This is a genomic window from Streptomyces sp. NPDC045998 (assembly GCF_056430285.1).
On the sequence record NZ_JBWKLJ010000001.1, the window covers coordinates 893,653 to 950,412 of the forward strand.

Consider the following 56,760-nt stretch of genomic DNA (forward strand, 5'->3'; position numbering starts at 1 on the left):
AGCGGGCCGCTGCGGCACTCCGCGCAGTGGCGGCGTCGGCGCAGCGGCTCGATCACCACGATCGGGGCCGGTACGGACATGTCGGCGCCGCTCAGCGCACGCTCGGCGCCGCCGCCTCGATGAACGCGGTCAACGCCTCGACCGCCTGCTGCGAGCGCCGGTCCCGGTCCGCCTCGTCCCTCGCCTCGTGCATGCAGTTCGTCACCTCGAAGGTCTCCTCCGCCAGCCGTACGATCGCGGGGTCGTCGCACACCAACTGCACACGCACCAGGGCCTGTCGGGCGGCGGCCCGCCGGTCGTACGACTCCAGGCGGGTGCTCTCCGCGTGCGAGCCGTTCCTGCGGTACCAGCGCGCGTTCTGCGCCCGCCGGTACTCCACCACCGCGTCGGCGAACGCGCTGTACGTCGCGATCCGCTCCTGACGGAGCTGTTCCGCGCGGGCGAGCGCGGCCGTGCGCTGCGCCGCCCGCCCCTGGAAGAAGTGTGTGACCACCGCGCCGAGCAGCGTGCCGATCACCGCGATCAGCGCCGTCTCCATCGCTGCCTCCCCCCTCGGGCCCCCCGCTCCGTACGCGGTCGTTCCGCACCCTATTACGACCGTGCGCCGAGCCGCACCGGTCGGGAGCGGGGCCCGAAGTGCCCGAAGGCGAGCGCCACGGTGGGGAGTTCGGGCCGACGCCTCCCGCACCGGGGCGGGTATGCGGTGCAGGGGGCACCGACATGCTGTGCGGGTCGCGGCCTCGGGGAACATGGGGGGCGTGAGACTCGAACCGATCACCTGGGAACGGCTGGCCGACCGCCTCGCCGTGCACGTGGACGGGCTCCGGCCCGGCGACGGAGGGCCCTGGCTCAAGGTCGGCGTCGACGGGCCGCCCGCCGCCCGGCCCGAGGAGCCGGCCGCGCTGCTGGCCGAGGCGCTGCGGCTGCGCGGCCGGGCGGTGGCGGTGGTCGGGACGGAGGGCTTCCTGCGCCCGGCGTCGCTGCGGTACGAGTACGGGAAGGAGGATCCCGACTCGTACTACAGCGGTTGGTTCGACACGAGCGCGCTGTGGCGCGAGGTCTTCGCGCCGCTGGAGCCGGGCGGCAGCGGGCGCGTCCTGCCGGACCTGTGGGACCCGGTGGCGGACCGCGCCACGCGCAGCCCGTACACCCGGCTCCCGCCCGGTGGTGTGCTGGTGCTGCACGGCCCGTTCCTGCTCGGGCACTGGTTCCCCTTCGACCTGACGGTGCACCTGCGCCTGTCGCGGGGTGCCCTCGCCCGGCGCACGGCCGAGGCGTGGACCCTGCCCGCCTTCGACCGTTACGAGGCCGAGGTCGGCCCGGCGGAGGCGGCGGACGTCCTCGTGCGCGCGGACGACCTGCGCCACCCGGCGTGGACCGGCGTCCGAGGACGGGACGCGCAGTAGCCGGGCGGCCCTCACCGATCCGCCGGCCGGCCGCCCAGCACCGCCACCGCCTCGGCCCCCGCGCGGCAACCGGCCGACGCCGCACCGGCCGGGGACGCGCCGGAGAGGCGGGCGGCCAGGAAGGCACCCGTGAAGGCGTCGCCGGCACCCGTCGAGTCGAGCGCACGCGCCGGTGGTGCCGACGCGCGGGCGACGACGCGGCCGGACGCCGCCACCAGCGCGCCCGCCGCACCGAGCGTCACGGCGACCAGCGGGAAGCCGTGGCTGAGCTTGACCGCGGCGTCCGACGGGTCGGGCAGTCCCGTCAGCAGCGCGGCCTCGTCGGCGTTGGGCAGCAGCACGTCCGCGCCCTCCACCGCCGCCAGGAACCGGGCCACGCCGAACTTCGCGAGGAACCCCGCCGACGCCGGGTCCACGCTCACCGGTACGCCCCGCTCCCGCGCGGCCGCCAGGGCCAGGGACGCAGCCTCCCGGCTGGGTCCCGCGAAGAAGAGGTACCCGGACAGATGTACGTGTGACACACCCTCCAGCAGGGCTGGCGACCAGTCGCCACGGTCCAGCCGCAGCGCCGCCCCGCCGTCCGTGAGGAACGTCCGCTCCGCGGTCGCGTCGACCAGCGCCACGACCGTCGCGGTCGGCGCCTCCCCGTCCCGTACGAGCAGGGGCCGTACCCCGGCCGCCCGCAGCCGATCCTCGTGCCAGGAGGCCCGGTCCGCGCCCACCCGCGCCAGGATCCGCACGTCCGGCCAGCCCGAACGCGCCGCCCAGCACGCGACGTTCCCACCGGCGCCGCCGGGCAGGGTGCGGATCTCCGCCGCCGTGTCGGTTCCCCGCGCCAGTGGCGTACGGTGCCGGGCCACGACGTCGGTGACCACGTCACCGACCACGAGCAGCGCGCCGCTCATCGCGGGGGTTCCGCCGCAGCCGCGGCCGGCGCCGTGGTCGTCGTCGCCGCCGCCTCCGCGATGCGCGCCGCGAGCCGCACATTGCCGCGTACCGCCGCGATGTTGGCCTCCAGGGACGCGCCGCCGGTGTGCCGCATGAGGTACTCCAGGAGGAACGGTGTCACCGCCTGCCCGGTGATCCCTCGCTCCCGGCACGCGTCCAGGGCCTCCGCCAGCACCCGGTCGTGCAGCTCCGGGTCCAGTTGCTCCGCCTCCGGCACCGGATGGGCGACGATCAACGCGGCCCCGGCCCCGGTTCCGGTCCCGGGCTCGGCGAGGGCGTCCTGCGCCCACATCACGGCCGCCACCTCCTGGGGCGACCGCACCGTCCAGTCGACCGGTTCCCCGGAGGACGTCAGATAGAAGCCGGGGAAGTACTCGGTTCCGTACCCGAGGATGCCCACGCCCAGCGTCTCCAGCCGCTGAAGCGTCGCCGGGACGTCCAGGATGGACTTGACCCCCGCGCACACCACCGTGATCCGCGTCCGCGCCAGCAGGCGCAGGTCCGCCGACTCGTCCTGCGTGTGCGTCCACTCCCGGTGTACGCCGCCGAGCCCGCCGGTCGCGAAGACCCGGATGCCCGCCCGCGCGGCCAGGAACGCCGTCGCCGACACGGTCGTCGCCCCGCTCGCCCCCGTCGCCAGGGCGGGCGCCAGGTCCCGGTGCCCCAGCTTGCGTACGCCGGGATCGCCGGCCAGCCGCTCCAGCCCGCTCTTGTCCAGCCCGATGCGGGCCACACCGTCCAGGACGGCGATGGTGGCCGGCACGGCACCGCCCTCCCGTACGAGCGCCTCCAGCTCCCGTGCCACGGCGAGGTTGCGCGGGCGGGGCAGCCCGTGGGCGATGATCGTCGACTCGAGCGCCACGACGGGCCGGTGAGCCGCCAGCGCCTCCCGTACCTCTTCGGACAACACCACTGTGGTCTCTGGCATGTCCCCATCCCTGGCGCGGCGGCGGGCCCCGCAAACCTGCGCCCCGCGGCGCTCAGGTCACCCGGAACGCTTCGGTGAGCGCAGCGCCAGCACGGCGAGCGGCAGCAGCAGGCACGCGCCGGCCGCGTTCAGCCAGCCGTAGCCGGCCTGGGCGACGATCAGGCCGGCCGCCGCGCCCCCGATGCCCGCCGACGTGTTCATCGTCAGGTCCGACAGGCCCTGGACGGCGGCGCGCGCCGCCTGCGGCACGGAGTCGGTCAGCAGGGCCGAGCCGGAGACCAGGCCCGCGGACCAGCCCAGGCCCAGCACGAAGAGCCCGGCGGCCGTACGGCCGTGACTGGCCCCCGCCGTACCGGCCAGCAGGGCCGCGCAGGACAGCAGCCCGACCGCCAGCCCGATGACCGACAGCCTGCCGAGCTTGTCCGACAGCCACCCCATCACGGGCGAGAACGCGTACATGCCGGCGATGTGGCCGCTGATGACGAGCCCGATCAGCTGGATGCCGGCGCCGTGGTGGCTGAGCGCCACGGGGGTCATCGACATGATCGAGACCATCGCCGTGTGCGAGGCCGCCACCGTCACCAGCGCCAGCCGGGCGAGCGGGGACTCCCGCACCGCGCGGAGGCCCGCCCTCAGGGAGCGGCCCTCCGGTGCCGTGTCCTCCGCGGAGCCGGCCGCCAGCGCCCGTGCGGTCAGCAGCGGGTCCGGCCGCAGCAGCGCGGCGACCATCACCGCCGAGACCAGGAAGACCCCGGCCGCCCACAGGAACGGCCCCGCCGCCGCGGGTATGCCCATTCCGGCGACGCTCCGCCCCGCCGGCGCGGCGATGTTCGGGCCCAGCACCGCGCCGATCGTGGTGGCCCACACGACCGTGGAGATGGCCCGCGCGCGCCGCTCCGGCTCGGCCAGGTCCGCGGCCGCGAAACGGGCCTGGAGGTTCGCCGACGACCCGGCACCGAACCCCGCCATGCCCACGAGCAGCAGCGGAAAGCTCCCGACGACCGCCGCGAGCACCACCACACCCGCGCCGACCGCCCCGAGCACGTACGCCACGACCAGCCCGGGCCGCCGCCCGCGCGCGGTCATCAGCGCCGCCAGCGGCATGGACAGCAGCGCCGTCCCGGCCACCATCGCCGTGGGGGCGAGCCCGGACAGCGCCTCCGTCCCGCTCACCTGCTGGGCCAGTACGGAGGCGAGCGCGATGCCGATCGCCACCCCCAGCCCGCCCAGGATCTGGCTGACGATGAGGATGGCCGCGGTCCGCCGCCGCAGGGAGGGCAGATCGGCCACCGCGACCGGCGCGGAAGCGGAGTGGGGCACCGGCACGGGAACGTCGGGTATACCGGAGGGTGTAGTCACCGCGGAAGTCTGTCACCCCTTACACGCTTCGGCCAGATCCGTAGGGCGGTGGCGGTCACCACACCCCGTCCGCCCGGTCGCCCGGACCGCGCGTGCGGGGATGCCCTCATGCCGACCACCGTACGACCCGCCACTGACAGCGCCACCCGGCTCGTGGGCGCGGTGTGAATCTTTGTTTGGTACGTCTCCGGCCATAGCCTCACACCCCTACCAGCGGGTACACATGGCACGACCAGCACGACAGCACCACGACGACAGACCACGTACGAGGCTTGGCAGGCGGCGGGGCACAAGGGGCGAAGGGCTTACGGGTATGCCGAGTATGCAGGGCACGGTCGACGGATTCAGCTACGGACTGGTCACGCCCGTGGCCGCCTATCTGATGGCGTGCCTCGGCGGCGCGCTCGGACTGCGCTGCACCACCAGGTCGCTGCGCGACGGGGGACGGTTCCGGCTCGGCTGGCTGGCCCTCGGCGCCACGTCCATCGGATCCGGCATCTGGACCATGCACTTCATCGCGATGATGGGCTTCAGCGTCCAGGAGTCGCCGATCGGCTACGACCGGCTCATCACCTTCGCCAGCCTCGCCGTCGCGATCGCCATGGTCGGCGTCGGCATCTTCCTCGTGGGCTACCGCGGCGCGACGGCGATGGCCCTCGTCACCGGCGGCACCATCACCGGGCTCGGCATCGCCACCATGCACTACCTCGGCATGGCCGGGATGCGGCTGCAGGGCCGGATCGAGTACGACACCCTCACGGTCGCCCTCTCGGTGGTGATCGCGGTGGTGGCGGCCACGTCCGCGCTCTGGGCGGCCGTATCGGTCCGCGGCTTCCTGGCCACCCTGGGCGCCAGCCTGGTCATGGGCGTCGCGGTCACCGGCATGCACTACACGGGCATGGCCGCCGTCAACGTCCATCTGCACGGCGACGGCCAGGTGCCGGGCACCGAGGACACCACCGCCCTCCTCGCCCCCATCCTGATCGGTCCGGCGGCGTTCCTGCTGCTCGCCGGGGTCGTGGTGCTTTTCGACCCGCTGCTGGTGCTGGGCGAGGCCGGCGGGCGGCGGCCCGTCTTCCGCCCGCCGCACCGGTACGGTGCTCCGGCCCGGCCCCACGGCCAGGAGGCCCGTCAGACCCGCCAGGCCCACGAGGACCGCCGGAGCCATGGGAGCCACGACGGCCACGGGAGCCATGCCTACGGGGAGCCGGCCAACTGGTCGGCGGCCCGTCCGCCCCGCCGCCGCGAGCGCTCCGGCCCCCGCTGATCCCCACGACGACCCCCGGCTGTCAGTGGTGAGTCGTACGGTGGTTGCATGCGGCCCGTTTCCAAGATCGAACGTTCGGTGGCGCCCTTCGAGGTCGTCAGCCCCTACCAGCCCAGCGGCGACCAGCCCGCGGCCATCGCCGACCTGGCCCGCCGTATCCAGGCGGGCGAGAAGGACGTCGTCCTGCTCGGCGCGACCGGCACCGGCAAGTCGGCCACGACCGCCTGGATGATCGAAAAGCTCCAGCGCCCCACTCTGGTGATGGCGCCGAACAAGACGCTGGCCGCGCAGCTGGCCAACGAGTTCCGCGAGCTGCTGCCGAACAACGCCGTGGAGTACTTCGTCTCGTACTACGACTACTACCAGCCCGAGGCGTACGTCCCCCAGTCGGACACCTACATCGAGAAGGACTCCTCCATCAACGAGGAGGTCGAGCGGCTGCGCCACTCCGCCACCAACTCGCTGCTCACCCGGCGCGACGTCGTCGTGGTCGCCTCCGTCTCCTGCATCTACGGCCTCGGCACGCCGCAGGAGTACGTGGACCGGATGGTCCCGCTCAAGGTCGGCGAGGAGATCGACCGCGACCAGCTACTGCGCCGGTTCGTCGACATCCAGTACACGCGCAACGACCTCGCCTTCACCCGCGGCACCTTCCGGGTCCGCGGCGACACCATCGAGATCTTCCCGGTCTACGAGGAGCTCGCCGTCCGCATCGAGATGTTCGGCGACGAGATCGAGGCGCTCTCCACCCTGCACCCGCTCACCGGCGAGGTCATCAGCGACGACCGCGAGCTCTACGTCTTCCCGGCCAGTCACTATGTCGCGGGCCCGGAGCGCATGGAGAAGGCGGTCAACGGCATCGAGCGCGAGCTGGAGGAGCGCCTGGCCGAGCTGGAGAAGCAGGGCAAGCTGCTGGAGGCGCAGCGGCTGCGCATGCGCACCACGTACGACATCGAGATGATGCGCCAGATCGGCTCCTGCTCCGGCATCGAGAACTACTCGATGCACTTCGACGACCGCGAGCCCGGCTCCCCGCCGAACACCCTCCTCGACTACTTCCCCGAGGACTTCCTCCTCGTCATCGACGAGTCCCACGTCACCGTCCCGCAGATCGGCGCCATGTACGAGGGTGACGCCTCGCGCAAGCGGACGCTGGTCGACCACGGCTTCCGGCTGCCGTCCGCGCTCGACAACCGGCCGCTGAAGTGGGAGGAGTTCCAGGAGCGGATCGGCCAGACCGTCTACCTGTCGGCGACGCCGGGACAGTACGAGCTGTCCCGCTCGGACGGCTTCGTCGAGCAGATCATCCGCCCCACCGGCCTCGTCGACCCCGAGGTCGTCGTCAAGCCCACCGAGGGCCAGATCGACGACCTGGTGCACGAGATCCGGCTGCGCACCGAGCGCGACGAGCGCGTCCTGGTCACCACGCTCACCAAGAAGATGGCCGAGGACCTCACCGACTACTTCCTGGAACTGGGCATCCAGGTCCGCTACCTGCACAGCGACGTCGACACCCTGCGCCGCATCGAGCTCCTGCGCGAACTGCGGGCCGGTGACTACGACGTCCTGGTCGGCATCAACCTGCTCCGCGAGGGCCTCGACCTGCCCGAGGTGTCCCTGGTGGCCATCCTGGACGCCGACAAGCAGGGCTTCCTGCGCTCCGGCACCTCGCTGATCCAGACCATCGGCCGTGCCGCGCGCAACGTCTCCGGCCAGGTCCACATGTACGCGGACACGGTCACGCCCGCCATGGCCCAGGCCATCGACGAGACCAACCGGCGCCGTGAGAAGCAGGTCGCGTACAACAAGGCCCACGGCATCGACCCGCAGCCGCTGCGCAAGAAGATCAACGACATCGTGGCCACCATCGCGCGCGAGGAGGTCGACACCGAGCAGCTGCTCGGCACCGGCTACCGCAAGTCCAAGGACGGCAAGGGCGCCAAGGCGCCGGTGCCCTCCCTCGGCAGCGCCACGGCGGCCACGGCCGGCAAGGGCGGCAAGGCGGGCAAGGCCGCCTCCAAGGGCGCGCTGGTCAGTGACCGGCCCGCAGCCGAACTGGCGGGCATCATCGAGGAGATGACCGACCGGATGCGGGCCGCGGCCGCGGAGCTGCAGTTCGAGGTGGCCGCGCGCCTGCGCGACGAGGTGAGCGAGCTGAAGAAGGAGCTCCGGCAGATGAAGGAGGCGGGCATCGCCTGACAGGACAGCGCCTGACCGGACAGCGCCTGGCCGGGTGGCGCCTGACCGGGTAGCGCCTGACCGGACAGCGCCTGGCCGGACAGCGCCTGGCCGGACAGAGCCTGACGCTCCCGCAGCGACGGCCGGTCCGCCCCCGTGCCGGGCCGGCTGTGTTGCAACACCGCCACAAATACCGGACGCGCCTGCTGCCGCCCCGGCCCTCCTGCGTAGGGTGCTGGGCAACCGCACTCGAAGACGGTCGCGGGGGAACGCAACGAGAGGGGACAGCGGTGACGGTCAACATGACCAAGGGGCAGGCCATCAACCTGCAGAAGAGCGACGGAGGCACCCTGACCGCCGTGCGGATGGGGCTCGGCTGGCAGGCCGCCCCGCGCCGCGGCCTGTTCGGTTCGCGCACCCGGGAGATCGACCTGGACGCCTCCGCCGTGCTCTTCGCCGACAAGACGCCCATCGACGTGGTCTTCTTCCGCCACCTGGTCAGCGACGACGGCTCCGTACGCCACACCGGCGACAACCTGGTGGGCGGCGCCGGCCAGGGCGGCGACGACGAGGCGATCCTCGTCGACCTCGCGCGTGTCCCGGTCCACATCGACCAGATCGTCTTCACGGTGAACTCCTTCACCGGCCAGACGTTCCAGGAAGTGCAGAACGCCTTCTGCCGCATCGTCGACGAGACGAACGGCCAGGAGCTCGCCCGCTACACGCTCGACGGCGGCGGCCAGTACACCGCGCAGATCATGGCCAAGGTGCACCGGGCCGGCTCCGGCTGGCAGATGACGGCCCTGGGCAGCTCGGCCAACGGCCGTACGTTCCAGGACCTCATGCCGGCGATCCTGCCGCACCTGTAGGTCCACGACCTCGTCGCCGCACACACCGCGGCGACGGGCACCGCGTCCATCCGCAGCTCCCGGAGGCACCAGGCCGCCCCGGGAGCTGCCGCAGCGTTCGAGCTGTCACAGCAGCGAGGGGGAACAGGCGCATGACGGCCGAACTGGTCCGGGGACAGAACCATCCGCTGCCCCAGGCCCGACTCGAGATCCGGGTGTCGGCGGGCGAACCGGTCATGGCCGGTGCCACGCTCGGCGACGAGGACGGCCGTGTCCCCGGCGTCGAGTGGGTCGTCCACCCCGGAGCGCCCGCCCTGCCCGGCGTGGAGGTCTCCCGCCAGGCGGCCGCCGACCATCGGCTCGCCGTCGACCTCGACGCGCTGCCGCCCTCCGTCCACCGGGTCGCGGTGCTGCTCGCGCTGCCCCTCGGGCTCGGCGGCCCGGACCGGTTCGGTGCCGTCGCCGCGCCCTTCGTGTCGGTCACGACCCTCGACGGCACGGGCATCGCCGACTACACCCTCACCGGCCTCGACCGCGAGTCCGCCGTCGTCGCCCTGGAGCTCTACCGCCGCCAGGGCGCGTGGAAGGTCCGCGCCGTCGGCCAGGGGTACGCGGGCGGCCTCGCGGAGATGCTCGCCGACCAGGGGCTCGACAAGGCCGACGACCTGGCGGAAGCCATCCGGCAGGCCATCGCCAAGGGCATGAGCCGGGCGGTGGCCGCGCCGCCGCCGCGTACCGCCGAAGGCGACCGGGTCCGCCGGGACGCGCCCCCGACGGCGGGCCCCATCGACTACACGCACCCCCGCCGCCGGGCGGAGTCCCAGCCGGCCGCCCCGGCCCCGGCCACCACGCGGCAGCAGCCCGCGCCGCCGGTCGCCGGTGACGCCTCGGGCTGGACCATGGAGGAGCGGCTCTACAACCAGGTCTGGGGCATGTTCGAGGACCTGGCCCGCACCACCGCCGCCTACCGCAGCGCGGTCGACTTCGCGGAGTCCCGCATGGACCAGGAGCTCGACCGCGTCCTGTCCGACCCGCGCAGCCGTATCGGATCCGGCGGAGACGCGGTACGGGCCGCCGCCCGCGCCAAGCACGACGAGCTGACCGCACGGGCCCGCGAGGCGCTCGACCGCGACCTCGCACAGCTCGCCGCCGAGGCGGCGGTGGTCGAGCCCGCCCTCCCGCCCGCGTTCGCCGGCTGGGACAACCCCGTCTGGCACGCGTACCGCGTCCCCACCGAGGCCCCGATGGCCCTCCGCCTCGGCGACCTCCACCTCCCGGAGAGCCCGGAGCTGCGCATCCCCATGCTCGTACGGCTGCCGCTGGCGCGGGGCCTGTGGGTCGACAGCGGCCGCTCGGGGGCCACCGAGGAGGCCGGCCTGGACGACGGCGCACTGCGCCGGCTCGCCATGGACACGGCGGTGTCACTCGCGGCGCGGATGGTCGCGGTGCACCCGGCGGGGGAGTACACCGTCCACGTCGTCGACCCGGCGGGCTCGGCGGCGGCCTCCCTCGGTCCGCTCACCGAATCCGGCGTACTGGCAGGTCCGCCGGCGTCCGGCGCCGGGGGAGTGGCCGACCTCCTCGGCCGGCTCACCGACCGCGTGGACCTGGTGCAGATGGCCGTCCGCGGCGGGGCGGCCGACGCCCTCCCGCCCGACCTGGACACCGCCGAGCAACTGCTGATCGTCAACGACTTCCCGCACGGCTTCGACGACCGGGCCGTCACGCGGCTGCGCTACCTCGCCGACGAGGGGCCGGCCGTCGGGGTGCACCTGCTGATGGTCGCGGATCGCGAGGACGCCCGGGCGTACGGCCCGGTGCTCGACCCCCTGTGGCGCTCGCTGCTGCGGATCACGCCCGTCCCGGACGACCATCTCGCCGACCCGTGGGTGGGCCATGCGTGGACGTACGAGCCGCCGCTGGTCCCGGCGGGGAGCGGGATCCTGCGCCAGGTCCTCTCCCAGGTCGCCGGAGCTCGCCCCAACAGGCGCCCCTGACCTGCGCACTTGGAGGTCTCTTTACTTTCCCCTTTACCTTTCTTTGGTGTTTGCGGTACTGTTCTTTGCGCGGAGGGGAGTACTCCCACCTGCGGCGTTCCCGTCAGTACGGACGGTCGGATCACGACCGGTCCCGGGGCGCCGGCCCGTGTGTCGTCCGGCGGCGAGAACCGGCGGAGCCTCGGGTGGAAGAGACCTCCGGCAGCGACGACGCTGATCAGTAGCCGTACGACGCCGGAGGCGCAGTGGACGTTTCAATGAACCTGTGGGTGGCGACCGTTCTCGGTCTGTCCATCCTGATCGCGGCCGACTTCTTCATCGGGCGCAAGCCGCACGACGTGTCGGTCAAGGAAGCCGGTATCTGGACGGTCGTCTGGATCGTCCTCGCCGCGCTGTTCGGTCTGGGCCTGCTGTTCTTCGGTGAGACCCAGGCGTCCGGCGAGTTCTTCGCCGGTTACATCACCGAGAAGTCGCTCAGCGTCGACAACCTCTTCGTCTTCGTCCTGATCATGGCGAAGTTCTCGGTGCCGTCCCACCTCCAGCAGCGCGTGCTGCTCATCGGTGTGCTGGTCGCCCTGGTGCTGCGCGCGATATTCATCGCCGCCGGCGCCGCGATCATCGCCAGCTTCTCGTGGGTCTTCTACATCTTCGGCGCGTTCCTGATCTACACCGCCTGGAAGCTGATCCAGGAGGCGCGTGCCGACGAGCCGGAGGAGGAGTTCGAGGAGAACCGCCTCCTGAAGTCCATCGAGAACCGCTTCGGCGTCGCCGACCGGTACCACGGCACCAAGCTCTTCATCCGCAACAACGGCAAGCGCGTCCTGACCCCGCTGATGGTGGTCATGCTCGCCATCGGCACCACGGACGTGCTGTTCGCGCTGGACTCCATCCCCGCGATCTTCGGCCTGACCCAGGACCCGTACATCGTCTTCACGGCCAACGCGTTCGCCCTGATGGGTCTGCGGCAGCTGTACTTCCTCATCGGCGGCCTGCTGAAGAAGCTGGTCCACCTCAGCTACGGCCTGTCGGTGATCCTCGGCTTCATCGGCGTGAAGCTGGTGCTCCACGCCATGCACGAGTCGGGGGTGCACGTCCCGGAGATCTCGATCCCGGTCTCGCTGGCCGTCATCTGCGGCGTGCTGGTCATCACCACGATCACCAGCCTGATCGCCTCGAAGAAGCAGGCCGAGCGCGAGGAGCGCGAGGCGGCCGCCGAGAACAAGGACAGCGTCGAGGCCTGACGACCCGGCACGCGCACACGCACGCGCACACGCCGAAGGAGACACAGGGCACAGGCTCAGCCGGCCGGTACGGGCTCGCATGGCGACCCGCACCGGCCGGTGCTTGTCTGGACGGTGAACGGACCCGCCCCGGGGGCCGTCCCGCCCTGGAGAGAGCCATGAAGTTCACGCAGATCATCGACTTCGAGACCGAGCGCATCGACGACCTGGAGGCGCTGCTCGAGGAGCGCCGCGCGGCACTGGCCGACAAGAGCTACGGCCCGGTCAGCCGCATCCTGCTGCGTGACCGGGACAACCCGAACCGCTACCTCGCGGTCGTCGGCTTCTCCTCGTACGAAGAAGCCATGCGCAGCAACGACGACCCGGACACCACCCAGCTGGCACAGAGGCTCGCCGAGCTGTGCACCCGCCCGCCCCGCTTCACCGACTGCGACCTGCTCGACGAGCAGGACCTGCGCTGACCGAGGTCCGCGCAGGCCGGCCCGTCACACCGCCGCCGACTTCCCGACCGGGTCCCCGGCCGGCCCCACCACCGGCCTGGGGCGTGTCTCCGGCAGCAGCGCGAAGCAGCCGAAGCTCAGCAGCGCGATGCCGGTCAAGTACGCCGCCACACCCCACGGCGGCCCGGCGGCGCCACCCGCCGCGGCCGTCGCCACGATCGGCGTGAGCGCACCGCCCACCACCCCCGCCAGGTTGTAGCCGACCGCCGCACCGGTGCACCGCACCCTCGGCTCGTACAGCTCCGGCAGGTACGCCGCCACCACGGCGAACGTCGTGATGAAGGCCAGCAGCGCCCCCGTGAACCCCACGAACATCAGCAACGGCTGGGCGGTGTGGAGCAGCCCCACCATCGGGAACATCCACAGCGCCGACGCCGCGCAGCCCGCCAGGCACATCGGCCGCCGCCCGAAGCGGTCCCCCAGCATCGCGGCGAACGGCGTCGCCACGCCCTTGACGGCCACCGCCGCCATGATGCAGACCAGCATCACCGTACGGCTCACGCCGAGCCGCTCCGTGCCGTACGCCAGCGCCCAGGTGGAGACCGCGTAGAAGACGGCGTACCCGACCGCGAGAGCCCCGGCCGTCAGCAGCACCAGCCGCCAGTGCCCGCGCGCCACCTCCACCAGAGGGGCGTTCGCCCGCGCCCCCGTCGCGGCCAGCTCCTCGAACTGCGGCGTCTCCCGCAGCGACCTGCGCAGCAGCAGCCCGCCGGCCGCCAGCACCCCGGCCGCCCAGAACGGCACCCGCCAGCCCCACTCCCGGAACTGGGCGTCGCTCAGCCCGGCCGACAGCCCGAGGATCACCCCGTTCGCCAGCAGGAACCCCACCGCCGGTCCCACCTGAGGGAAGCTCGCCCACAGCCCGCGCTGCCGCTCCGGCGCGTGCTCCACCGTCAGCAGCACCGCCCCGCCCCACTCCCCGCCGAGCCCGAGTCCCTGCAGGAACCGCAGCACGAGCAGCAGGACGGGAGCGGCCACGCCGAGCGTCGCGTACGACGGCACACAGCCGACCGCGACCGTCGCCGCGCCCGTGAGCAGCAGGGAGCCGAGCATCACCGGCCGCCGCCCGTACCGGTCACCGATGTGTCCGAACAGCACAGAACCGAGCGGACGGGAGAGGAAACCGATCGCGAACGTGCCGAACGCAGCCAGCGTCCCGGCCACCGGCGAGAAGGTGGGGAAGAACAGCGGCCCCAGGACGAGCGCGGCGGCGGTCCCGTAGACGAAGAAGTCGTAGAACTCGACCGCCGTCCCGGCGAGGGCGGCGACGGCGAGCCGTCTTATGGAGGGCTGCGTGGAGGGATCCGTCGACGGGTCCGTCGACGGGTCTGCGGACGGGTCTGCGGACGGAGGGGGTGTGGTGTGACTCTGGCGCATGCCGCGCCAACCACCCCGCGCAGACCAGGGTTACGGCCCGTCACGGGGCGCGTGGAAGCACACGCGCGCACGGCCCCGCCCGGAGCGGGGCCGGGGCGGCTACCAGCCGCGCTCGCGCCACTCCGGCAGATGCGGACGCTCGTCACCCAGCGTCGTGTCCTTGCCGTGCCCCGGGTAGATCCAGGTCTCGTCCGGCAGGACGTCGAAGAGCTTCGTCTCCACGTCCAGGATCAGGCTGGCGAAGGCGTCGGGGTCCTTGTGCGTGTTGCCGACACCGCCCGGGAAGAGGCAGTCGCCGGTGAAGACGTGCGGATGGCCGTGCGGGTCGTCGTAGATCAGCACGATCGAGCCGGGCGTGTGCCCGACCATCCGCCGCGCGGTGAGCTCGACCCGTCCGACGCGGATCGTCTGCCCGTCCTCGACCGGCACGTCCGTGGGCACGTCGATGCCCTCGGCGTCGTACCGCCCGGCGTACGTCCGGGCCCCGGTGGCCGCCACCACGTCGGCGAGCGCCTGCCAGTGGTCGTGGTGGCGGTGGGTGGTGACGACGGCGGTGATGCCGTCGTCACCGATCAGCCGGAGCAGCGTCCGCGGCTCGTTCGCCGCGTCGACCAGCAGCTGTTCGCCGGTGGTCCGGCAGCGCAGCAGGTAGGAGTTGTTGTCCATCGGGCCGACGGCGACCTTCGAGATGATCAGGTCCGTGAGCTCGTGCGCGTCCGCGGGCCCGCCGACCTTGACCGCTCCGCTGTACGTCATGCCCCCAGGCTATAGCGGCGGCAGTGCCGGAAGGGTGCCACCCCGCACTTCCAGGGCCGCGCCGTCGCGGCGGCCGGCGAGCCAGCCCAGCAGGTCGGCCGCCGTGCCGGAGACGGTCACCTCGGTGCCCTCCTCGCCGCCGGTGCGCCACTCCCTGCCGCCGGCCAGCAGCCGGGTGGGCGGCACCGTCGCGTTGCCGGAGAACCGGTCGGCGAGGAAGTCGATCTCCCGCTCCGTGAACTCCGCCGGAAGATCTTCCAGCTCGTAGCCGATGCCCAGGTCGACATGGTGCAGCTCGACCTCGACGAGGCGGCGGAAGGGCACCCGGACGGCCCGGTCCGTCACGCCGTTGCGGAGCTCGACCGTCCGGTCCCAGTCGGCCGGGACCTCGCCCTGGGCCTGGAAGCGCGCGGCGCTCTCGCGGACGTCGTCGAGCTGGGCGGCGAGCGGGCGGGGGGCGTCGCGCTCGATGTCGGCGTCGCGGGCCTCGGCGCTCTCGTACATCGGGCGGCCCTGGAGAACATTCACGAGGGCGTCCGCGTTACGTGAGAGGTGGGCCAGTACGTGGCCCCGGGTCCAGCCCGGCAGGCGGGAGGGCGCGGCGACCGCCGCGTCGTCCAGTTTGGCGGCCGCGGTGAGCAGCCGGTCGGTCGCCTCGCGTACAGAGGCCAGGTCATGCACGTGATCGATCATGTCGCCGACCCTAGCGCCGCCACACGATCGGGTGAAGGTGGCCGAGCAAGGCCAGAAATCGAATGCGCGTGCTATACGCTCGGTGGAGGCATCCTTGAAAGTCAGGCACTCATCCGTTTGGCGGCCCCCCGTAGGCTTGAACAGTCTGGGACGGGGGCTGTGCCCCCGCTTCTCTCAAGAAAGGTGCGGACCGGCGTGGCCGACCGTCTCATCGTCCGTGGCGCGCGCGAGCACAATCTGAAGAACGTCTCGCTCGACCTCCCGCGCGACTCCCTCATCGTCTTCACCGGTCTCTCGGGGTCGGGCAAGTCCTCTCTCGCGTTCGACACGATCTTCGCCGAGGGGCAGCGCCGGTACGTCGAGTCGCTCTCCTCCTACGCCCGGCAGTTCCTCGGTCAGATGGACAAGCCGGATGTCGACTTCATCGAGGGCCTCTCCCCGGCCGTCTCGATCGACCAGAAGTCGACCTCGCGCAACCCGCGCTCCACGGTCGGCACCATCACCGAGGTCTACGACTACCTGCGCCTGCTCTTCGCGCGCATCGGCAAGCCGCACTGCCCGGAGTGCCGCCGCCCGATCTCGCGCCAGTCGCCGCAGGCGATCGTCGACAAGGTGCTGGAGCTGCCCGAGGGCAGCCGTTTCCAGGTGCTCTCGCCGCTGGTGCGCGAGCGCAAGGGCGAGTTCGTCGACCTCTTCGCCGACCTCCAGACCAAGGGCTACAGCCGGGCCCGGGTGGACGGGCAGACCGTCCACCTCTCCGAGCCGCCCACCCTGAAGAAGCAGGAGAAGCACACCATCGAGGTGGTCGTCGACCGCCTGACGGTGAAGGACAGCGCCAAGCGCCGGCTCACCGACTCCGTGGAGACCGCGCTCGGCCTGTCCGGCGGCATGGTCGTGCTCGACTTCGTCGACCTCCCCGAGGACGACCCCGAGCGCGAGCGGATGTACTCCGAGCACCTGTACTGCCCGTACGACGACCTCTCCTTCGAGGAGCTGGAGCCCCGCTCCTTCTCGTTCAACTCGCCCTTCGGCGCCTGCCCCGAGTGCACCGGCATCGGCACGCGCATGGAGGTCGACCCCGAGCTCGTCGTCCCCGACGAGGAGCGCTCCCTCGACGAGGGCGCCATCCACCCCTGGTCGCACGGCCACACCAAGGAGTACTTCGGCCGCCTGATCGGCGGGCTCGCCGACGCGCTCGGCTTCCGTACCGACATCCCCTGGGCCGGGCTGCCCGCCCGCGCCAAGAAGGCCCTGCTGTACGGGCACAAGACCCAGGTCGAGGTCCGCTACCGCAACCGGTACGGCAGGGAGCGGGCGTACACCACCCCCGCCTTCGAAGGCGCCGTCTCCTTCGTCAAGCGGCGGCACAGCGAGGCCGAGAGCGACTCCAGCCGCGAGCGCTTCGAGGGGTACATGCGCGAGGTGCCCTGCCCCACGTGTGAGGGCACGCGCCTCAAGCCGATCGTCCTCGCGGTCACGGTGATGGAGAAGTCCATCGCCGAGGTCTCGGCGATGTCCATCAGCGAGTGCGCCGACTTCCTCGGCCGCCTCACGCTGAACGCCCGCGACAAGAAGATCGCCGAGCGCGTGCTCAAGGAGGTCAACGAACGGCTCCGCTTCCTCGTGGACGTGGGCCTGGACTACCTCTCGCTGAACCGCGCGGCCGGCACCCTCTCCGGCGGCGAGGCCCAGCGCATCCGGCTCGCCACCCAGATCGGCTCCGGCCTGGTGGGTGTGCTGTACGTGCTCGACGAGCCGTCGATCGGCCTCCACCAGCGCGACAACCACCGGCTCATCGAGACGCTCGTGCGCCTGCGCGACATGGGCAACACCCTCATCGTCGTCGAGCACGACGAGGACACCATCAAGGTCGCCGACTGGGTCGTCGACATCGGCCCCGGCGCCGGCGAGCACGGCGGCAAGGTCGTCCATTCCGGCCCGCTGAAGCAGCTGCTGGCCAACAAGGAGTCGATGACCGGGCAGTACCTGTCCGGGAAGCGGTCCATCCCGACCCCCGACGTCCGGCGGCCCGTGGACCCGTCCCGCCGGCTCACCGTGCACGGCGCCCGCGAGAACAACCTGCGGGACATCGACGTCTCCTTCCCGCTCGGGGTGCTCACGGCGGTCACCGGCGTCTCCGGCTCCGGCAAGTCGACCCTGGTCAACGACATCCTCTACACCCACCTCGCGCGCGAGCTGAACGGCGCCAAGTCGGTGCCGGGACGGCACACGCGCGTGGACGGCGACGACCTCGTCGACAAGGTCGTCCACGTCGACCAGTCGCCCATCGGCCGCACCCCGCGGTCGAACCCGGCGACGTACACCGGCGTCTTCGACCACGTCCGCAAGCTCTTCGCCGAGACGATGGAGGCGAAGGTCCGGGGGTACCTGCCCGGGCGCTTCTCCTTCAACGTCAAGGGCGGCCGCTGCGAGAACTGCTCCGGTGACGGCACCATCAAGATCGAGATGAACTTCCTGCCGGACGTGTACGTCCCGTGCGAGGTCTGCCACGGGGCGCGCTACAACCGGGAGACCCTGGAGGTGCACTACAAGGGCAAGTCCATCGCCGAGGTGCTGGACATGCCGATCGAGGAGGCCCTCGACTTCTTCGAGGCCGTCCCCACGATCGCCCGCCACCTGCGCACCCTGACCGAGGTCGGTCTCGGGTACGTACGGCTGGGCCAGTCGGCGCCGACGCTCTCCGGCGGTGAGGCGCAGCGCGTCAAGCTCGCCTCCGAGCTGCAGAAGCGGTCCACCGGGCGCACGGTGTACGTCCTGGACGAGCCGACCACGGGTCTGCACTTCGAGGACATCTCGAAGCTGATCAAGGTTCTGTCGAACCTGGTCGACAAGGGCAACAGCGTGATCGTCATCGAGCACAACCTCGATGTCATCAAGACCGCCGACTGGGTCATCGACATGGGTCCGGAAGGCGGCAGCGGCGGCGGCCTGGTCGTCGCCGAGGGCACGCCCGAGCAGGTCGCGGGCGTCCCGGCCAGCCACACCGGCAAGTTCCTGCGGGACATCCTCGACCCGGAGCGCATCAGCGACGCGGTCCCGTCGGTCCCGGCGGCGCGCAAGCGCGCGTCGAAGAAGACGGTCGCGGCGGCGGACGGTGCGCCCCGCCGCAAGACGGCCACGGCCCGCACGACCCCGGCGAAGAAGACGGCGTCGGCCCGCGGCCGCACCACCTCCTGACGCCCGGCCGCAGGCCGCGCCGCCCGGTGCCCCTCCCCGACGGGAAGGGGCACCGGGCGGCGCCGGTTTCCCTACTGCGCCAGCTCCGCCGCGTACGGCGGCTCCGCGCCCGGGCGGGAGCAGGTGACGGCCGCCGCACGGGACGCGAAGGCCAGTAGGTCCCGCCAGCCGTCGGCGTCCAAGGCGTCCAGGGCGCAGCTCCCGGCATCCAGGGCGCCCTCGGCGTCCGGGGCCCGGCCCGCCAGGCCGTGCAGCAGCGCCGCGTTCACCGTGTCGCCCGCGCCGATCGTGTCGGCGACCGCCACCGGCACCGCCGGCACCGAGACGTCCAGGTCACGGGTGTGGAGCGACAGCCCCGAAGCGCCCCGCGTCAGCACCACCGCCGACGGGCCCTTCGCCAGCCACTCCTCCGGCGAACCGCCCAGCCACCGGGCGTCCTCCTCGGAGAGCTTCAGCACCGACACGTACGGCAGCCACCCCGCGAACCGCGCCCGGTAGGCGTCCGCATCCGGGATCAGACCCGGCCGGACGTTCGGGTCCAGCAGCGTGAGCACCCCGCGCCCGGCCTCCCGCCGCAACAGCGCCTCGTACGCGCTCGCGCCCGGCTCCAGCGCCAGCGAGCACGTCCCGAAGGAGACCGCCCGCACGCCCTCCGGAAGCCGCTCCGGCAGCGCGAACAGCCGGTCGGCCGTGCCCTGCGCGTAGAACCCGTACCGCGCCGACCCGTCCGCCCCCAGCGAGGCCACCGCCAGCGTCGTCGGCTCGGGACCGCGCTGTACGAGGCCGGTGCCGACGCCCGCGGCCCGCAGGCCCTCCAGCAGCGCCTCCCCGAAGGCGTCGGTGGAGATCCGGGAGCAGAAGGCGACGTCCGCGCCCAGCCGCCCCAGCGCCACCGCGGTGTTGTACGGGCCCCCGCCCCGCCGGGGCACGAGCGGCGCGAGCGGCCCGGCGCCCTCGGCACCGGGCTCCGGGACCAGGTCGATCAGGGACTCTCCGGCGACGACGATCACGAGCCCGAACGTAACCCATCGCCGGGGGCCGGGACAGCCCCCGCGGAAGGGCCGCACATCTACGCGGGTATCGTCGGATCCGTACCGAGTCGGACCCTGCCGGTCCGCCCGTACCGCGTCGGCGCGTACCACCGGTCCCCGTACCGGGTGGTCCCGCCGCCGACGTCCCCCTTCCGCCGTGAGACCCGTGGAGCGCCCATGTCCGGCCAGCCCGCAGCCCGCCGCACCGTGCTGAAAGGTGCCGCCCTCGCCGGGGCCGCCGGGCTGGGCGCCGCCGCCTGCTCCACCGACTCCAAGCTCGGCCACGCCCAGAACCCCACCCCCACCGCCCCGGTCGACCTCGGCGCGGCGGACGAGGTGCCCGTCGGCGGCGCCAGGCTCTACCGCGAGCAGCGCCTGGTCGTGAGCTGCCCGGCCAAGGGCCAGTACAAGGCGTTCAGCGCGCAGTGCACCCACGCGGGCTGCGTCTTCGACAAGGTCGAGGGCATCGAGGGGAACTGCCCCTGCCACGGCAGCCGCTTCGACGTCACCACGGGCAAGGCGATCAAGGGCCCGGCGACCGCCGCGCTGCCGGAGGTCCCGGTCAAGGTCACCGACGGCAAGCTGGTCGCGGGCCCCGACGCCTAGGGGGTGTAACGCGGCAGTCGCCCCACGGCCGTTACGCCGGCCGGACTGTCAGTGGGCGCCAGTAGGGTGTGAGGCATGGCAGACCCCTCCAGCTACCGCCCCAAGCCGGGACAGATCCCCGACTCGCCGGGGGTCTACAAATTCCGCGACGATCACCGCCGGGTGATTTACGTCGGGAAGGCGAAGTCCCTGCGCCAGCGGCTCGCCAACTACTTCCAGGACCTGGCGGGCCTGCACCCGCGCACCCGCACCATGGTCACCACGGCCGCCTCCGTGGAGTGGACGGTGGTGTCGACGGAGGTCGAGGCGCTCCAGCTGGAGTACTCCTGGATCAAGGAGTTCGACCCCCGGTTCAACGTCAAGTACCGGGACGACAAGAGCTACCCCTACCTCGCCGTCACCCTCAACGAGGACTTCCCCCGCGTACAGGTCATGCGCGGCCAGAAGAAGAAGGGCGTGCGCTACTTCGGCCCCTACAGCCACGCCTGGGCCATCCGCGACACCGTCGACCTCCTGCTGCGGGTCTTCCCGGTGCGGACCTGCTCCGCCGGGGTGTTCAAGAACGCCGAGCGCACCGGCCGCCCCTGCCTCCTCGGCTACATCGGCAAGTGCTCGGCGCCCTGCGTGGGCCGGGTGGACCCCGAGGAACACCGGGAGCTGGCCGAGGAGTTCTGCGACTTCATGGCCGGCCGCACCGGCACGTACATCCGCCGCCTGGAGAAGGACATGATGGCGGCGGCCGAGGACATGGAGTACGAGCGGGCCGCCCGCCTCCGCGACGACATAGAGGCCCTGAGGCGGGCCATGGAGAAGAGCGCCGTCGTCCTCGCCGACGCCACCGACGCCGACCTGATCGCCGTCGCCGAGGACGAGCTGGAAGCCGCCGTCCAGATCTTCCACGTCCGCGGCGGCCGGGTCCGCGGCCAGCGCGGCTGGGTCACCGACAAGGTGGAGGCGGTCGACACGGCGGGCCTGGTCGAGCACGCGCTCCAGCAGCTGTACGGGGACGAGAGCGGCGACGCCGTGCCCAAGGAGGTCCTCGTCCCCGCGCTCCCGGAGGACGCCGAGGCCGTCACGCAGTGGCTCAGCGGCCGCCGCGGGGCGAACGTCTCCCTGCGCATCCCGCAGCGCGGCGACAAGAAGGCGCTGATGGAGACGGTCGGGCGCAACGCCCAGCAGGCCCTCGTCCTGCACAAGACCAAGCGCGCCAGCGACCTGACCACGCGCTCCCGCGCCCTGGAGGAGATCGCCGAGGCCCTGGGCCTGGAGACCGCTCCTCTGCGCATCGAGTGCTTCGACATCTCGCACCTCCAGGGCGAGGACGTCGTCGCGTCCATGGTCGTCTTCGAGGACGGCCTGCCCCGCAAGAGCGAGTACCGCCGCTTCCAGATCAGGGGCTTCGAGGGGCAGGACGATGTCCGCTCGATGCACGAGGTGATCAGCCGCCGCTTCAAGCGGTACCTCGCGGAGCGCGAGCGGACCGGCGAGTGGGCGGTGGAGGAGCCCGACGGCGCCGCCGGCCGCGACCGTGCCGCCGACCACACCGACCGAACCTCCGACGGAACCGCCGCCGGCGCCGTCCCCGGCACGGTCCCCGCCCCCGGCGAGGCCCCGGCCTCCGGTACCGCGCCCGCGCCCGGCGAGGGGCCGGTCGCCCTCGGTCTCGCCGACGAGACCGGCCGGCCGAAGAAGTTCGCCTACCCGCCCCAGCTCGTCGTCGTCGACGGCGGCCGCCCGCAGGTCGCGGCCGCCCGGCGCGCCCTCGACGAGCTCGGCATCGACGACGTCGCCGTCTGCGGCCTCGCCAAGCGCCTGGAGGAGGTGTGGCTGCCGGACGAGGAGGACCCGGTGGTCCTGCCCCGCAGCAGCGAGGGGCTGTACCTCCTCCAGCGCGTCCGGGACACGGCGCACGACTTCGCCATCCGCTACCAGCGCTCCAAGCGCTCCAAGCGGATCAGGACCAGCCCGCTGGACGACGTCCCCGGTCTCGGCGACACCCGCAAGCAGGCACTGATCAAGCATTTCGGCTCGGTGAAGCGGCTGCGGCAGGCGACAATCGAGCAGATCTGCGAGGTACCGGGCCTCGGCCGGAAGACCGCCGAAGCCGTGGCCGTCGCCCTCGCCCAGGCCGCTCCGGCCGCTCCCGCCGTGAACACGGCGACAGGAGAGATCATTGAAGACGACGGCGGGGGAACCGCACAGGACGGGGGAAGCAGAGATGACTGAGCACGAGCCACTGGCAGCCGAACCGGCGACCGAACCGGCGACCGGACGGGCAGCCGGACCGGCAGCCGAACCGGCGGCAGAGCGAGAAGACGGAGCAGCACACGTGAGTACGGGCACGACGATGGAGCCCGGTGAGGCCGCCGAGGCGGCCATCCCCGAGCTGGTGATCATCTCCGGTATGTCCGGCGCCGGGCGCAGCACCGCCGCCAAGTGTCTGGAGGACCTCGGCTGGTTCGTCGTGGACAACCTGCCGCCCGCGCTGATCCCCACCATGGTGGAGCTCGGCGCCCGCTCCCAGGGCAATGTCGCGCGGATCGCCGTCGTCGTCGACGTACGCGGCCGCCAGTTCTTCGAGAGCCTCCGCGAGTCCCTCGCCGACCTCGACGCCAAGCAGGTCACGCGCCGCATCGTCTTCCTGGAGTCGTCCGACGAGGCCCTGGTCCGCCGCTTCGAGTCGGTGCGCCGCCCGCACCCGCTCCAGGGCGACGGCCGGATCGTCGACGGCATCGCCGCCGAGCGCGACCTGCTGCGCGAGCTGCGCGGCGACGCCGACCTGGTGATCGACACCTCCAGCCTCAACGTCCACGAGCTGCGCGCCAAGATGGACGCCCAGTTCGCCGGCGACGAGGAGCCGGAGCTGCGCGCCACGGTCATGTCCTTCGGCTACAAGTACGGCCTGCCCGTCGACGCCGACCTGGTGGTGGACTGCCGCTTCCTGCCCAACCCGCACTGGGTGCCGGAGCTGCGCCCGTACACCGGCCTCAACGAAGAGGTCTCGGGGTACGTCTTCAACCAGCCGGGCGCCAAGGAGTTCCTGGACCGGTACACCGAGCTGCTCCAGCTGATCTCCACCGGCTACCGCCGCGAGGGCAAGCGGTACGTCACCATCGCCGTCGGCTGCACCGGCGGGAAGCACCGTTCCGTCGCCATGTCCGAGAAGCTCGCCGCCCGCCTCGCCTCCGAGGGTGTCGAGACCGTCGTCGTCCACCGGGACATGGGGCGCGAGTGAAACCGTACCGCCGGCGTACGAGCACCCTGTCCGCTCGTACGCTCCGCAGACGCGGAGCGCAGCCCAAGGTCGTCGCCCTCGGCGGCGGCATGGGCCTGTCCGCGTCCCTCGCCGCGCTGCGCCGCATCACCGGCGACCTGACCGCCGTGGTCACGGTCGCCGACGACGGCGGCTCCAGCGGCCGGCTCCGCGAGGAGCTCGGCGTGCTGCCGCCCGGGGACCTGCGCAAGGCCCTGGCGGCACTGTGCGGCGACGACGACTGGGGCCAGACCTGGGCCAGGGTCATCCAGCACCGCTTCCAGTCGCACGGCGAGCTGCACGAGCACGCGGTCGGCAACCTGCTGATCGTCGCCCTGTGGGAGCAGCTCGGCGACCACGTCCAGGCCCTGGACCTGGTCGGCAGGCTGCTCGGCGCGCACGGCCGGGTGCTGCCCATGTCGGCCGTGCCGCTGGAGCTCCAGGCGCTGGTCAAGGGCCATGACCCCGAGCGCCCGGACGACGTGGACCTGGTGCGCGGGCAGGCGACGGTGGCGCTCACGCCCGGCGAGGTGCAGTCCGTACACCTCGTGCCGAACGACCCGCCGGCCGTGCCCGAGGCGGTCGCGGCCGTGCTCGACGCGGACTGGGTGGTCCTGGGCCCCGGCTCCTGGTTCTCGTCGGTGATACCGCACCTGCTGGTGCCCGAGCTGCTGGACGCGCTGATCGAGACGAAGGCCCGCCGGGTGCTGTCGCTCAACCTGGCGCCGCAGCCCGGTGAAACCGAGGGCTTCTCACCGCAGCGTCATTTGGAGGTTTTGGGACGACACGCCCCTAAACTCGCCCTGGACGTGGTGCTGGCCGACGAGGCCGCCGTACCCGACCGCGAGTCCCTCGCAGATGCCGCCCAGCGGCTCGGTGCCGCGGTCGAGCTGGCCCCGGTGGCCAGGAAGGACGGCTTGCCGAAGCACGACCCGGAGCTGTTGGCCGCCGCGTACGACCGTATTTTTCGGATGCATGGAAGGATCGGCCCATGGCGATGACGGCAGCGGTGAAGGACGAAATCTCCCGGCTTCCCGTCACCCGGACCTGCTGCAGAAAGGCGGAGGTCTCGTCGATCCTGCGGTTCGCCGGCGGACTGCACCTGGTCAGCGGGCGGATCGTGATCGAGGCGGAGCTGGACACGGCGATGGCGGCCCGCCGTCTGAAGCGGGACATCGCGGAGATCTTCGGCCACAACTCCGAGTTGATCGTGATGGCGCCCGGCGGTCTGCGGCGCGGCTCCCGCTTCGTCGTGCGCGTGGTGGCCGGCGGCGATCAGCTGGCGCGGCAGACCGGGCTGGTGGACGGCCGGGGCCGCCCCATCCGGGGCCTGCCGCCGCAGGTCGTCTCCGGCGCCACCTGTGACGCCGAGGCCGCCTGGCGCGGCGCGTTCCTGGCGCACGGCTCGCTGACCGAGCCGGGCCGCTCGTCTTCCCTGGAGGTGACCTGCCCGGGCCCGGAGGCGGCGCTCGCGCTGGTCGGCGCCGCCCGGCGGCTCTCCATTCCGGCGAAGGCCCGCGAGGTGCGGGGTGTGGACCGCGTGGTGGTACGGGACGGTGACGCGATCGGCGCGCTGCTGACCCGGCTCGGGGCACACGACTCGGTGCTGGCCTGGGAGGAGCGGCGGATGCGCCGCGAGGTCCGCGCCACCGCCAACCGCCTGGCCAACTTCGACGACGCCAACCTGCGCCGCTCGGCCCGCGCGGCCGTCGCCGCCGGCGCCCGGGTGCAGCGCGCCCTGGAGATCCTCGGCGAGGAGGTGCCCGAGCACCTCGCGGCGGCCGGGCGGCTGCGCATGGAGCACAAGCAGGCCTCGCTGGAGGAGCTGGGGGCCCTCGCCGACCCGCCGCTGACCAAGGACGCGGTCGCCGGCCGGATCCGCCGCCTCCTGGCGATGGCCGACAAGCGGGCCCAGGACCTGGGCATTCCGGGCACGGAGTCCAGCCTGACGGAGGAGATGGCCGACGGCCTGGTCGGCTGAGTCCCCGAGACCATCGCTGCCGGCGCCCCTTTCCCGGGGCGCCGGCAGCGGCGTTTTCCGGCCCTACGCCGCCCCGCGCCGGGTTCGGTCACGGCGCCCGAGGCGGTATTGACATGATCATGATGTCCCAGAAGCCTGGCGCCTGTTCACTTTCGTGGCAGACAACAGCAAGGGGGGCTCATGAGACGCAGAGCGAGAGCGATCCTCGCCGCGGCTTCACTGCTGATCGCCGGGCTGGCGGCGGGACCCGTCGCCGGTGCGGAACAGAAGGACGGCACGGACGGCGACCGCCTGTCCGTCTGGCACGCCAAGGTCGGCAAGGACCAGGTGCAGCTCCTCCTCGAAGCCGGTGCCGACGGCCATGAGCTGAGCGAGCGCATCCCCGAGAAGGGCGCCGCCACCATCGAGTTGTACCTCACCGGGCCCCAGGCGAAGAGCCTGCGCGACAAGGGCGTCGACCTCACCGAGCACACCGTCCCCGACGCCGCCGAGAAGCGCCTCGCGGCCGCCGGGGACGGCGTGTTCCGCCCGTACGGCGGCGAGAACGGGCTCAAGGCGGAGATCCTCGCGACCGCCCGCGCCCACCCCGCCCTCACCAAGGTCGTCTCCCTCGGCAAGACCGTCAAAGGCCAGGACATCCTCGCCCTCAAGCTCACCAAGGCCGCCCAGAAGTCCAAGGACGGCTCCAAGCCCGCCACCCTCTACCTCTCCAACCAGCACGCCCGCGAGTGGATCACCCCCGAGATGAACCGGCGGCTGCTCCACCACTACCTCGCCGGATACGGCAAGGACCCCCGCATCACGCGGATCGTCGACACCACCGAGCTGTGGTTCGTCCTCTCCGCCAACCCCGACGGCTACGACTTCACGCACGCCGACCCCGCCAACCGCCAGTGGCGCAAGAACCTGCGCGACAACAACGGCGACGGCCGCATCACCCCCGGCGACGGCGTCGACCTCAACCGCAACTTCTCCTACAAGTGGGGATACGACGACGAGGGCTCGTCCCCCGACCCCGCCGACGAGACCTACCGCGGCCCCGGCCCCATGTCGGAGCCCGAGACGAAGGCGCTCGACGCCTTCCAGAAGCGGATCGGCTTCCAGTACGGCATCAACTACCACTCCGCCGCCCAGCTGATCCTCTACGGCGTCGGCTGGCAGGTCGCCACCGACACCCCCGACGACGTCCCCCTCAAGGCGCTGGCCGGCACCCCCGCCCAGCCCGCGATCCCCGGCTACCGCCCGCAGGTCTCCTCCGAGCTCTACACCACCAACGGCGAGGCCGACGGCCACGCGGCCAACGTCAACGGCATGCAGATGTTCACCCCGGAGATGTCGACCTGCGCCACCGCCTCCCGCGTCGACCCGAACGACGCCTGGGAACCGGCCGACTGCGCCTCCGTCTTCACCTTCCCCGACGACGAGAAGCTGATCCAGCAGGAGTTCGCCAAGAACATCCCGTTCGCGCTCGCCGTCGCCGAATCCGCCGCCCGCCCCGACGACCCCGTCTCCCCGACCGGCGCCGACGCGCCCCCCTTCGTCCCCGACACCTTCACCACCTCGTACGCGTACGACGGCGCCGACCAGGAGGTCTCCGTCACCGCCCGGAAGTCCCTGCGCGACAAGGAGCTGAGGTACCGCGTCAACGGCGGCCGCACGCACGACCAGCGCCTCGAAGCCTGGGAGGGCGGCGAGACGTACGGCGGCGAGGACAACCTCTACTACGACGAGTACCGCGCCGAGGTCCAGGACGGCGAACCGGGCGACACGGTCGAGGTCTGGTTCACCGGCCGCACCCGTGACGGCGAGCGCGTCTCCTCGACCCCCTTCACGTACACCATCGCCGCCCGCCCGCGCGGTGACGTGCTGGTCCTCGCCGACGAGGGCGGCACCGGCGCGCCCGCGCAGCACGCGGCCGCGTACACCCGGGCCGTACGGGACAGCGGCCGCCGCGCCGCCGTCTGGGACGTCGCCGTCCAGGGCACCCCGCACCCGCTCGGCGTGCTGGGCCACTTCGGGACGGTCGTCTGGTACACCGGCGCGAACGCGCCCTCCGGACCCACCATGCTCGCCGTGCGCGACTACCTGAACGAGGGCGGCAAGCTCGTCAACGCCGGCGAGCAGGCGGGCGGCCTGGTCGACATCGGCCGCGCCGACTCCGACGACTTCGCGCAGTACTACCTCGGCGCGTACCACCGCGCCGGGCTGAAGGACCCGACGCGCTTCGCCGGCACCGGCCCCTTCGCCGGTACGAAGGCGGCGCTCGGCCCGGTCGCGGGCAACCCCCTCGACCACGCCGGCGCCTACACCGTCACCTCGGACACCCTTCCGCCGGGCCGGTTCCCGCAGTTCCGCAGCGCCGCCGCCGGCGACTACCCCGGCCTGCGCACCCCCTTCGAACCGTCCGAGGGCACCTCCTTCGCGGCCGTCCGGCACGCCGACGACACCTGGGCGCGGCTCACCCGCACCATCGACCTCACCGGTGTCGACGCCGCGTCGAAGCCCACCCTCCGCTTCGCCCTCAGCCACGACACCGAGCCCGGCTACGACAACGTCGTCGTCGAGGCCCACACCGCCGGGGCGGACGACTGGACCACCCTGCCCGACGCCAACGGCAACACCTCCACCACCGTCCCGACCGACTGCGGCGAGGGCTTCTACGTCGCCGGCCACCCCTTCCTCGCGCGCTACCTCACCGTCGGAGCCGACGGCTGCACCGCCACCGGCACCACCGGCGCCTGGCACGCCTTCACCGGCTCCTCCAACGGCTGGCGCCAGGCCGCCGTCGACCTGAGCGCGTACGCGGGCAAGAAGGTCGAGCTCTCCCTCTCCTACGTCACCGACCCCGGCACCGGCGGGATGGGCGTCTTCGTCGACGACACCGAGCTCCTCGTCGGCTCCGCCCGGCAGGACGGCGAGGGCTTCGAGACCTCGCTGGGCGCCTGGACCGTCGCCGGCCCGCCGGCCGGCAGCCCGGGCAACGGCGCCGACTGGGCGCGCTCGCCCGCGCTGTTCCACTCCCGGGCGGCCGTCACCACCCGCGACACCGTGCTCCTCGGCTTCGGCCTGGAACACGTGGCCACCCCGGCCGAGCGCAGGGACCTGCTCGGAAAGGCGCTCACCGCACTCCGCCGCTGACCCTGCGTAGCCGCCGGGAGCCCCCGGAAAGGCCCCGGATCCCGTACCCGCCGGTAGGTAGGGGACCCGGGGCCGTACGGATGCGCAGGATGTCACTAGGGCGCCCTAGGCGGGGTAGGGTCGTAATCGGTCGGGGACATCCCAAATAAAACTCGCCGGCGTCGAAACCCGGCGTACCTAACGAGGAGATCGGTTCGTGACGATCCGCGTAGGCATCAACGGCTTTGGCCGCATCGGTCGTAACTACTTCCGCGCGCTGCTGGAGCAGGGTGCAGACATCGAGATCGTGGCTGTCAACGACCTGGGTGACACCGCGACCACCGCTCACCTGCTGAAGTACGACACCATTCTGGGTCGTCTCAAGGCCGAGGTCAGCCACACCGCCGACACCATCACCGTCGACGGCCACACGATCAAGGTGCTGTCCGAGCGCAACCCCGCCGACATCCCGTGGGGCGAGCTGGGCGTCGACATCGTCATCGAGTCGACCGGCATCTTCACGAAGAAGGCCGACGCCGCGAAGCACATCGCCGGCGGCGCGAAGAAGGTCCTCATCTCGGCTCCGGCCAGCGACGAGGACATCACCATCGTCATGGGTGTCAACCAGGACAAGTACGACGCGGCCAACCACCACGTCATCTCCAACGCCTCCTGCACCACCAACTGCGTGGCGCCGATGGCCAAGGTGCTCGACGAGAACTTCGGCATCGTCAAGGGCATGATGACGACCGTCCACGCGTACACCAACGACCAGCGCATCCTGGACTTCCCGCACAAGGACCTGCGCCGGGCCCGCGCCGCCGCGGAGAACATCATCCCGACCTCCACGGGCGCCGCCAAGGCCACCGCGCTGGTCCTCCCGCAGCTCAAGGGCAAGCTCGACGGCATCGCCATGCGCGTCCCGGTCCCGACCGGCTCGGTCACCGACCTCGTCATCGAGCTCGACCGCGAGGTCACCAAGGACGAGATCAACACCGCCTTCCAGAAGGCCGCCGAGGGGCAGCTCAAGGGCATCCTGGAGTACACCGAGGACCCGATCGTCTCCTCGGACATCGTCAACTGGCCGGCGTCCTGCACCTTCGACTCGCAGCTGACGATGGTCCAGGGCAAGCAGGTCAAGGTCGTCGGCTGGTACGACAACGAGTGGGGCTACTCCAACCGACTCGTCGACCTCACCGTCTTCGTCGGCGGCCAGCTCTGAGAGTCTAGGTCCACCAGGGCAGGCATCACGATGTGAGCACAGGGCTCGGGCAGCGCGACGGCGCGCTGTACGGGCCCTGTCGCTTGCGTCGAACTTCCAAGGAGTACGGAGTAACAGCACAGATGAAGACGATCGACGAACTTCTCCGCCAAGGAGTGGACGGCAAGCGGGTATTCGTCCGCGCCGACCTCAACGTGCCGCTGGACGGCACCACCATCACCGACGACGGCCGCATCCGCGCCGTCCTGCCGACCGTCAAGGCGCTGACCGAGGCCGGTGCCAAGGTCGTCGTGGCCTCCCACCTCGGCCGCCCCAAGGGTGCCCCGGACCCGGCCTTCACGCTGCGGTTCGCCGCCTCGCGCCTCGGCGAGCTGCTCGGCCGCCCGGTGGCCTTCGCCGGCGACACGATCGGCTCCGAGGCCCACTCCGCGGTCTCCGGCCTGGAGGCCGGCCAGGTCGCCGTCCTGGAGAACCTCCGCTTCAACGCCGGTGAGACCTCCAAGGACGACGCCGAGCGCGCCGAGTTCGCCGCCCGCCTCGCCGCCCTCGCGGACGTGTACGTCGGCGACGGTTTCGGCGCGGTGCACCGCAAGCACGCCTCCGTCTACGACCTGCCGAAGCTGCTCCCGAGCTACGCCGGTTACCTCATCGCCACCGAGGTCGGCGTCCTGAAGAAGCTCACCGAGGACGTCCGGCGGCCGTACGTCGTCGTCCTCGGCGGCGCCAAGGTCTCCGACAAGCTGGGCGTCATCGACCAGCTGCTGGAGAAGGCCGACCGCATCCTGATCGGCGGCGGCATGGCGTACACCTTCCTCAAGGCCAAGGGCCACGAGGTCGGGATCTCGCTGCTCCAGGAGGACCAGATCCCGGCGTGCCTGGAGTACCTGGCGCGCGCCGAGAAGAAGGGCGTGGAGTTCGTGCTCCCCGTCGACGTGCTGGTCTCCGCCGAGTTCCCGGACCTGAAGACCAAGGCCCCGGCGAACCCGACCACGGTCTCCACCACCGCCATCCCGGCGGACCAGGAGGGCCTGGACATCGGTCCGGAGACCCGCACGCTGTACGCATCGAAGCTCGCCGACGCGGCCACCGTCTTCTGGAACGGCCCCATGGGCGTCTTCGAGCACCCCGACTACGCCGAGGGCACCAAGGCCGTCGCCCAGGCGCTCGTCGACTCCCCGGCCTTCTCGGTCGTCGGCGGTGGCGACTCCGCCGCGGCCGTCCGGACCCTGGGCTTCGACGAGAACGCTTTCGGCCACATCTCGACCGGCGGCGGCGCGAGCCTCGAGTACCTCGAGGGCAAGACGCTTCCCGGCCTCGCCGCACTGGAGGACTGACCCCCACATGAGCAACACCCGCACCCCGCTGATGGCGGGCAACTGGAAGATGAACCTCAACCATCTGGAGGCCATCGCCCACGTCCAGAAGCTCGCCTTCGCGCTGACCGACAAGGACTACGACGCCGTCGAGGTCGCGGTCCTGGCGCCCTTCACCGACCTGCGCTCCGTCCAGACGCTCGTCGAGGGCGACAAGCTCAAGATCAAGTACGGCGCCCAGGACCTCTCGGCGCACGAGTCCGGTGCGTACACCGGCGAGATCTCGGGCGCGATGCTGGCCAAGCTGAAGTGCTCGTACGTGGCCGTCGGCCACTCCGAGCGCCGCCAGTACCACGCCGAGACGGACGAGATCTGCAACGCCAAGGTGAAGGCCGCCTTCAAGCACGGCCTGACCCCGATCCTCTGCGTCGGCGAGGGCCTGGACGTCCGCAAGGCCGGTGACCAGGTCTCCTACACGCTCGCGCAGCTCGACGGCGGCCTGAAGGACATCCCGGCCGAGCAGGCCGAGACCATCGTGATCGCGTACGAGCCGGTGTGGGCCATCGGCACCGGCGAGGTCGCCACCCCCGAGGACGCGCAGGAGGTCTGCGGCGCGATCCGCGGGCGCCTGGCCGAGCTGTACACGCAGGAGCTGGCCGACAAGGTCCGCATCCAGTACGGCGGCTCGGTGAAGGCGTCGAACGTCGCCGCGATCATGGCGCAGGCGGACGTGGACGGCGCCCTGGTGGGCGGCGCGGCGCTGGACGCCGACGAGTTCGTCAAGATCGTGCGCTTCCGCGACCAGTGAGTATGCGGTAGGGCGGATCCGTCGTACCCTTGCGGGGGCCGGGGCCCGGATTCCGGGCACCGTGCCCCCGCAGTGCGTAGAAGTCCGTTTGTCGGTGTAGTCCGAGAATTGCCAGGAAGTAGGGTCCAGCCGTGGTTATGGGGTTCTCGATCGCCCTGATCGTCTTCAGCCTGCTGCTGATGCTGCTGGTGCTGATGCACAAGGGGAAGGGCGGCGGCCTCTCCGACATGTTCGGCGGCGGTATGCAGTCGTCCGTCGGCGGTTCGTCGGTCGCCGAGCGCAACCTGGACCGCATCACCGTGGTGGTCGGTCTGATGTGGTTCGCGTGCATCGTCGTCCTCGCGCTGCTGGTGAAGCTGGACGGCTGAGCCATCGGTTCCGTGTCCCGTGGCCGGGTGTAACTCCCACCACTGGACGCGCGTTGGGCCTTACGTAGACTGGGGCATCTTCGAGCACCATCACGCAGGGAGTTACGACCGTGGCAAGTGGCAACGCGATCCGGGGAAGCCGGGTCGGGGCGGGGCCGATGGGGGAGGCCGAGCGAGGCGAATCCGCGCCGCGTCTCCGGATCTCCTTCTGGTGCTCGAACGGGCACGAGACCCAGCCGAGCTTCGCCAGCGACGCGCAGGTTCCCGACACCTGGGACTGCCCGCGGTGCGGGTTCCCGGCCGGCCAGGACCGGGACAACCCGCCGGACCCACCGCGCACCGAGCCGTACAAGACGCACCTCGCGTACGTACGCGAGCGGCGCAGCGACGCGGACGGCGAGGCGATCCTGGCCGAGGCGCTGGCCAAACTGCGGGGCGAGATCTGACATACACGCGCATACAGGACGACGGGCTCCGCCGGTGGACATCACCGGCGGGGCCCGTTGTCAGTGGTGCCCCCTATCGTCGTGCTCATCGCCTCACCGGTGTCCGGGATCAATTAGGTTGGAGGTGCAGCGGGGCAAGCAGGCACGTACGAGAAGAAGTGGGCTGATGTCCGAGATGAACGCAGAAGGACGCACCAGGCTCAACCGGTTGCCCGAGTGGACGGCTCTGGGCAAGCACCGGGAGCAGCTGGGACAGACGCATCTGCGCGAGCTGTTCGCCACCGACCCGGAGCGCGGCAGCCGGTACACCCTGCGGGTGGGCGACCTGTATCTCGACTACTCCAAGCAGTTGGTGACCGACGAGACGCTGAGGCTGCTGCGCGAGCTGGCCGCGGCGACCGGGGTGGCCGAGCTGCGGGACGCCATGTTCCGCGGCGAGAAGATCAACACCACGGAGAACCGGGCCGTGCTGCACACCGCGCTGCGCGCCCCGCGCGACGCCGTGATCGAGGTCGACGGGGAGAACGTTGTCGCCGGTGTCCACGCCGTGCTCGACAAGATGGCGACGTTCTCGGAGCGCGTCCGCTCCGGCGCGTGGACGGGCCACACCGGAAAGCCCATCAGGAACATCGTCAACATCGGTATCGGCGGCTCCGACCTCGGCCCGGCGATGGCGTACGAGGCGCTGCGCTCCTACACCCAGCGGGACCTGACGTTCCGTTTCGTGTCGAACGTCGACGGCGCCGACCTGTACGAGGCGATCCGCGACCTGGACGCCGCCGAGACGCTCTTCATCATCGCGTCCAAGACCTTCACCACCATCGAGACCATCACCAACGCCACCTCCGCCCGCGACTGGCTGCTCACCGAGCTGAGGGCCGGTCAGGAGGCCGTCGCCCAGCACTTCGTCGCCCTGTCGACCAACGCCGGGAAGGTCGAGGAGTTCGGCATCGACACGGCGAACATGTTCGAGTTCTGGGACTGGGTCGGCGGCCGGTACTCGTACGACTCCGCCATCGGCCTCTCCCTGATGATCGCCATCGGCCCGGACCGCTTCCGTGAGATGCTCGACGGCTTCCACCTCGTCGACGAGCACTTCCGCACCGCTCCGGCGGAGGAGAACGCGCCGCTGCTGCTGGGCCTGCTGGGCGTCTGGTACGGGGCGTTCTTCGACGCCCAGTCGCACGCCGTCCTGCCCTACAGCCACTACCTGTCGAAGTTCACGGCGTACCTCCAGCAGCTCGACATGGAGTCCAACGGCAAGTCCGTCGACCGCGAGGGCAACCCGGTCGACTGGCAGACCGGCCCGGTCGTCTGGGGCACCCCCGGCACCAACGGGCAGCACGCCTACTACCAGTTGATCCACCAGGGCACCAAGGTCATCCCCGCCGACTTCATCGGCTTCGCCCGGCCGGTCCCCGACCTGCGGCCCGGCCTGGTCGCCCAGCACGACCTGCTCATGGCCAACTTCTTCGCCCAGACGCAGGCCCTCGCCTTCGGCAAGACGCCCGAGGAGGTCCGCGCCGAGGGCGTCCCGGAGGAACTGGTGCCGCACAAGACCTTCCGCGGCAACCACCCCACGACCACGATCCTCGCCGACGAACTGACCCCGTCGGTGCTGGGCCAGCTCATCGCGCTGTACGAGCACAAGGTCTTCGTCCAGGGCGCCGTCTGGAACATCGACTCCTTCGACCAGTGGGGCGTCGAGCTCGGCAAGGTGCTCGCCAAGAAGATCGAGCCGGTGCTCACCGGGGGCGAGGGCGGCGAGGGCCTGGACGGCTCGACCGCCGCGCTGGCCGACCGGTACCGCGCGCTCCGGGGCCGTACGGCGTAGAAGGGCCACATCCGATGACGGGGGAGAACGCGGTGCGGCTGCGGCCGCCGGCCCACACGCTGAACGAGCGGGCCATCGGCTGGTGGCGGGCGCAGCTGCTGCTGCTGACGGCGGTGCCGGTCACGGTGCTGCTCGTGCTCGGCGGTTTCATCGGGCCCGCGCGGTCCTGGCTGTTCGCGGCCGCCGCGGCCGGGGCCGTGCTGGGGCTCGTCTCCACCGCGTTCCTCCCCCGCTGGTGGTTCACGGTCCACCGCTGGGAGGTCACGGACGACGCCGTCTACGTCCGTACCGGCTACCTGTGGCAGGAGTGGCGGATCGCGCCGATGTCCCGGATCCAGACCGTGGACACCGTGCGCGGTCCGCTGGAGCAGGCGTTCCGGCTGGCCACGGTGACCGTCACCACCGCCTCCGCCAAGGGCGCCCTGCGCATCGAGGGGCTCGACCACGAACTGGCCGCGGACCTCGCCCAGCGGCTGACCCTCATCACCCGGGCCACCCCCGGGGACGCGACATGAGCGCCGCGCCGGATCCTGCGGACGGCGGCTGGCGGCGGCTGGACAAGCGGACCGTCCTCGCCACCGCCCTCCTCATGGCCGGCGTCTCGGCCGGCGGCGGGGTCCCCGCCTTCCTGGGCCTCGCCGGCGCCATGGCCGGGTGGCAGGCGTTCGCCCTCGTGGTGGCCGGTGCGGCGCTGCTCGTCGCCGGCGCGGCCGCCGCCGACTACGTCCGCTGGCGCAAGACCCGCTACCGCGTCGGGCCCGACCACGCCGAGCTCCACACCGGGCTGCTGCTGGTCAAGCGCCGCTCCCTGGCCAGGGAGCGCATCCGCAGCGTCGACCTGACGGCCCATCCGCTGCTGCGCGTCCTCGGGCTGGTCAAAGTCCGCATAGGCACCGGTGAGCACACCGGCGGCGGCGAATCCACCCTGGAGCTCGACGCCGTCACCCGGGCCGAGGGGGAGCGGCTGCGCCGGGAACTCCTCGACCGCACCCTGACCGGCCCTCAGGACGGCCGGGCCGACGGCGAACTGGCCGCCCTCGACCCCGCCTGGATCCGGTACGCGCCGGTGTCGTTCGTCGCCCCGGCGCTCGGCGGCGCGGCGGCCGGTGCCGTGATGCAGGTCAGCGACTGGTTCGGCGCCCGGCGCGAGGTCATCACCTGGATAGGCGACCGCTTCCACGACACGTCCCCCCTGTGGATCGTCGTCGTGCTCACCGCGGCGGCCACCCTCGCGGGCGCGGTCGGCGCGCTCGGCCTGTGGGTCGAGATGTGCTGGAACTACCGGCTGGAGCGCGAGCCGGGCGGCACGCTCAGGGTCCGGCGCGGCCTGCTCACCGCGCGTTCCGTCTCCATCGAGGAGCGGCGGCTGCGCGGCGTGGAACTCGTCGAACCGCTCGGCGCGCGCCTGTGCGGCGCCGCCCGGCTCGACGCGGTCGCCACCGGCCTGGTGAAGGACCAGGAGGACAAGCACGCCGATCTGCGGGCGCTGCTGCCGGCCGCACCCCGAGCCGTCGCGGACGCGGTCGCCGCCCGGGTGCTGCGCGCACCCGCCGCCCCCACCGGTACGCCGCTCACCGCCCACCCGCGCGCGGCGCGCACCCGCCGCCTGCGCTGGGCCCTCGGCGCCGCGCTCCTCCCCGTACTGGTCCTGGCGGTGCTCGGGGCCCTCCTCACCGGCGTACTCCTCTACGCGGCGGCCGCCTGCGCCGTGGTGCTCCTGCCGCTCGCGACGGTCCTCGCCCTCGACGCGTACCGGAGCCTGGGCCACGGCCTCGGCGGCGACTACCTCCTGACCCGCTCCGGCACCCTCCGCCGCGCGACGGTCGCCCTCCAGCGCGGCGGCGTCATCGGCTGGACGGTCAGGCAGTCGTACGCCCAGCGCCGCGCGGGCCTGATCACCCTGACCGCCACGACGGCGGCGGGCACCGGCGCGTACGCCGTCCACGACGCCGACGAGACGGAGGGCCTGCGCTTCGCGGCGGAGGCGGTGCCGGAGCTGCTGGAGCCCTTCCTCGAAGCACATACATGACGAACGGCCCGGTCCACCTCGCGGTGAACCGGGCCGTTACGGTCTGTCCGTCCGTCCCGCGGGCTCAGGGCGATGCCGGCGGGTACAGCGCGCGCGGCAGGCGGGAGGCCGCCGCGGCGTCCAGGAGCCACAGGGTGCGGGAGCGGCCGTACGCCCCGGCGGCCGGGGCCTGGAGCTCGCCCGTGCCCGACAGGGAGATGGCCGCGGCCTTCGCCTTGTCCTCGCCCGCCGCCAGCAGCCACACCTCGCGCGCCGCCCGGATCGCCGGGAAGGTCAGCGAGATGCGGGTCGGCGGCGGCTTGGGCGCGCCGTGGACGCCCACCACCGTGCGCTCGGTCTCGCGCGTCGCCGGGTGCTCCGGGAAGAGCGAGGCGACATGGGTGTCCGGACCCACGCCCAGCAGCAGCACGTCGAAGGCCGGTACCGGGCCGTGGTCGTCGGGCCTGGCGGCCGCGGCCAGCTCCTCGGCGTAGGCGGCGGCCGCCGCGTCCGCGTCCGAGCCGTACGCCCCGCCCGCCACCGGCATGGTGTGCACCCGCGCCGGGTCCAGCGGGACGGCGTCCAGCAGGGCCGCGCGGGCCTGGGTGTCGTTGCGGTCCGGGTCGCCCTCCCGCAGGAACCTTTCGTCACCCCACCACAGGTCGAGCCGCGACCAGTCGATCGCGTCCCGGGCGGGGGACGAGCCGAGCGCGGCGAGCAACCCGTTGCCGTTGCGGCCGCCCGTCAGGACCACCGAGGCGGAACCCCGCGCGGACTGGGCGTCCACGATCTTGGTGATCAGCCGGGCCGCCGCGGCCTGCGCCATCAGCTCCTTGTCCCGGTGGACCACCAGCTGCGGAGCGCTCACTTGGCGGCCGCCTTCTTGGCCGGCGTCTTCGCCGCGCCCGCGGCCTTCTCCGGGGCCGCCTTCTTGGGCGGCTCCTGAGCAGCGGACTCCTGACCGGCGGACTCCTGAGCGGCGGACTCGTCCGCCTTGGCCGCGGCGGGCTTCTCCGCGGCAGCCGGCGCCCCCAGCCGATCGACGCCGTACCGCAGCGCCGACGCGTACGTGTCGTCCGGGTCCAGGCGCCGCAGCTCCTCCGCGATCAGCTCGGAGGTCTCACGCCGCTTGAGCGCCACCGCCCGGTCCGGCTGCCCCTGGATGGAGAGGGTGGCCAGCGAGCCGTCCGCCCGGTCCAGCACGATCGGACCGCAGTCGGTCGCCAGCCGGACGGCGGTGAGCCCCGGCCCCTGCGAACCCGACCGCTTCACCGGGATCTTCAGCCGGTCGGCCAGCCACATGGCCAGCAGCTCGACGCTCGGGTTGTACTCCTCGCCCTCCACCTCGGCCGACGTGACCTCGCACGCGATCTGGTCCAGGGCCGCCGCCAGCATGGAACGCCACGGCGTGATCCGCGTCCAGGACAGGTCCGTGTCGCCCGGGGTGTAGGCGGCGGCGCGGGCCTTCAGCTCCTCGATGGGGTGCTCGGCCGCGTAGGTGTCGGTGACCCGCCGCTGCCCGAGGGCGCCCAGCGGGTCGCTCGCGGGGTCGGTCGGCGCGTCGACCGGCCACCACACCACCACCGGGGCGTCCGGCAGCAGCAGCGGCAGCACCACCGACTGGGCGTGGTTGATCACCTCGCCGTACAGCCGCAGCACCACCGTCTCGCCGGTCCCGGCGGCGGTACCCACCCGCACCTCGGCGTCCAGGCGCGCCTTCGCGCGGTCCCGGGGCGACCGCGAGACCCGCTTGATGACGACGAGCTTGCGCGAGGGGTGCTCGCGGGACGCCTCGTTGGCGGCCTTGAGCGCGTCGTACGCGTTCTCCTCGTCCGTGACGATGACCAGGGTGAGGACCATGCCGATGGCCGGCGTGCCGATGGCCCGCCGCGCCTGCACCAGGGCCTTGTTGATCTTGCCAGACGAGGTGTCCGTGAGGTCGATCTTCATGGCCGGCGCCAGCTCCGTCCGTCTCGTGCGAGCATTTCGTCCGCCTCGACCGGTCCCCAGCTACCGGCCTGGTACTGCGCCGGCTTGCCGTGCTTGTCCCAGTACTGCTCGATCGGGTCGAGGATCTGCCAGGACAGCTCGACCTCCTCCGTGCGCGGGAAGAGGTTGGCGTCGCCGAGCAGGACGTCGAGGATGAGCCGCTCGTACGCCTCCGGGCTGGACTCCGTGAAGGACTCGCCGTACGCGAAGTCCATGGAGACGTCCCGCACCTCCATCGAGGTGCCCGGCACCTTGGAGCCGAACCGCATGGTCACGCCCTCGTCCGGCTGGACGCGGATGACCAGGGCGTTCTGCCCGAGCTCCTCCGTCGCGGTGTGGTCGAAGGGGGAGTGCGGGGCGCGCTGGAAGACGACGGCGATCTCGGTGACCCGGCGGCCCAGCCGCTTTCCGGTGCGCAGGTAGAAGGGGACGCCCGCCCAGCGGCGGTTGTCGATCCCCAGCTTGATCGCGGCGTACGTGTCGGTCTTGGAGTTGGGGTCGATGCCCTCCTCCTCCAGGTAGCCGACGGCCTGTGCGCCGCCCTGCCACCCCGCGGCGTACTGCGCGCGCACGGTCGACTTGCCGAGGTCCTTCGGCAACCGCACCGCACCCAGCACCTTGGTCTTCTCGGCGGCGAGCGCGTCCGCGTCGAAGGAGGCGGGCTCCTCCATCGCGGTCAGCGCGAGCAGCTGGAGGAGGTGGTTCTGGATGACGTCACGGGCGGCGCCGATGCCGTCGTAGTACCCGGCGCGGCCGCCGATGCCGATGTCCTCGGCCATGGTGATCTGCACGTGGTCGACGTACGACCGGTTCCAGATCGGCTCGAAGAGCGTGTTGGCGAACCGCAGCGCCAGGATGTTCTGGACGGTCTCCTTGCCCAGGTAGTGGTCGATCCGGAAGACCTGCTCCGGGGCGAACACCTCGTGGACGATGGAGTTGAGCTCCTTGGCGGAGGACAGGTCGTGGCCGAAGGGCTTCTCGATGACCGCGCGCCGCCAGCAGCCCTCCTTCTGGTCGGCCAGCCCGTGCTTCTTCAGCTGCTGGACGACGACGGGGAAGAACTTGGGCGGCACGGACAGGTAGAAGGCGAAGTTGCCCCCGGTGCCCTGCGCCTGGTCCAGCTCCTCCATCGTCTTCTTGAGGGTCTCGAAGGCTTCGTTGTCGTCGAAGTTGCCCTGGACGAAGCGCATGCCCTGGCTCAGCTGCTGCCAGACCTCCTCGCGGAACGGCGTGCGCGCGTGCTGCTTGACGGCCTGGTACACCTCGTCCGCGAAGTCCTCGTCGGCCCACTCGCGGCGGGCGAACCCGATCAGCGAGAAGCCCGGCGGGAGCAGGCCCCGGTTCGCGAGGTCATAGACCGCGGGCATCAGCTTTTTACGGGACAAATCGCCCGTGACACCGAAGATCACCAGACCCGACGGCCCCGCGATGCGCGGGAGCCGTCGGTCTGCGGCGTCACGAAGCGGGTTGGCTCCGTGAAGAACGGACAATGTTCTTACGCCTCCGAAGGTGCGAGGCGCTTGAGCTCCGCCTCGGTCGACTTGAGCAGGTCGTTCCAGGACGCCTCGAACTTGTCGACGCCCTCGTCCTCCAGCAGCTGCACCACGTCGTCGTAGCCGATGCCGAGCTTCGCGAGGGCGGCGAGGTCCGCGCGCGCCTGCTCGTAGGTGCCCGCGATGGTGTTGCCGGTGATCTCGCCGTGGTCGGCGGTGGCCTCCAGGGTGGCCTCCGGCATGGTGTTCACCGTGCCCGGCGCGACCAGCTCGTCGACGTACAGGGTGTCCTTGTACGCCGGGTCCTTGACGCCGGTCGAGGCCCACAGCGGACGCTGCTTGTTGGCCTGCGCCTTGTCCAGCGCGGCCCAGCGGTCCGAGGAGAAGACCTCCTCGTACGCCTCGTACGCCAGGCGGGCGTTGGCGAGGGCGGCCTTGCCGCGCAGCGCCTTGGCCTCGTCGGTGCCGATCGAGTCCAGCCGCTTGTCGATCTCGGTGTCCACGCGGGACACGAAGAAGGACGCCACCGAGTGGATCTTCGACAGGTCCAGGCCGCGCTCCTTGGCCTTCTCCAGACCGGCCAGGTACGCGTCCATGACCGCGCGGTAGCGCTCCAGCGAGAAGATCAGCGTGACGTTGACGCTGATGCCGAGGCCGATGACCTCGGTGATCGCCGGCAGGCCCGCCTGGGTGGCCGGGATCTTGATGAGCGTGTTCGGCCGGTCCACCAGCCACGCCAGCTGCTTGGCCTCGGCGACCGTCGCCTTGGTGTTGTGCGCCAGGCGCGGGTCGACCTCGATCGACACCCGGCCGTCCTGGCCCTGCGTGGCGTCGAAGACCGGACGCAGGATGTCGGCGGCGTCGCGGACGTCCGCCGTCGTGATCATGCGGATGGCTTCCTCGACGGTGACCTCGCGGGCGGCGAGGTCCTCCAGCTGCCGGTCGTAGCCGTGGCCCTCGGAGATCGCCTTCTGGAAGATCGAGGGGTTCGTGGTGACGCCCACGACGTGACTCTGGTCGATCAGCTCGGCCAGGTTGCCGGAGGTGATCCGCTTGCGCGAAAGGTCGTCCAGCCAGATCGCGACGCCTTCGTCGGAGAGGCGCTTGAGTGCGTCTGTCATGAGAGTTGCATCTCCTACTTGTCGTATACCGGCGTCAGCGCGCTGCGGCTTCGATCGATTCCCGCGCGGCGGCGGCCACGTTGTCGGCGGTGAAGCCGTACTCGCGGAAGAGGACCTTCCCGTCCGCGGAGGCACCGAAGTGCTCCAGCGAGACGATGCGGCCCGCGTCGCCCACGTACCGGTGCCAGGTCAGGCCGATCCCGGCCTCGACCGCGACCCGCGCCTTCACCGACGGCGGCAGCACGGCATCCCGGTACCCCTGGTCCTGCTCCTCGAACCACTCGACGGACGGCATCGACACCACGCGGGTCGGGATGCCGGCGGCCTGCAGCTGCTCGCGCGCCTCGACGCAGAGGTGGACCTCGGAGCCCGTACCGATCAGGACGACCTGCGGCTCACCGCCGTCGGCGTCGAACAGCACGTACCCGCCGCGTGCGGCGTCGTCGTTCCACTCGTACGTGGGCACGCCCTGGCGCGTCAGCGCGAGGCCGTGCGGGGCGCCCTTGCCGAACTCCTTGGTCCAGCGGCGCAGGATCTCGCGCCACGCGATCGACGTCTCGTTGGCGTCCGCCGGGCGCACGACGTTGAGGCCCGGGATGGCGCGCAGCGAGGCCAGGTGCTCCACCGGCTGGTGCGTCGGGCCGTCCTCGCCGAGGCCGATCGAGTCGTGCGTCCACACGTACGTCACCGGCAGGTGCATCAGCGCGGAGAGACGGACGGCGTTGCGCATGTAGTCGGAGAACACCAGGAAGGTGCCGCCGAAGATCCGGGTGTTGCCGTGCAGCGCGATGCCGTTCATCTCGGCGGCCATCGCGTGCTCGCGGATGCCGAAGTGGATGGTCCGGCCGTACGGGTCGGCCTCCGGCAGGGGGTTGCCCTTCGGCAGGAACGACGACGTCTTGTCGATCGTCGTGTTGTTCGAGCCGGCGAGGTCGGCGGAGCCGCCCCACAGCTCGGGGATGACCCCGCCGAGCGCCTGGAGCACCTTGCCGGAGGCGGCGCGGGTGGCGACGCCCTTGCCGGGCTCGAACACCGGGAGCTTCTCCTCCCAGCCGGCCGGCAGCTCGCCCGCGGCGATCCGGTCGAACTCGGCGGCGCGCTCGGGGTTGGCGGAGCGCCACTCCTCGAACTGCTTCTCCCAGGCGGCACGGGCCTCGCGGCCGCGGTCCACGGCCTCGCGGGCGTGCGCGATGACCTCGTCGGCCACCTCGAAGGTCTTCTCCGGGTCGAAGCCCAGGACGCGCTTGGTGGCCGCGACCTCCTCGTCGCCGAGGGCCGAGCCGTGCGAGGCCTCGGTGTTCTGCGCGTTCGGCGCGGGCCAGGCGATGATCGAGCGCATCGCGATGAACGAAGGCCGCTCGGTCTCGGCCTTGGCGGCCTGGATGGCGTCGAACAGCGCCTGCGGGTCGAGGTCGCCGTTCTCCTTGGGCTCGACGCGCTGCACGTGCCAGCCGTACGCCTCGTACCGCTTCATCGTGTCCTCGGACACGGCGGTCTCGGTGTCGCCCTCGATCGAGATGTGGTTGTCGTCCCACAGCAGGATCAGGTTGCCGAGCTTCTGGTGCCCGGCCGTCGAGGACGCCTCCGCGGAGATGCCCTCCTGCAGGCAGCCGTCGCCGGCGATGCAGTAGACGAAGTGGTCGAACGGCGACGTGCCCGGCGCGGCCTCCGGGTCGAACAGGCCCCGCTCGTAGCGCGCGGCCATCGCCATGCCCACGGCGTTGGCGACACCCTGGCCCAGCGGCCCCGTCGTGGTCTCCACGCCGACCGTGTGTCCGTACTCGGGGTGGCCCGGCGTCTTCGAGCCCCAGGTGCGGAACGCCTTCAGGTCGTCCAGCTCCAGGCCGAAGCCGGCCAGGTACAGCTGGGTGTAGAGCGTCAGCGAGGAGTGGCCCGCGGACAGCACGAACCGGTCACGGCCGGTCCAGTCGGCGTCCGAGGGATCGTGCCGCATCACCTTCTGGAAGAGGGTGTACGCGGCGGGGGCCAGGCTCATGGCCGTACCGGGATGGCCGTTGCCGACCTTCTGTACGGCGTCCGCGGCCAGGATGCGGGCGGTGTCTACGGCCCGCTGGTCCAATTCGGTCCACTCGAGGTCTGTGGTGGTCGGCTTGGTGCTCACCCTGGGTCAGGGCTCCTCTCCACATGTTCCACATGTCGAATGCCGGTGACGTCGATCTCACCGGCTGTCGTCGAGCCTACCCCCGTGAGAACGCGCATTTTTTCGGGTCATTCCAGAGTGTGGTCCCCCGAAGATCCCCGCCTCCCGACGGGCCCTTTCGGTGTTCGGCAAATGAATACGGAGGCGCTCACCCGAGTGCTCAATCGAGCGCCATCCAGGCCCTTTGCTGCACCCGGCCCAACACGGCCCACCCCGGCGGAGGGCGAGGTATGGGCAACGTCTAGAGTGGCGTGGTACGCGCGAGTCCTTACCGGCCCTTCACGGCCTTACGTCGTCACGTCCGGTGCGACTCGCTGGGAGTCTCTGTCAGGGGTGTGCGTGACGGCCGTCGAATCCCGTCCGGCGGGTGTGCTCGGAGCACCGAGCACCGGCAAGCGGCCATTCGGGGCCCGCGTCAAGGCGTTCGTGGCGCTGACCAAGCCGCGGATCATCGAGCTGCTGCTGATCACCACGGTGCCGGTGATGTTCCTCGCCGAGCAGGGGGTGCCGGACCTGTGGCTGGTGCTCGCCACCTGCCTCGGCGGTTACCTCTCGGCCGGTGGCGCGAACGCGCTGAACATGTACATCGACCGCGACATCGACGCCCTGATGGACCGTACGTCGCAGCGTCCGCTGGTCACCGGCATGGTCTCGCCGCGCGAGGGCCTGGTCTTCGGCCTCACCCTCGCGGTGGTCTCCACGCTCTGGTTCGGCCTGCTCGTCAACTGGCTCTCGGCCTGGCTGTCGCTCGGCGCGCTGCTTTTCTACGTCGTCGTCTACACGATGATCCTCAAGCGCCGTACCGCGCAGAACATCGTGTGGGGCGGTATCGCCGGCTGCATGCCCGTGCTCATCGGCTGGTCGGCCGTGACGAATTCGATGTCCTGGGCCGCGGTCATCCTCTTCCTCGTCATCTTCTTCTGGACGCCGCCGCACTACTGGCCGCTGTCGATGAAGGTGAAGGAGGACTACGCGCGCGTGGGCGTGCCCATGCTCCCGGTCGTCGCCTCCAACAAGGTGGTGGCCCGGCAGATCGTCCTCTACAGCTGGGTGATGGTCGCCGTCTCCCTGCTGCTGACGCCGCTCGGCTACACCGGCTGGTTCTACACCGCGGTGGCGCTGGCCACGGGCGGCTGGTGGCTGTGGGAGGCGCACGCGCTCCAGGCCCGCGCGAAGGCGGGGGAGACGGGCGCCAAGCTCAAGGAGATGCGCCTCTTCCACTGGTCCATCACCTACGTCTCGCTGCTCTTCGTGGCGGTCGCGGTGGACCCGTTCCTGAAGTGAGCCTCACGTGAGCGAGGATCTGGCCAGTTCCCTTACTGGTCGGTAGCATTCCACTCATGGCAGACACCAAGCAGGCGGAGAAGCAGGCGGAGAGCCGGGCGGACAAGCACGCCGAGCGCACGGCCTCCAAGCTCGCCAAGCGGATCCAGTCGTTCTCCAAGGAGCACGGCGGTGCCGAGGGCCAGCTGGCGTACATCGGCCAGATGGGCACCCGCATCGTGCTCGTCGGCGAGGACGGCGGCTGGGGCGACCTCGTCGCGCCCACGCACGAGGTCGCGAAGAGCGCCGCCGAGAAGGCCGGGCTCACGCTCCACGAGACCTTCGACGGCGACTTCGCGGCGAAGGTGCGCACCGGCCCGTACGAGTGGACCCGGATGGCCGGCATCCAGGTCGGCGGCCCGTCCAACGGCCCGGCCGGCGACTGACCCGCCTCCCGAGGCAACACCTTGCGCGGGGTTCACCCGTTAGGACCTGTGAAGGTCCATCGGACGCGTCCACCGCAGGGAGCCCCCGCCATGCTCGACACCCCGTCGCTGGTGGACCAGTACTGCCACGGGGTGCTCCGCACGGAACTGGGCCTCGGCACGTTCGAGGCCCACCTCGGCAGGGCCGCGGGCCTGCCCGCGCCCGGCACCACGTTCTTCGACACCCAGACCGGCTTCGCGGTACGGCGCTGGTGCCCGCCGCTCCTCGGCCTGGAGCCGCACTGCTCACCCGCCCGCTATCTGGCCCGCCGCCGCGAGCTCGGTGCCCTCGAAGCGGGTCGGCGGCTCCTGCGGTCCACCGGGATCTCCACCTATCTGGTGGACACCGGAGCGCCCGGCGACCTCACCGGTCCGGTGGAAACGGCCGCCACGGCTGACGCCGAGGTCCGTGAGATCGTCCGCCTCGAACCGCTCGCCCAGCAGGTCGCCGACACCTCCGGCACCGTCGACGGGCTCCTCGCCAATCTCGCCGAGGCCGTCCACGGCGCGGCCGTCTCCGCCGTCGCCTTCGCCTCCGTCGCCGCCGTGCGGCACGGGCTGGCCCTCGCGCCCGACCCGCCCGGACCCGGCGAGGTGCGCGGCGCGGCCGGACGCTGGCTGGCGGGGCGCCGCGTCGGGGATCCGCTCACCGACCCGGTCCTGCTGCGCCACCTGCTGTGGATCGCCGTCGCCTCCGGCCGACCGCTCCAGCTGTACGTCGGCGTCGACGACCCGATACGCCTCGGCGGCTTCGCCGCCGCCACCAGCGGCCTCGGCACGGACCTGGTGCTGCTGCACGGCTACCCGTACCACCGGCAGGCCGCCCATCTGACGAGCGTCTTCCCCCATGTGTACGCCGACCTCGGCGCCGCCCTCGCCCAGACCGGGCCCCGGGCCGCCGCCGTGCTGGCGGAGACCCTGGAGCTCGCGCCGTTCGGCAAGCTCCTCTTCTCCAGCGGCGCCCGCGGCCTGCCCGAGCTGCACGTGGTGGGGGCGCGGGTGTTCACCGAGGCGCTCGGGCGCGTACTGGACGACTGGGTGTACGCCGGCGCGTGGACCCGTACGGACGCGCAACGGGTCGCCGGGATGCTCGCGGCGGGCAACGCCCGCAGGGTGTACGGGCTCGGTTAGGGCCTGTCCTCCGGATCAGGCCTAGGCGGCGGTCAGCGCCGGGCCGGCCTGCTGGGGGGCGGGGATGTCCGGGGTGGCCGGCGGCCGCTCGCGCAGGCTCAGCGCCAGGCGCAGCACCGCGATCCACATCAGCGACGAGCCCAGCATGTGCAGGCCCACCAGGACCTCCGGCACCCCGGTGAAGTACTGCACATAGCCGATGCCGCCCTGGAGCAGCAGCACCAGCAGCAGGTCGCGGGCGCGCGCCCGGGTGTCGTCCGGGGCGTCCACCACGCGCAGGACGAAGAACATCGCCAGCGCCAGCGCGCACACCACCCAGGCGAAGACCGCGTGGAGGTGGGCCATCGTCGAGAAGTCGAACGGCATGCGCGGCACGTCACTGCTGTCGCCCGCGTGCTTGCCGGAGCCCGTCACCGTCGTACCGGCGGCGATCAGCAGCCCCGACACGACGACCAGCGCCCAGCCGAGCTTGCGCACCGGCCCCGGGACGCGCGGCCGCCGGGGGCCGTCGCCCTCGCCGGCGCGCACCCAGGTGAGCACGGTGACCGTGAGCAGCGCGTTCGCGGCGAGGAAGTGCCCCGCGACGGTCCACGGGTTGAGGCCCATCCACACGGTGATGCCGCCGAGGACCGCGTTGACCATCACCACCCAGAACTGCGCCCAGCCGAGCCGGGTCAGCCCGCGCCGCCACGGCTTGGTGGAGCGCGCCGCGATGATCGCCCAGCCGACCGCCGCCGACAGGACGTACGTCAGCATGCGGTTGCCGAACTCGATGGCGCCGTGGATGCCCTGGGCGGGCGTGGCGAAGAGGCTGTCGTCCGTGCACTTGGGCCAGGTGTCGCAGCCGAGACCGGAGCCGGTGAGCCGGACCGCGCCGCCCGTGACGATGATGACGACGCTCATCACGACGGCGGCGAGCGCGGCGCGCCGGACCGTGCGGGGGGAGGGGGTCCAGCGCTGGGCGATGAAGGCGAGGGGGGTCAACACGGTTCCCTATCGTAGGTGCCCGCTTGTGCATGGATTCACGAGGGGTGTCCGGTTCTCTCCCGGGTCTACTCCCAGCGGAAGAAACGTGCCGCCGCGCCCAGCCCCAGCACGGCCCATGCCGCCAGGATGCCGGCCGCGCCCCACGGCATCGGCGCACCCTGCTGGAGCACGTCCCGCAGGCCCTCCGACAGTGCCGAGATCGGCAGCAGCTCCAGCGCCGCGCGCGCCGCGTCCGGGAACTTCTCCAGCGGTACGACGACCCCGCCGCCCACCAGCAGCAGCAGGAACACCAGGTTGGCCGCCGCCAGCGTCGCCTCCGCCTTCAGCGTGCCGGCCATCAGCAGCCCGAGCCCCGAGAAGGCGGCCGTACCGAGGACGAGCAGCAGGAGCACGGAGAACGGGCCGCCCTGCGGCGACCAGCCGAGCGCCAGCGCGATCACCGTCAGGAGCGCGATCTGGAGCACCTCCGTCACCAGGACGGAGAGCGTCTTGGCGGTCATCAGCGCCCAGCGCGGCAGCGGCGACGCGCCGAGCCGCTTGAGCACGCCGTACCGCCGCTCGAAGCCGGTCGCGATGGCCTGCCCGGTGAAGGCGGTCGACATCACGGCGAGCGCCAGCACGCCCGGCGCGAGGAAGTCCACGGCCTCGCCGCTCCCGGTGTCGACGATGTCGACGGTCGAGAACAGCACCAGCAGCAGCGACGGGATGACGACCGTGAGCAGCAGCTGTTCGCCGTTGCGCAGCAGCATTCTCGTCTCGAGCGCCGCCTGCGCCGCGATCATCCGGCCGATCGGCGCCGCTCCGGGCTTGGGCGTGTAGGTCCCGGCGCTCATGCGCGCAGCTCCTTGCCGGTCAGGGTCAGGAAGACGTCTTCGAGGGTGTGGCGCTCGACCGAGATGCGGTCGGGCATCACCCCGTGCTGCGCGCACCAGGTGGTCACCGTGGCGAGCAGCTGGGGGTCGACCGTGCCGCTGATCCGGTACGCGCCCGGCGTCAGCTCCGCGGCGGCGGTCCCGTCCGGCAGCGCCTTGAGCAGCGAGCCGAGGTCCAGGCCGGGGCGGCCGGTGAAGCGCAGGGTGTTCTCGGCGCCGCCGCGGCACAGCTCCTCGGGGCTGCCCTGGGCGACGACCCGGCCCCCGTCGATGATCGCTATGTCGTCGGCGAGCTCCTCCGCCTCGTCCATGAAGTGCGTCGTCAGGACGGTGGTGACCCCGTCGGCGCGCAGCTCGCGCACCAGGTCCCAGGTGGAGCGGCGGGCCTGCGGGTCGAGGCCCGCGGTCGGCTCGTCCAGGAAGACCAGCTCGGGCCGCCCGACCACCGCCATCGCGAGCGCGAGGCGCTGCTGCTGCCCCCCGGAGAGGCGGCGGTACGTCGTACGGCCGCAGGAGCCGAGCCCGAGGCGTTCGATCAGCGCGTCGACGTCCAGGGGGTGGGCGTGGAGTTTCGCCATGTGGCGCAGCATCTCGTCGGCGCGGGCGCCGGAGTAGACGCCGCCGGACTGGAGCATCACGCCGATGCGGGGGCGCAGGCGCGCGGCGTCGGCGACCGGATCGAGTCCGAGGACGCGCACGGTGCCGGCGTCGGGGCGGCGGTAGCCCTCGCAGGTCTCGATGGTCGTGGTCTTGCCGGCGCCGTTGGGCCCGAGGACGGCGGTCACGCCACCCGCGCGGACGTCGAGGTCGAGGCCGTCGACGGCGGTCTTGGTCCCGTACCGCTTGACGAGGCCCTGGACCCGTACGACGGACTCGTATCGCATGCGGGAAGTCTAAAGAGCTCGTGGCGCCCTCCGGTCCACAGGCCCCCGCGAGGGCTCGAAAGGGCCGGTCAGAGGGGTGCCGGGCAGGTGCGGCGGGTGGCTGGAAATCATCCCACCAATGATCGTTTCCGCAGGTCAGGTGAGGCTTCCCTTAGTGACGCAGAGCACCGTCCACTGGTCAGGACGTCGCTTGTCACTCTCTCGCGAATTACGCAACAATGGCGTTGTGAAAAACGTCGGCCACGCCCAGCAGGCTCCAGCGGAGGAGCTCGCGACCGGGGAGCGCTCCACGCGCAACCGGGTCGCGCGGTCCATCCTGGACCACGGGCCGTCCACGGTGGCCGAGCTGGCGCAGCGGCTCGGCCTCACTCAGGCCGCCGTCCGCCGCCATCTCGACGCGCTCGTCGCCGACGACGTCGTCGCCCCGCGCGAGCAGCGCGTCTACGGCGCGCGCACGCGCGGCCGCCCGGCCAAGGTGTTCGCCCTGACGGACGGCGGCCGGGACGCCTTCGACCAGTCGTACGACACGCTCGCCGTCGAGGCCCTGCGCTGGATCGAGCGGAACGCGGGCGGGGAAGCCGCCGTCGCCGCGTTCGCGCGCGACCGGATCGAGGCCCAGGCGGAGGCGTACCGCGAGGCCGTCGAGGGCGCGGCGCCCGAGGACCGCGCGGAGGCGCTCGCCAAGGCGCTGAGCGCCGACGGGTACGCTGCCACGGCGCGCAACGCGCCGGTCGGACAGCAGCTGTGCCAGCACCACTGCCCGGTGGCCCACGTCGCCGAGCGGTACCCGCAGCTGTGCGAGGCGGAGACCGAGGTCTTCAGCCGGCTGCTCGGGACGCACGTGCAGAGACTGGCGACCATCGCCCACGGCGACGGGGTCTGCACGACGTACATCCCGCACACCACGCACACCACACCATCAGCATCCGCAAGCACGGCCGGGAGGAACCCCGCATGACCACCGAGATCAGCCACCCCGAGCTCGAGGGCCTGGGTCGGTACGAGTATGGCTGGGCCGACCCGGACGCCGCCGGCGCCACCGCCAAGCGCGGTCTCTCCGAGGACGTCGTCCGCGACATCTCCGCGAAGAAGAACGAGCCCGAGTGGATGCTGAAGCTCCGCCTCAAGGGTCTGCGCCTCTTCGACAAGAAGCCCATGCCGAACTGGGGCTCCGACCTGTCGGGCATCGACTTCGACAACATCAAGTACTTCGTCCGGTCCACCGAGAAGCAGGCCGCTTCCTGGGAGGACCTGCCCGAGGACATCAAGAACACGTACGACAAGCTCGGCATCCCGGAGGCGGAGAAGCAGCGCCTCGTCGCCGGTGTCGCCGCCCAGTACGAGTCCGAGGTCGTGTACCACCAGATCCGCGAGGACCTGGAGGCGCAGGGCGTGATCTTCCTCGACACGGACACCGCGCTCAAGGAGCACCCGGAGCTCTTCCAGGAGTACTTCGGCACGGTCATCCCGGTCGGCGACAACAAGTTCGCGTCGCTGAACACCGCGGTGTGGTCCGGCGGCTCCTTCATCTACGTGCCGAAGGGCGTGCACGTCGACATCCCGCTCCAGGCCTACTTCCGCATCAACACGGAGAACATGGGCCAGTTCGAGCGGACGCTGATCATCGTCGACGAGGACGCCTACGTCCACTACGTCGAGGGCTGCACCGCCCCGATCTACTCCTCCGACTCGCTGCACAGCGCCGTCGTGGAGATCATCGTCAAGAAGGGCGGCCGCTGCCGCTACACGACGATCCAGAACTGGTCGAACAACGTCTACAACCTGGTCACCAAGCGTGCCGTGGCCTATGAGGGCGCGACCATGGAGTGGGTCGACGGCAACATCGGCTCCAAGGTGACGATGAAGTACCCGGCCGTGTACCTGATGGGCGAGCACGCCAAGGGCGAGACCCTCTCCATCGCCTTCGCGGGCGAGGGCCAGCACCAGGACGCCGGCGCCAAGATGGTCCACATGGCCCCGAACACCTCCTCCAACATCGTCTCCAAGTCGGTGGCGCGAGGCGGCGGCCGCACCTCCTACCGCGGTCTCATCGAGATCGGCGAGGGTGCCCCGGGCTCCAAGTCGAACGTGCTCTGCGACGCCCTGCTCGTCGACACCATCTCCCGCTCGGACACGTACCCGTACGTCGACGTGCGCGAGGACGACGTGTCCATGGGCCACGAGGCGACCGTCTCCAAGGTCTCCGAGGACCAGCTCTTCTACCTGATGAGCCGCGGTCTGTCGGAGGACGAGGCGATGGCGATGATCGTGCGCGGCTTCGTCGAGCCGATCGCCAAGGAGCTGCCGATGGAGTACGCGCTGGAGCTCAACCGGCTGATCGAGCTGCAGATGGAGGGTGCGGTCGGCTGACGCCGCCCCCGCCGTCCGTACCAGTCTTTACGTAGGAAGAGAGCAACACGACAGCCATGGCTGAGGCCCAGAACAACCCGACGGGGACCATCCCGGCGGGCTCCACCACCGCCGGCTCCATCGCGGTGGCCGCCGAGTCCACCGTCGCCACCCGCATGAGCGCCCCCCCGTCCTTCGACGTCGCGGACTTCCCCGTCCCGCACGGCCGCGAGGAGGAGTGGCGGTTCACGCCGCTGGAGCGGCTGCGCGGCCTGCACGACGGCACCGCGGTCGCCACCGGCGACGGCGTACGCGTGGAGGTGGAGGCGCCCGAGGGCGTCACCGTCGAGACCGTCGGCCGCGACGACGCGCGGCTCGGCAAGGCCGGCACCCCGGTGGACCGGGTCGCCGCCCAGGCGTACTCCGGCTTCGAGAAGGCCTCGGTCGTCACCGTGCCCAAGGAGACCGTGCTCACCGAGCCGGTCCGGATCTCCGTGCACGGCGAGGGCGGCACCGCCTTCGGCCACCAGGTCATCGAGCTCGGCGCCTTCGCCGAGGCCGTCGTGGTCATCGACCACACCGGTGACGCGGTGCTCGCCGCCAACGTCGACTACCTGATCGGCGACGGTGCCAAGCTCACCGTCGTCTCCATCCAGGACTGGGACGAGAAGGCCGTCCACGTCGGCCAGCACAACGCGCTGGTCGGCCGGGACGCCTCCTTCAAGTCGGTCGTCGTCACCTTCGGCGGTGACCTGGTCCGCCTGCACCCGCGCGTGCAGTACGCCGCGACCGGCGGCGAGGCCGAGCTCTTCGGCCTGTACTTCACCGAGAAGGGCCAGCACCAGGAGCACCGCCTCCTGGTCGACCACAACACCCCGCACTGCAAGTCCAACGTGGCCTACAAGGGCGCGCTGCAGGGCGAGAACGCGCACGCCGTGTGGATCGGCGACGTCCTCATCCAGGCCGCGGCCGAGGGCACCGACACGTACGAGATGAACCGCAACCTGGTTCTGACGGACGGCGCCCGCGTCGACTCCGTGCCGAACCTGGAGATCGAGACCGGCGAGATCGCCGGCGCCGGTCACGCCTCCGCCACCGGCCGCTTCGACGACGAGCAGCTCTTCTACCTGATGGCCCGCGGTATCCCGGAGGCCGAGGCGCGCCGCCTCGTCGTCCGCGGCTTCTTCGCGGAGCTCGTCCAGCAGATCGGCCTGCCGGACGTCGAGGAGCGCCTCATCGCCAAGATCGAGGCCGAGCTGGAGGCGTCGCTCTGATGCCCTTCGTCCGCGCCTGTGGGCTGAGCGAGCTGGAGGAGGACACCCCGAAGAGGGTGGAGATCGACGGCACGCCGGTCTCCATCGTCCACACCGAGGGGGAGGTGTTCGCGATCCACGACATCTGCTCGCACGCGAACGTCTCGCTCTCGGAGGGCGAGGTGGAGGACTGCCAGATCGAGTGCTGGCTGCACGGCTCCGCCTTCGACCTCCGCACCGGCAAGCCGTCCGGCCTTCCCGCGACGCGCCCCGTCCCCGTATACCCCGTACAGATCGAAGGGGACGATGTGCTCGTCTCCGTCACCCAGGAGTCCTGAGTCACCCATGGCAACGCTTGAAATCCGCGACCTGCACGTCTCCGTCGAGGCCGACAACGCCACGAAGGAGATCCTCAAGGGCGTCGACCTGACCGTGAAGCAGGGCGAGACCCACGCCATCATGGGCCCCAACGGCTCCGGCAAGTCGACGCTCGCGTACTCGCTGGCGGGTCACCCCAAGTACACGATCACCGGCGGCACCGTCACCCTCGACGGCGAGGACGTCCTGGAGATGTCCGTCGACGAGCGCGCCCGCGCCGGCCTCTTCCTCGCCATGCAGTACCCGGTCGAGGTCCCGGGCGTCTCGGTGAGCAACTTCCTGCGCACCTCCGCCACCGCCGTCCGCGGCGAGGCCCCCAAGCTGCGCACCTGGGTGAAGGAGGTCAAGGAGGCCATGGAGCGCCTCAACATGGACCCCTCCTTCGCCGAGCGCAATGTCAACGAGGGCTTCTCCGGCGGTGAGAAGAAGCGCCACGAGATCCTCCAGCTGGAGCTCCTCAAGCCGAAGGTCGCGATCCTCGACGAGACCGACTCCGGCCTGGACGTCGACGCGCTGCGCATCGTCTCCGAGGGCGTCAACCGCGTCCGTGAGACCGGTGAGGTCGGCACCCTGCTGATCACGCACTACACGCGCATCCTGCGCTACATCAAGCCGGACTTCGTCCACGTCTTCTCCGCCGGCCGGATCGTCGAGTCGGGCGGCCCCGAGCTCGCCGACAAGCTGGAGAACGAGGGCTACGAGTCGTACACGAAGGGTGGCGTATCCGCGTGACACAGCTGCCGGGCCTTCTCGACACCGAGGCGATCCGCAAGGACTTCCCGATCCTCGACCGGGTGCTCCACGACGGCAAGAAGCTGGTGTACCTGGACAACGCGGCGACCTCGCAGACGCCGCGCCAGGTCATCGACGTGCTGAGTGAGTACTACGAACAGCACAACGCCAACGTGCACCGCGGCGTGCATGTGCTGGCCGAGGAGGCCACGGCGCTGTACGAGGGCGCGCGCGACAAGGTCGCCGCCTTCATCAACGCGCCGAGCCGCAACGAGGTGATCTTCACCAAGAACGCCTCGGAGTCGCTCAACCTCGTGGCGAACATGCTGGGCTGGGCCGACGAGCCCTACCGGGTCGACCACGAGACCGAGATCGTCATCACGGAGATGGAGCACCACTCCAACATCGTTCCGTGGCAGCTGCTCGCGCAGCGCACCGGCGCGAAGCTGAAGTGGTTCGGGCTGACCGACGACGGCCGGCTCGACCTGTCGAACATCGAAGAGATCATCACCGAGAAGACGAAGATCGTCTCCTTCACGCTGGTCTCCAACATCATGGGCACCGTCAACCCGGTCGAGGCGCTCGTGCGCCGCGCCCAGGACGTCGGCGCCCTGGTGCTGATCGACGCCTCGCAGGCGGCCCCGCACATGCCGCTGGACGTCCAGGCCCTCCAGGCCGACTTCGTGGCCTTCACCGGCCACAAGATGTGCGGCCCGACGGGCATCGGCGTGCTGTGGGGCCGCCAGGAGCTGCTGGAGGACCTCCCGCCGTTCCTCGGCGGTGGCGAGATGATCGAGACGGTCTCCATGAGCTCGTCGACGTACGCCCCCGCCCCGCACAAGTTCGAGGCCGGTACGCCCCCGATCGCGCAGGCCGTCGGCCTCGGCGCGGCCGTGGACTACCTCTCCTCGATCGGCATGGACAAGATCGCCGCGCATGAGCACGCGATCACGGAGTACGCCATCCAGCGCCTCCGGGAAGTCCCCGACCTGCGGATCATCGGCCCGGTGACGGCCGAGGACCGCGGTGCGGCGATCTCCTTCACGCTCGGCGACATCCACCCGCACGACGTGGGCCAGGTCCTCGACGAGCAGGGCATCGCCGTCCGGGTCGGGCACCACTGCGCCCGGCCGGTCTGCCTGCGGTACGGAATTCCTGCGACCACGCGAGCGTCGTTCTATCTGTACTCCACGCCGGCCGAGGTGGACGCCCTCGTGGCGGGCCTGGAGCACGTCCGGAACTTCTTCGGCTAGGAGCGGGTGTGAAGCTGGATTCGATGTACCAGGACGTCATCCTGGACCACTACAAGAACCCGCACGGCCGGGGCTTGCGGGACGGCGACGCCGAGGTGCACCACGTCAACCCGACGTGCGGTGACGAGATCACGCTGCGCGTGAAGTACGACGGCACGCGCGTCGCGGACGTCTCGTACGAGGGCCAGGGCTGTTCCATCAGCCAGGCGTCGGCGTCCGTACTGAATGAACTCCTCGTCGGCAAGGAACTCGCCGAGGCGCAGCAGATCCAGGGCACGTTCCTGGAGCTGATGCAGTCCAAGGGCAGGATCGAGCCGGACGACGCCATGGAGGAGGTGCTGGAGGACGCGGTCGCGTTCGCCGGCGTCTCCAAGTACCCGGCCCGGGTGAAGTGCGCCCTGCTGAGCTGGATGGCCTGGAAGGACGCGACGGCCCAGGTGATGGGTGAGGGCGCGGAGAGGAAGACCGCATGACCGAGAACCAGACGGCCGACACGGCGGAGACGACGGCGACGGCCGAGCCGGCCGAGGCCGCCTCGACGGCCGCCGAGACGGCACCCGCGGCCGAGGCCGCCCCGATGAAGCCGGCGTCCGAGGAGGAGATCCGCGAGGCGCTGTACGACGTCGTCGACCCCGAGCTGGGCATCGACGTCGTCAACCTCGGCCTCATCTACGGCATCCACATCGACGACGCCAACATCGCGACCCTGGACATGACGCTGACGTCGGCGGCCTGCCCGCTGACGGACGTGATCGAGGACCAGGCGAAGGCCGCGACGGACGGCATCGTGAGCGAGCTGAAGATCAACTGGGTCTGGATGCCGCCGTGGGGCCCGGACAAGATCACGGACGACGGGCGGGAGCAGCTGCGCGCTCTCGGCTTCAACGTCTGAGATCCCGCACGTCCTTGACGCCGTGCCCTCCGGTCCCTTTCCGGAGGGCACGGCCGTTTCTCCGTACAGTGAGACCGGTTCGCCTGAGCGGGCGACCGGCGGTTAGGTTTCCTGCATGACTTCTGCACCGTCTGCACCTCGCACCACCGGCGCCGTCGCCGCCGGCCTCGCCACCATCGCCGGCGACGGCACCGTTCTCGACACCTGGTTCCCCGCGCCCGAGCTCACCGAGGCCGCCGGACCGGCCGGGACCGAGCGGCTCACCTCCGACCAGGCCGTCAACCTGCTCGGGGAAGGCGCCGCCAAGGCCATCGGCGTCGACGCCCGCCGGGGCGTCGAGGTCGTCGCCGTACGCACGGTCATCAGCTCGCTCGACGAGAAGCCGCTCGACGCGCACGACGTGTACCTGCGGCTGCACCTGCTCAGCCACCGGCTGGTCAAGCCGCACGGGCAGAACCTCGACGGCATCTTCGCGCACCTCGCCAACGTGGCCTGGACGAGCCTCGGCCCCGTCGCCGTCGACGACGTCGAGAAGGTCCGGCTGAACGCCCGTGCCGAGGGCCTGCACCTCCAGGTCACCAGCATCGACAAGTTCCCGCGCATGACGGACTACGTCGTCCCCACGGGCGTCCGCATCGCCGACGCCGACCGCGTCCGGCTCGGCGCGCACCTCGGCTCCGGCACCACCGTCATGCACGAGGGCTTCGTCAACTTCAACGCCGGCACCCTCGGCACCTCCATGGTCGAGGGCCGCATCTCCGCCGGTGTCGTCATCGGCGACGGCTCGGACATCGGCGGCGGCGCCTCCACCATGGGCACCCTCTCCGGCGGCGG

Annotated in this window: 51 protein-coding genes (2 of these 51 cut by a window edge); 34 read left to right on the plus strand and 17 right to left on the minus strand. The window is 71.5% G+C overall.

Annotation, left to right across the window (positions count from 1 at the left end; translation table 11 throughout):
- Together AC07FJ_RS03975 and AC07FJ_RS03980 are read right to left on the minus strand one after the other, a co-directional pair.
- Window positions 1–80 carry the 5' portion of a DUF2293 domain-containing protein gene (locus AC07FJ_RS03975; protein ID WP_479044915.1) on the minus strand. 583 nt of this gene lie to the left of the window's left edge, so 80 of the gene's 663 nt are visible here — the first part of the coding sequence; it begins with the start codon at window positions 78–80; its stop codon lies beyond the left edge, outside the window.
- Window positions 81–91: 11 nt separating this feature from the next.
- Window positions 92–538, minus strand: coding sequence for a hypothetical protein (locus tag AC07FJ_RS03980; protein ID WP_479044916.1), 447 nt, complete (start codon window positions 536–538; stop codon window positions 92–94).
- 220 nt (window positions 539–758) lie between these two features.
- Between AC07FJ_RS03980 and AC07FJ_RS03985 the strand changes: the two genes are divergently transcribed.
- Window positions 759–1,406, plus strand: a complete 648-nt coding sequence (locus AC07FJ_RS03985) for a nucleoside/nucleotide kinase family protein (RefSeq protein WP_479044918.1) — start codon at window positions 759–761, stop codon at window positions 1,404–1,406.
- Window positions 1,407–1,417: 11 nt separating this feature from the next.
- Here AC07FJ_RS03985 and AC07FJ_RS03990 read toward each other — a convergent pair whose 3' ends face one another.
- The 3 genes from AC07FJ_RS03990 to AC07FJ_RS04000 are packed head-to-tail and all read right to left on the minus strand — an operon-like array spanning window position 1,418 to window position 4,608.
- On the minus strand, window positions 1,418–2,311 hold the full coding sequence (locus AC07FJ_RS03990; RefSeq protein ID WP_479044920.1) for a carbohydrate kinase family protein: 894 nt from the start codon (window positions 2,309–2,311) through the stop codon (window positions 1,418–1,420).
- On the minus strand, window positions 2,308–3,282 hold the full coding sequence (locus tag AC07FJ_RS03995; RefSeq protein ID WP_479044923.1) for a pseudouridine-5'-phosphate glycosidase: 975 nt from the start codon (window positions 3,280–3,282) through the stop codon (window positions 2,308–2,310). Before AC07FJ_RS03995 ends, AC07FJ_RS03990 begins: the two co-directional genes overlap by 4 nt.
- Before the next feature lie 57 nt (window positions 3,283–3,339).
- Window positions 3,340–4,608, minus strand: coding sequence for an MFS transporter (locus AC07FJ_RS04000; RefSeq protein ID WP_479045299.1), 1,269 nt, complete (start codon window positions 4,606–4,608; stop codon window positions 3,340–3,342).
- 355 nt (window positions 4,609–4,963) lie between these two features.
- Between AC07FJ_RS04000 and AC07FJ_RS04005 the strand changes: the two genes are divergently transcribed.
- From AC07FJ_RS04005 to AC07FJ_RS04030, 6 genes are all read left to right on the plus strand, one after another.
- Window positions 4,964–5,908 (plus strand): MHYT domain-containing protein, encoded by a 945-nt coding sequence (locus tag AC07FJ_RS04005; RefSeq protein WP_479045301.1) that lies wholly within the window; start codon window positions 4,964–4,966, stop codon window positions 5,906–5,908.
- 48 nt (window positions 5,909–5,956) lie between these two features.
- Window positions 5,957–8,107: an excinuclease ABC subunit UvrB gene (uvrB, locus tag AC07FJ_RS04010; protein ID WP_361414785.1), complete on the plus strand. Its 2,151-nt coding sequence runs from the start codon at window positions 5,957–5,959 to the stop codon at window positions 8,105–8,107.
- Between the two features lie 269 nt (window positions 8,108–8,376).
- Window positions 8,377–8,955: a TerD family protein gene (locus AC07FJ_RS04015; RefSeq protein ID WP_361414787.1), complete on the plus strand. Its 579-nt coding sequence runs from the start codon at window positions 8,377–8,379 to the stop codon at window positions 8,953–8,955.
- A 131-nt stretch (window positions 8,956–9,086) separates the two neighbouring features.
- Window positions 9,087–10,931: a TerD family protein gene (locus AC07FJ_RS04020; RefSeq protein ID WP_479044925.1), complete on the plus strand. Its 1,845-nt coding sequence runs from the start codon at window positions 9,087–9,089 to the stop codon at window positions 10,929–10,931.
- Between the two features lie 245 nt (window positions 10,932–11,176).
- Window positions 11,177–12,172, plus strand: coding sequence for a TerC/Alx family metal homeostasis membrane protein (locus tag AC07FJ_RS04025; protein ID WP_479044927.1), 996 nt, complete (start codon window positions 11,177–11,179; stop codon window positions 12,170–12,172).
- A 158-nt stretch (window positions 12,173–12,330) separates the two neighbouring features.
- Window positions 12,331–12,633, plus strand: a complete 303-nt coding sequence (locus AC07FJ_RS04030; protein WP_479044929.1) for a hypothetical protein — start codon at window positions 12,331–12,333, stop codon at window positions 12,631–12,633.
- 24 nt (window positions 12,634–12,657) lie between these two features.
- Here AC07FJ_RS04030 and AC07FJ_RS04035 read toward each other — a convergent pair whose 3' ends face one another.
- The 3 genes from AC07FJ_RS04035 to AC07FJ_RS04045 form a co-directional block, all read right to left on the minus strand.
- Window positions 12,658–13,956, minus strand: coding sequence for an MFS transporter (locus tag AC07FJ_RS04035; protein ID WP_479045303.1), 1,299 nt, complete (start codon window positions 13,954–13,956; stop codon window positions 12,658–12,660).
- A gap of 192 nt (window positions 13,957–14,148) precedes the next feature.
- A complete protein-coding gene (locus AC07FJ_RS04040; protein ID WP_479044931.1) occupies window positions 14,149–14,805 on the minus strand; it encodes an MBL fold metallo-hydrolase in 657 nt (218 codons plus the stop codon).
- A 9-nt stretch (window positions 14,806–14,814) separates the two neighbouring features.
- A complete protein-coding gene (locus tag AC07FJ_RS04045; RefSeq protein WP_479044934.1) occupies window positions 14,815–15,498 on the minus strand; it encodes a maleylpyruvate isomerase family mycothiol-dependent enzyme in 684 nt (227 codons plus the stop codon).
- 195 nt (window positions 15,499–15,693) lie between these two features.
- On the opposite strand from AC07FJ_RS04045, the gene uvrA reads away from it, so the two are divergent.
- Complete coding sequence (uvrA, locus tag AC07FJ_RS04050) at window positions 15,694–18,696, plus strand: excinuclease ABC subunit UvrA (RefSeq protein ID WP_479044937.1); 3,003 nt, start codon at window positions 15,694–15,696, stop codon at window positions 18,694–18,696.
- A 71-nt stretch (window positions 18,697–18,767) separates the two neighbouring features.
- On the opposite strand, the gene AC07FJ_RS04055 is transcribed toward uvrA, so the two are convergent.
- Window positions 18,768–19,706: a carbohydrate kinase family protein gene (locus AC07FJ_RS04055; RefSeq protein WP_479044940.1), complete on the minus strand. Its 939-nt coding sequence runs from the start codon at window positions 19,704–19,706 to the stop codon at window positions 18,768–18,770.
- A gap of 198 nt (window positions 19,707–19,904) precedes the next feature.
- Between AC07FJ_RS04055 and AC07FJ_RS04060 the strand changes: the two genes are divergently transcribed.
- The 14 genes from AC07FJ_RS04060 to AC07FJ_RS04125 all read left to right on the plus strand — a co-directional run bounded on the left by AC07FJ_RS04060 (window position 19,905) and on the right by AC07FJ_RS04125 (window position 36,704).
- Complete coding sequence (locus AC07FJ_RS04060) at window positions 19,905–20,333, plus strand: Rieske (2Fe-2S) protein (RefSeq protein WP_479044943.1); 429 nt, start codon at window positions 19,905–19,907, stop codon at window positions 20,331–20,333.
- 75 nt (window positions 20,334–20,408) lie between these two features.
- Window positions 20,409–22,559 carry an excinuclease ABC subunit UvrC gene (uvrC, locus tag AC07FJ_RS04065; protein WP_479044944.1) on the plus strand — a complete coding sequence of 717 codons (2,151 nt, stop codon included), beginning with the start codon at window positions 20,409–20,411 and terminating at the stop codon, window positions 22,557–22,559.
- Window positions 22,552–23,568 (plus strand): RNase adapter RapZ, encoded by a 1,017-nt coding sequence (gene rapZ / locus AC07FJ_RS04070; protein ID WP_479044947.1) that lies wholly within the window; start codon window positions 22,552–22,554, stop codon window positions 23,566–23,568. Before uvrC ends, rapZ begins: the two co-directional genes overlap by 8 nt.
- A complete protein-coding gene (locus tag AC07FJ_RS04075) occupies window positions 23,565–24,587 on the plus strand; it encodes a gluconeogenesis factor YvcK family protein (RefSeq protein WP_479044950.1) in 1,023 nt (340 codons plus the stop codon). The genes rapZ and AC07FJ_RS04075 overlap by 4 nt, the downstream gene beginning before the upstream one ends.
- A complete protein-coding gene (gene whiA / locus AC07FJ_RS04080; RefSeq protein ID WP_355360120.1) occupies window positions 24,578–25,567 on the plus strand; it encodes a DNA-binding protein WhiA in 990 nt (329 codons plus the stop codon). The genes AC07FJ_RS04075 and whiA overlap by 10 nt, the downstream gene beginning before the upstream one ends.
- 180 nt (window positions 25,568–25,747) lie before the next feature.
- Window positions 25,748–28,705, plus strand: coding sequence for a M14 family metallopeptidase (locus AC07FJ_RS04085; RefSeq protein ID WP_479044953.1), 2,958 nt, complete (start codon window positions 25,748–25,750; stop codon window positions 28,703–28,705).
- Window positions 28,706–28,901: 196 nt separating this feature from the next.
- The gene (gene gap / locus AC07FJ_RS04090; RefSeq protein ID WP_479044956.1) at window positions 28,902–29,906 is read left to right on the plus strand and encodes a type I glyceraldehyde-3-phosphate dehydrogenase; all 1,005 of its coding nucleotides are present in this window, start codon (window positions 28,902–28,904) and stop codon (window positions 29,904–29,906) included.
- Between the two features lie 122 nt (window positions 29,907–30,028).
- Window positions 30,029–31,240, plus strand: a complete 1,212-nt coding sequence (locus AC07FJ_RS04095) for a phosphoglycerate kinase (RefSeq protein ID WP_479044958.1) — start codon at window positions 30,029–30,031, stop codon at window positions 31,238–31,240.
- 7 nt (window positions 31,241–31,247) lie between these two features.
- Entirely contained in the window at window positions 31,248–32,027 is a 780-nt protein-coding gene (gene tpiA / locus AC07FJ_RS04100) for a triose-phosphate isomerase (RefSeq protein ID WP_479044960.1), read from the plus strand.
- Window positions 32,028–32,164: 137 nt separating this feature from the next.
- Window positions 32,165–32,395: a preprotein translocase subunit SecG gene (gene secG, locus AC07FJ_RS04105; RefSeq protein ID WP_361415205.1), complete on the plus strand. Its 231-nt coding sequence runs from the start codon at window positions 32,165–32,167 to the stop codon at window positions 32,393–32,395.
- Between the two features lie 110 nt (window positions 32,396–32,505).
- The gene (locus AC07FJ_RS04110) at window positions 32,506–32,841 is read left to right on the plus strand and encodes an RNA polymerase-binding protein RbpA (RefSeq protein ID WP_003957010.1); all 336 of its coding nucleotides are present in this window, start codon (window positions 32,506–32,508) and stop codon (window positions 32,839–32,841) included.
- A 175-nt stretch (window positions 32,842–33,016) separates the two neighbouring features.
- A complete protein-coding gene (pgi, locus tag AC07FJ_RS04115) occupies window positions 33,017–34,675 on the plus strand; it encodes a glucose-6-phosphate isomerase (protein ID WP_479045305.1) in 1,659 nt (552 codons plus the stop codon).
- 14 nt (window positions 34,676–34,689) lie between these two features.
- Complete coding sequence (locus tag AC07FJ_RS04120) at window positions 34,690–35,190, plus strand: PH domain-containing protein (protein ID WP_479044962.1); 501 nt, start codon at window positions 34,690–34,692, stop codon at window positions 35,188–35,190.
- A complete protein-coding gene (locus AC07FJ_RS04125; protein ID WP_479044964.1) occupies window positions 35,187–36,704 on the plus strand; it encodes a PH domain-containing protein in 1,518 nt (505 codons plus the stop codon). Before AC07FJ_RS04120 ends, AC07FJ_RS04125 begins: the two co-directional genes overlap by 4 nt.
- Before the next feature lie 64 nt (window positions 36,705–36,768).
- On the opposite strand, the gene pgl is transcribed toward AC07FJ_RS04125, so the two are convergent.
- The 5 genes from pgl to tkt are packed head-to-tail and all read right to left on the minus strand — an operon-like array spanning window position 36,769 to window position 43,408.
- Window positions 36,769–37,551, minus strand: a complete 783-nt coding sequence (gene pgl, locus AC07FJ_RS04130) for a 6-phosphogluconolactonase (protein ID WP_479044966.1) — start codon at window positions 37,549–37,551, stop codon at window positions 36,769–36,771.
- Window positions 37,548–38,633: a glucose-6-phosphate dehydrogenase assembly protein OpcA gene (gene opcA, locus AC07FJ_RS04135; RefSeq protein ID WP_479044968.1), complete on the minus strand. Its 1,086-nt coding sequence runs from the start codon at window positions 38,631–38,633 to the stop codon at window positions 37,548–37,550. The genes pgl and opcA overlap by 4 nt, the downstream gene beginning before the upstream one ends.
- Entirely contained in the window at window positions 38,630–40,162 is a 1,533-nt protein-coding gene (zwf, locus tag AC07FJ_RS04140) for a glucose-6-phosphate dehydrogenase (protein WP_479044970.1), read from the minus strand. The genes opcA and zwf overlap by 4 nt, the downstream gene beginning before the upstream one ends.
- Before the next feature lie 5 nt (window positions 40,163–40,167).
- Entirely contained in the window at window positions 40,168–41,286 is a 1,119-nt protein-coding gene (gene tal, locus AC07FJ_RS04145; protein ID WP_361414828.1) for a transaldolase, read from the minus strand.
- Between the two features lie 34 nt (window positions 41,287–41,320).
- Window positions 41,321–43,408, minus strand: a complete 2,088-nt coding sequence (gene tkt, locus AC07FJ_RS04150) for a transketolase (RefSeq protein WP_479044972.1) — start codon at window positions 43,406–43,408, stop codon at window positions 41,321–41,323.
- Window positions 43,409–43,786: 378 nt separating this feature from the next.
- Here tkt and AC07FJ_RS04155 point away from each other — a divergent pair, with 378 nt between their 5' ends.
- The 3 genes from AC07FJ_RS04155 to AC07FJ_RS04165 all read left to right on the plus strand — a co-directional run bounded on the left by AC07FJ_RS04155 (window position 43,787) and on the right by AC07FJ_RS04165 (window position 46,326).
- On the plus strand, window positions 43,787–44,731 hold the full coding sequence (locus AC07FJ_RS04155; RefSeq protein ID WP_361414832.1) for a heme o synthase: 945 nt from the start codon (window positions 43,787–43,789) through the stop codon (window positions 44,729–44,731).
- 56 nt (window positions 44,732–44,787) lie between these two features.
- Window positions 44,788–45,156: a hypothetical protein gene (locus tag AC07FJ_RS04160; RefSeq protein ID WP_479044974.1), complete on the plus strand. Its 369-nt coding sequence runs from the start codon at window positions 44,788–44,790 to the stop codon at window positions 45,154–45,156.
- 90 nt (window positions 45,157–45,246) lie between these two features.
- The gene (locus AC07FJ_RS04165; RefSeq protein WP_479044976.1) at window positions 45,247–46,326 is read left to right on the plus strand and encodes an amidohydrolase family protein; all 1,080 of its coding nucleotides are present in this window, start codon (window positions 45,247–45,249) and stop codon (window positions 46,324–46,326) included.
- A 21-nt stretch (window positions 46,327–46,347) separates the two neighbouring features.
- Here AC07FJ_RS04165 and AC07FJ_RS04170 read toward each other — a convergent pair whose 3' ends face one another.
- The 3 genes from AC07FJ_RS04170 to AC07FJ_RS04180 form a co-directional block, all read right to left on the minus strand.
- Window positions 46,348–47,313, minus strand: coding sequence for a COX15/CtaA family protein (locus AC07FJ_RS04170; RefSeq protein WP_479044978.1), 966 nt, complete (start codon window positions 47,311–47,313; stop codon window positions 46,348–46,350).
- 65 nt (window positions 47,314–47,378) lie between these two features.
- Window positions 47,379–48,146: an ABC transporter permease gene (locus AC07FJ_RS04175; RefSeq protein WP_479044981.1), complete on the minus strand. Its 768-nt coding sequence runs from the start codon at window positions 48,144–48,146 to the stop codon at window positions 47,379–47,381.
- Complete coding sequence (locus AC07FJ_RS04180; RefSeq protein ID WP_361414842.1) at window positions 48,143–49,069, minus strand: ABC transporter ATP-binding protein; 927 nt, start codon at window positions 49,067–49,069, stop codon at window positions 48,143–48,145. The genes AC07FJ_RS04175 and AC07FJ_RS04180 overlap by 4 nt, the downstream gene beginning before the upstream one ends.
- Window positions 49,070–49,295: 226 nt before the next feature.
- Here AC07FJ_RS04180 and AC07FJ_RS04185 point away from each other — a divergent pair, with 226 nt between their 5' ends.
- The 9 genes from AC07FJ_RS04185 to dapD form a co-directional block, all read left to right on the plus strand.
- Window positions 49,296–50,027: a helix-turn-helix transcriptional regulator gene (locus tag AC07FJ_RS04185; protein WP_479044982.1), complete on the plus strand. Its 732-nt coding sequence runs from the start codon at window positions 49,296–49,298 to the stop codon at window positions 50,025–50,027.
- Window positions 50,024–51,439 carry a Fe-S cluster assembly protein SufB gene (gene sufB / locus AC07FJ_RS04190; RefSeq protein ID WP_355360177.1) on the plus strand — a complete coding sequence of 472 codons (1,416 nt, stop codon included), beginning with the start codon at window positions 50,024–50,026 and terminating at the stop codon, window positions 51,437–51,439. Before AC07FJ_RS04185 ends, sufB begins: the two co-directional genes overlap by 4 nt.
- A gap of 56 nt (window positions 51,440–51,495) precedes the next feature.
- Complete coding sequence (gene sufD / locus AC07FJ_RS04195; protein WP_468293000.1) at window positions 51,496–52,692, plus strand: Fe-S cluster assembly protein SufD; 1,197 nt, start codon at window positions 51,496–51,498, stop codon at window positions 52,690–52,692.
- Entirely contained in the window at window positions 52,692–53,009 is a 318-nt protein-coding gene (locus AC07FJ_RS04200) for a non-heme iron oxygenase ferredoxin subunit (RefSeq protein WP_361414848.1), read from the plus strand. Before sufD ends, AC07FJ_RS04200 begins: the two co-directional genes overlap by 1 nt.
- 7 nt (window positions 53,010–53,016) lie before the next feature.
- Complete coding sequence (gene sufC / locus AC07FJ_RS04205; RefSeq protein WP_469241454.1) at window positions 53,017–53,781, plus strand: Fe-S cluster assembly ATPase SufC; 765 nt, start codon at window positions 53,017–53,019, stop codon at window positions 53,779–53,781.
- Window positions 53,778–55,034, plus strand: a complete 1,257-nt coding sequence (locus tag AC07FJ_RS04210; RefSeq protein WP_355360189.1) for a cysteine desulfurase — start codon at window positions 53,778–53,780, stop codon at window positions 55,032–55,034. The genes sufC and AC07FJ_RS04210 overlap by 4 nt, the downstream gene beginning before the upstream one ends.
- Before the next feature lie 8 nt (window positions 55,035–55,042).
- Complete coding sequence (gene sufU / locus AC07FJ_RS04215) at window positions 55,043–55,507, plus strand: Fe-S cluster assembly sulfur transfer protein SufU (protein ID WP_361414853.1); 465 nt, start codon at window positions 55,043–55,045, stop codon at window positions 55,505–55,507.
- A gap of 104 nt (window positions 55,508–55,611) precedes the next feature.
- Window positions 55,612–55,926, plus strand: coding sequence for a metal-sulfur cluster assembly factor (locus tag AC07FJ_RS04220; protein ID WP_468293426.1), 315 nt, complete (start codon window positions 55,612–55,614; stop codon window positions 55,924–55,926).
- 115 nt (window positions 55,927–56,041) lie between these two features.
- Window positions 56,042–56,760: the 5' portion of a 2,3,4,5-tetrahydropyridine-2,6-dicarboxylate N-succinyltransferase gene (gene dapD, locus AC07FJ_RS04225; protein ID WP_361414855.1), read on the plus strand. The gene runs 274 nt beyond the window's last position; only the first 719 of its 993 coding nucleotides appear in the window; it begins with the start codon at window positions 56,042–56,044; the stop codon falls past the right edge of the window.

What these genes read in the sequence shown, in the direction of transcription:
- AC07FJ_RS03980 (WP_479044916.1), bottom strand. Translation starts at nt 538, where the DNA reads ATGGAGACGGCGCTGATCGCGGTGATCGGCACGCTGCTCGGCGCGGTG.
- AC07FJ_RS03990 (WP_479044920.1), bottom strand. Translation starts at nt 2,311, where the DNA reads ATGAGCGGCGCGCTGCTCGTGGTCGGTGACGTGGTCACCGACGTCGTG.
- AC07FJ_RS03995 (WP_479044923.1), bottom strand. Translation starts at nt 3,282, where the DNA reads ATGCCAGAGACCACAGTGGTGTTGTCCGAAGAGGTACGGGAGGCGCTG.
- AC07FJ_RS04005 (WP_479045301.1), top strand. Translation starts at nt 4,964, where the DNA reads ATGCAGGGCACGGTCGACGGATTCAGCTACGGACTGGTCACGCCCGTG.
- uvrB (WP_361414785.1), top strand. Translation starts at nt 5,957, where the DNA reads ATGCGGCCCGTTTCCAAGATCGAACGTTCGGTGGCGCCCTTCGAGGTC.
- AC07FJ_RS04020 (WP_479044925.1), top strand. Translation starts at nt 9,087, where the DNA reads ATGACGGCCGAACTGGTCCGGGGACAGAACCATCCGCTGCCCCAGGCC.
- AC07FJ_RS04030 (WP_479044929.1), top strand. Translation starts at nt 12,331, where the DNA reads ATGAAGTTCACGCAGATCATCGACTTCGAGACCGAGCGCATCGACGAC.
- AC07FJ_RS04040 (WP_479044931.1), bottom strand. Translation starts at nt 14,805, where the DNA reads ATGACGTACAGCGGAGCGGTCAAGGTCGGCGGGCCCGCGGACGCGCAC.
- AC07FJ_RS04045 (WP_479044934.1), bottom strand. Translation starts at nt 15,498, where the DNA reads ATGATCGATCACGTGCATGACCTGGCCTCTGTACGCGAGGCGACCGAC.
- AC07FJ_RS04060 (WP_479044943.1), top strand. Translation starts at nt 19,905, where the DNA reads ATGTCCGGCCAGCCCGCAGCCCGCCGCACCGTGCTGAAAGGTGCCGCC.
- uvrC (WP_479044944.1), top strand. Translation starts at nt 20,409, where the DNA reads ATGGCAGACCCCTCCAGCTACCGCCCCAAGCCGGGACAGATCCCCGAC.
- rapZ (WP_479044947.1), top strand. Translation starts at nt 22,552, where the DNA reads ATGACTGAGCACGAGCCACTGGCAGCCGAACCGGCGACCGAACCGGCG.
- whiA (WP_355360120.1), top strand. Translation starts at nt 24,578, where the DNA reads ATGGCGATGACGGCAGCGGTGAAGGACGAAATCTCCCGGCTTCCCGTC.
- AC07FJ_RS04085 (WP_479044953.1), top strand. Translation starts at nt 25,748, where the DNA reads ATGAGACGCAGAGCGAGAGCGATCCTCGCCGCGGCTTCACTGCTGATC.
- AC07FJ_RS04095 (WP_479044958.1), top strand. Translation starts at nt 30,029, where the DNA reads ATGAAGACGATCGACGAACTTCTCCGCCAAGGAGTGGACGGCAAGCGG.
- tpiA (WP_479044960.1), top strand. Translation starts at nt 31,248, where the DNA reads ATGAGCAACACCCGCACCCCGCTGATGGCGGGCAACTGGAAGATGAAC.
- secG (WP_361415205.1), top strand. Translation starts at nt 32,165, where the DNA reads ATGGGGTTCTCGATCGCCCTGATCGTCTTCAGCCTGCTGCTGATGCTG.
- pgi (WP_479045305.1), top strand. Translation starts at nt 33,017, where the DNA reads ATGAACGCAGAAGGACGCACCAGGCTCAACCGGTTGCCCGAGTGGACG.
- AC07FJ_RS04120 (WP_479044962.1), top strand. Translation starts at nt 34,690, where the DNA reads ATGACGGGGGAGAACGCGGTGCGGCTGCGGCCGCCGGCCCACACGCTG.
- AC07FJ_RS04125 (WP_479044964.1), top strand. Translation starts at nt 35,187, where the DNA reads ATGAGCGCCGCGCCGGATCCTGCGGACGGCGGCTGGCGGCGGCTGGAC.
- opcA (WP_479044968.1), bottom strand. Translation starts at nt 38,633, where the DNA reads ATGAAGATCGACCTCACGGACACCTCGTCTGGCAAGATCAACAAGGCC.
- tal (WP_361414828.1), bottom strand. Translation starts at nt 41,286, where the DNA reads ATGACAGACGCACTCAAGCGCCTCTCCGACGAAGGCGTCGCGATCTGG.
- AC07FJ_RS04160 (WP_479044974.1), top strand. Translation starts at nt 44,788, where the DNA reads ATGGCAGACACCAAGCAGGCGGAGAAGCAGGCGGAGAGCCGGGCGGAC.
- AC07FJ_RS04165 (WP_479044976.1), top strand. Translation starts at nt 45,247, where the DNA reads ATGCTCGACACCCCGTCGCTGGTGGACCAGTACTGCCACGGGGTGCTC.
- AC07FJ_RS04175 (WP_479044981.1), bottom strand. Translation starts at nt 48,146, where the DNA reads ATGAGCGCCGGGACCTACACGCCCAAGCCCGGAGCGGCGCCGATCGGC.
- AC07FJ_RS04180 (WP_361414842.1), bottom strand. Translation starts at nt 49,069, where the DNA reads ATGCGATACGAGTCCGTCGTACGGGTCCAGGGCCTCGTCAAGCGGTAC.
- sufB (WP_355360177.1), top strand. Translation starts at nt 50,024, where the DNA reads ATGACCACCGAGATCAGCCACCCCGAGCTCGAGGGCCTGGGTCGGTAC.
- sufD (WP_468293000.1), top strand. Translation starts at nt 51,496, where the DNA reads ATGGCTGAGGCCCAGAACAACCCGACGGGGACCATCCCGGCGGGCTCC.
- AC07FJ_RS04200 (WP_361414848.1), top strand. Translation starts at nt 52,692, where the DNA reads ATGCCCTTCGTCCGCGCCTGTGGGCTGAGCGAGCTGGAGGAGGACACC.
- sufC (WP_469241454.1), top strand. Translation starts at nt 53,017, where the DNA reads ATGGCAACGCTTGAAATCCGCGACCTGCACGTCTCCGTCGAGGCCGAC.
- AC07FJ_RS04220 (WP_468293426.1), top strand. Translation starts at nt 55,612, where the DNA reads ATGAAGCCGGCGTCCGAGGAGGAGATCCGCGAGGCGCTGTACGACGTC.